A 56,031-nucleotide genomic window follows, 5' to 3' on the forward strand; every position below is an offset into this window, starting at 1 on the left:
GCATCATCACCCAGGACAAGAAGCCCCCCGTGCACGAGTCCGCCGTCCGCGTCATCGAGACCGGCCGCGCCATCGCGCAGGCCGTCACCGCCGCCGCCGAGCGCCGCCGCGAACTCGTTGCCACCGGTTGACCCAGAACTAGAAACATGGTTTAATTAGTGATGTCGGAAGGGGAGGGCAACACCCCGACCGACACCCCCCGCCGGGGCCGACCGGCCCCGGCGGAACCTCTCACCAGACAGGACACGACATGCTCACCACCGACCAGGCCCCCACCGTCCAGGACTTCCCCGCAGCCACCCTGGTGAACGCCGGACCCTGGTTCCGGAGCCACCAGCTCGACCCCCGCCCGGCCATCGTCGTCGGCCCGTTCGGGGGCCCGGAGTTCGCTGACACGGCCGAAATGGTCGTCGTCTGGTACTTCACCATCGGCGCACCTATCCCCGGGGACAGCGTCCAGGCGATGTTCCCCCACGAGCTGACGCCGCTTGACGACACGCTGACCACCATGGACACGGGCAGGTTCTGCGACATCGCCACCAGCCTGCCGCTCGGCCGGTTCCCCTACAACCAGGGGAACGACCTCACCGCCGCCGTGAATCGCGCGGTCCGCGAGCGGATCGAAGCCGCCCCGGCCACCCGCCGAAACTGACCCAAGGCCCCGCCGGTCCGGGGGAGGGCAACACCTCCGGACCAGCGGGCCCCCACACCCGAGCAGACACCCCTTCGGGGCGGCAGCAGCACGGTCCGGTGCGTTCACCGCCGCCGGCCGACTCCGCCTAGCGGCTCCGCCGACCGACGGCGGGCACCGGACCGCGAAGGACGCGCCCCGCGGGGGCGCGACAGCCCTTGCCGTCGCGCAGGGCGCGACGGCGGCGGACCGCTCGTCCCTCACGGCCCGCCCCCGGTGGTGCTCACCGCTTCCAGCACCCCGCCCGCCCTCCGGGCGGCCAAAAGACTCTCACCAGAAAAGACCAGTTCGATGACCATCCAGATCACCCACACCCGCCGAGAAGGAACCCTGATCGACGGCACCAGCCGGGGCGACGGCTCAGCCGACATCCTCAAACTCCGCGAGTACGGCCGCACCCAGCGCCAGCCCTTCCGCTGGAGCCGCAACCTCGACTGCTGGTACCTCCCGCACAGCCGCGACCACGCCACCTACACCCCCTCCCTCGAACTTCTCGCCCAGCGGCTGCGGGACGCCGGCCTCGACGCCACCTTGACGATCGACAACGCCGACCGCCGCACCTTCGCCGAGGCCGAACAGGGCCGGGAAGACCGGGCCGAGGCCCGCGCCGACCGCTTCGAGGGGTACGCCGACAACGCCGCCCGCAACTCCCAGGCCGCGTGGAAGTCCGCCCACGACATATCCGAGCGGTTCGAATTCGGCCAGCCCATCCTTGTCGGCCACCACAGCGAGGGCCGCGCCCGCCGCGACAGGGCACGGATGGACACCTCGATGCGCAAGAGCATCAGCGAAGGCGACCGCGCCCAGCACTGGGCCGACCGCCAGAAGGCCGCTGCCAGCTACGAGCAGTTCCGCACCAACCCCGGCACCACCCTCCGGCGCCTGGACAGGCTGCGGGCCGACCTCGGCGCCGTCGTGAAGTGGCAGCGCGGCGAGTCAGCCAAGGGGTACACCCGCAACCCCGCCAACCCGGAACTGACCATCGAGCACGAGGAGCTGACCGAGGAAATCGCGCACTGGGAACAGGTCATCAAGGACGCCGAAGCCAAGGGCTTCAAGGTCTGGACGCGCGCCGACTTCAAGCGCGGTGACTTCGCCCTCCACCGAGGCACCTGGTACGAGATCCTGCGCGTCAACCCCAAGTCCGTGACCATCCGCCACATCTTCAACGGCACCGGCAAGACGGTCGTCCGCGCCACCGACGACGGCTACGACGGGTGGACCTCCACCGCCCCCTACGACGACATCTCCGGGCGCAAGAGCGCCGACGAGATGCAGCAGCCGCCTAAGGCCGCCGAGCACCAGGGGGAGGCCGAGCACTCCCCGTTGGTCGAGGAGCCGCTACCGGCGGCCGAGACGTGCCCCATGTGCTACTCCAGCCAGTGGCGCGCGGACATACGCCGCTGCGGTCACTGCCACCACACTCCCGACGGGAAGCCGACTCCCGCATCGGCCCCCGCCGCAGGAGCGAACTGGCCGGAGGGCATGGCGCTGGTGCTCATCGCCTCGAAGAACTCCCACCGCTCCCGCAAGCGCGCCCTGTGGGCGATGACCCGCCACGAGGCACAGGCCGTGTGCGGCGACCCTCGCACCTCCGGCCGCTCGTACATGCTCACCTGGACCGACCGCCCCGGCACCGAAGGCGCCGACTGGGAATGGGTACCGGACAACGGGAGCCTCGACCCGGTCCTCTCGGACCTGGGCATCACCCCGCGCCGTACATGGACTGCCGCCCCGCAGGCCCCGGCCGCCGCCGCGTAACGACCGCCGACCCGCCCCGGCGGCCGAGCGCCCCGGGGCGGGCCCCTCCGTCACCAGAACAGGGCACCACCATGAGCATCCAGCTTCTCGAACGACCCGTCGCCCCCACCTTCCCCGCCACCGAGCCGGACGACCAGCATGCCCCGGTCCCCGGTCAGCCCGACCACCACACGGCCGTCCGCGAAACCACGGAACCGGGCACCCTCCAGGCCGCCATGCCCTACCGCATCGGAGCCCCGGACTCCGCAGGTCGCTACCCCGTGGTCATCGGTCAGGACCAGGTGATCGGCCGCGCCCACCGGTGGAGCCGTGACTGGTGGGTCGAGACCAGCGAGGGGGAGACCAATCTCGGCCGCCCGGACAAGGGTGTTCCCGGCGTCGAGATGGCCGCCGCCCGCCTCGCCGAGAAGTACGCCGCCGGAGAGATCACCGCCATCCCGCTGGACCAGATCCGCGCCGAAGTGCTCCAGTCGCTGACCGGCCCCGTACCGCTGCTGCACCCGCGGATGCCCGTCAACGACCGCAACACCAAGAGCGCCGAGACCGCGTTCGCCGGACTCGCCGTCCTCCGCTGGCGCCCGGTCCTCACCGGATTCCCCGGCAGCGACAACCACTGGGTCCTGCTCTGTGAGCTGTGCGGGTGGGTCGGCCCCAAGTTCTGGTCGCACTTGCGCGGGCGCAACGGCGGATTGCCGAGCCTCCACCGCCACGAGGGCGGATGCGTCGGCCCGGACCGCGTCCGCGAACTGATCCCCGCCTACCAGCAGTAGCAGGCCGACCCGCCGGGGGCGGCGCACCGCCGCCCCCGGCACCACCGAACGGACACCACCCACCATGCAGACCCGCTACAGCCCCGAAAGCCTCGTCATCGCCGACACCCCGGCCGCCATCCTCGAATGGGCCGCCCACCACATCGAACACGTCGGCATCCACCACGGGCCGCGCCTGTTCGACGGCCCCGGCCGCACCGCCACCCTGCCGTGCTGGCCCCGCGGCGCGCTCGAAGTCGCCGCCGGCCGCGCGCGCGGAAGCGCCGGCCGCACCTACGACTGGGACCGCATCAACCACGCCCTTGACGAGGCGTTCGCCCTGCTCGCCGGGACCCTGACCGGCCACCCCGCCGCCGACGCCGACGACCCCACCGCCGCGAAGGACCGGCACCGCGATGTCATCGACCGGTGGAGCGCCGAGCCCGGCCGCACCGCCGCCGATGCCGCCCGCGCCTTCCGCGCCGCCGCCGCCCGCGCCGACCACGCCCTGTTCTGACCGGCCCTGCCCGCCACCCCGACACTCCGAGAGCCAGCGCGATGGACCAGACGACCACACTCCGCAGCACCACCGGCGTCCCCAGCCGACGGGGAGCCGCCACCCCGAGCAAGGACGGCGTCCACCGGATCGGCGTGCCCCTCCAACCCCGGCTCAGCGCGACCGAGCTGATCCGCATACTCCTCGCGGCCCCCGTCGAGACCGACCTTCACACCCTCGACCCCGTACAGGTCCGCGCGATCATCGCCGATGTGCTCACCCGGCACGGCTACGAGGTACTCGACCGCTCCCCGTACGACCCCGGCCACGACCGCCACCAGGACGCCCGCCGCGCGATCCGCCGCGCCTACGGCCCGCGCTTCCAGGACTCCCCGGCAGAACAGGCCGCACTCGCCGACCCCCTACGCGACGTGCTCACCGCCGAGGCGGGCGACCGGCCGTGACCCCGACCACCGCCAGGCCGACCGGCGCCCGAGCCCAGCAGACGAACTACTGGCGGGTGCGCAACGGGCGGACCCCCGACCCCACCGACGGTGCACCGCAAACGTGGCACATCCGCCATGGCCACCCCGGCGGCGAGTACAGCGACCTCGGACACGAACTCGACCCGCCTGAGCACCACGCCCCGACCCTGCTGACCCGCAGCCGGCGAACCGGCCGCAGGGAAGAAGAGGAGTTCCGTGGCGGGTGCCTGGCTTGCGGCTGGGAGGGCCCCGTCCACCGAGGCGCCGGGTACGGCGATGGCGACAACGAGTCCGTGGAGGACGCCCACGACCACGCCTTCCCCGGCTGGCGCGAACTGCCGCCCCTCACCACCGTTGAAGACCGGTGGGCACTCCCGCGCGACCGGAGGCGCTGGGCACAGCTGACCTCCCGCTACCCGCCGGGGTGGCTGGACCGGGGCGCCCCGCTGGTGGCCTGGAGCCGCCGCCGCGAAGCCCACGCACCCCCGCACCGTGGACGCCCCCGCTACGAACTCCGCGTCGCCCGGCCGCCCGCCAACCCGAGCAACCGCCCAGCCGACCAGGAAGCCCTGTTCTGATGACCGTTGCCCACCTGGCCAGGGCCCCGCCGCCCCGGATCAAAGATGGTTCAATTACTCCGCCGACAGCGGAGCGGGCAACCTCCGCCCCGGCGGGTGCCGAACCGGCACCCGCACCACCAGACAACAAAGGACGGCCAGCACACATGGGCAACACGGTGCTGGCCGTCCGGTGTTCTCTCACCAGAAAGAACTCCACCATGCTATGGGATCGACACGCCGACTGTCCCCAGCCCGGCGACACCGCCCAGCTCAAGAGCGGTAACAGCATCGGTGCCGACAGCACCGCCAGATTCGTCATAGTCGAGGACTTCCCCCGGACCGGCCGGCACCTCGTGCTCAACCTCCCCGCCGACCACCCAGCCCGCGACGACTGGGCCGCCGCCGTCCCCCTGGACGAGATTGCCGCCCTCACCCGGCTCGAACCCACCGGGAGCCGCACGTGGACGCCGGCCCCGGACCCGGACGAACTCCAGTGACCCACCCCCAGCCGCCACTATCCCGAATGGGAGACGACCGTGCCCAGCAAGACCGGCCGCACGCTCTACTCACGAGCGGACCTGCGCAAGGTCCACAACATCAGCGAACCTACGCTCCAGAACCTCTGGACTGACCGGGAGAACAACGGGCACCCGCCCGCGGAGCTCATCGACGGCGTCATGCACTGGGACGGCGACGTCTGGGCGAGGTGGCACCACGAACTCCAGCGCCAGCGGGCAGCCATGAACACCACGAACCCGCCGAAGCTCGACGGGGACCCGGAGGAGATGGTGGGCCCGGCCGAAGCGGCGAAGATCTGCGGGTTCGCCGACTCCGCTACCGTCTCGCACTACGTCAAGAACCCGCCCGAGGGCTGGCCCGACCCGGACGACTGGGACGAGCTGCCGACCCGGAGGCGCCCGAAGTGGAAGCGCTGGCGGCTGTGGCAATACCTCGCCGACCGCAAGGGCCGCGGCCACGCCGGCGGACGCCCGTCGGGCCCCCGCGCCAGGGTGGCCTACCCCTACCAGGGCGACGAACGGCTCACCCTCGCCCGGCAGGCCATCGCCGCCAACCCGCAGGTGACGAACGCCGACCTGATCCCCGAACTCCAGCAGCAGACGGAGAAGACCTACTCCCGCCCGACCTGGAACAACATCCTCAAGTCCGCCCGCGAGCACCCCGAGGAGTAACCGTTGCCCGACAGCCGCTGTCCACGCTGCGCAGGCCCGCTCGGTGACCGGCCTGCCCGTTCTCGGCTGACCGCCGACCGGGAAGTCCTCATCTGCACCACGTGCGGGACGGACGAAGCCGTGCGCGATGCCCACGGCCAGGCGCCCGTGCCGTTCGGCGAATGGCCCCTGAACACCTAGCCCCCTTGCCGAGAGACCGCCCGGTGGCCTCAGAAGGTCCCCGCTCCAGCTCCTGGAGCGGGGACCTTCCTGTATCACCAAGTAACGGCAGGACGGTGGACCCCTGCCGGTCGCGTCCGGCCCGGGGAGCCGGACACCTGGCCAGCCCTTCGCGCGGCCCGGCGGCGCGGGGAAGAGCCGACGCTGATCGGTACGGTCGCGGACGCCCGGCGAGTCCGCCAGCCTCGACCGGCCGCGAGCGGTCCACCGCACCAGGACCCGCACCGCACGCCGACCTCCGGAGCCGCAGCGACCTCCATACGCACCACCCTGCTGAGCACGGAGTTCCCACCCCACGGACTTGCTCCCGAGGTAACAGTCCCCCAGGACATCAGGCTCGACCGAGCCTGATCCACAGCATCGACCAGCCCGTTTGGAAAGCCCGAGGCACCCTCAGCTGATCATGATCTTGAATTTAGAGGACCAAGGTATCGTCACTTCGTGACGATACAATCCTCAAAGACGACCGGATCTGACCGGAAGAGCGCGGGGGGTGAGCGGGCCGATGGCGTGGGTGACCATGATCGGCCCGAGCGACGAGCAGGTTGAGTACCGCCTCACCGGCGGCCACGGATGCGGAAAGACGGTCCTGGTCGACGCCGCCCCTCTCGTCGCCGCGATCGAGGCCAGGGCAGAAGAAGCCGGGACCACCGTCGCCGCCCTCCTCGGCCCCACCGAGGCCAAGAAGGCGTACTTCCGGGCCCGAACCCAACTCCGGAACGCCAAGAACGCGCGGTTCACCGGGTTCGACGCCGTCGAGGTCGCCGCCGCAGCCGGCCTCAACGCCCGCGACCTGTACGGTGACCAGACCCTTCCCCAACCTGCCGCAGATGGACAGGTGGACTACCACCTCGATGCCAGCGAACGCCCCCTCGTGTGGATCGGCAGCGGCCTCACCGAGTTCGGCATCACCCCCGGCAGCATCCTCGCCGCCCAGCACTTCCAGGCCGCCCGGCGCCTCATGCGAGGCGAAGACCCCCGTACCGGCCAGACCCTCGTGGAACCCATGGTCGCCATCGCCCCGGCCGCGAAGCTGCCCGCCGCCCCGCTGGTCCGCGCGATCCGCCGCGCTGCCGCCGAGCGCAGTGTGAGCCCCGCGAGCCTGCTGGACTCGAAGCGGAAGAAGGACGCCTTCCGCCGGATGGAGAACCAGCTCCAGCGCTTCGGCGAATCGCACCGCATCCCGGCCTCCACCCTGCTCAAGCTCGCCGACGCCGTCGGAGTCGACGCCGTCGCCCTGTACGGCGAAGCCGCGTTGCAGAAGGCCGTCGCCGCCGAGGCGGGCGGACGCCTCGATGCCCGCGCACTCCTGAGCGCCGTCGAAGCCCGCGCTGCCGAGACCAGCCAGCAGCCCGCCGACCTGTTCACCGCCTCGTCCATGAAGCGCCGGTACGCCCAGACCGCACGCGAAGGCGAACGCCGCCTCCGTGACCTACCCATGGACGTCCGCGAAGCCGTCGCCATGGCCAAGGCCGCAGGACTCGCCCCCGAGAGCGTCTGGGACGCCGAGGAGATCAAGGCCGCCCTCCTCGAAGGACGGGTGCAGATCGGCAACCGCGGAGCTGACGTCACGCTCGACCTTGCGAAGTCCAAGTCCGTGCTGCTCGCCTACGCGCCCGAGGAGATCGCCGCCCAGGTCGAAGACATCTACACCACCGCCGGCCGCGAGTCCATCAGCGCGCTGGAGCGGTGGACCGCCTACGGCATGCGCGGTCGCAACGGCGACGGCGCCCAGGCAGCGACCGTGAAGACCAGCGGCTTTTCCGGCTGGATGATGGTGCACCGCGCCGCCCGGCCCGTCGACGGCGCCCCGTTCGGCGACCCCCACTTCCACCTCCACTTCACGCTCGCCAACATGGCCAAGGGAGTTGACGGCCAGTGGTCGACCGTGGCCGCTGGAGGCCGTGACCTCAACCGCCACGCGCGTGCCACCCAGTCCCTCATGAACGCCCGCATCCGCAGGGAGCTCACCGACACCTTCGGCATCACCTTCCGCCGCGAAGAGCGCACCGGCGCGTGGGAGATCGCCGCGATCCCCGAGGCCACGATCCGCCTGTTCAGCAAGCGCGACAGCCAGGTGCGCGACCTGCTGACCAAGCTGGGCATCGACTACGGCAGCGCCACCACCCGCGAGCGCACCGCAGCCTCTACCGCTTCCAAGGCCGCGAAGAACGGCGAGGCCGCCGGCGTCGAGGACGATGTCCTGCGCGCCTACTGGCAGGCCGAAGGCCGGGCTGCGGGCGACGACCCCGACGCCATCGCGGCCAGCGCCATCGAGCAAGCCCGGACCGGCCAGAACCCGGGCCTGGACGAGCTGTGCGCCCAGGTCTTCGACCCGAAGACCGGGCTGACCAGCCACTCCAAGGAGTTCAGTCACGCCGCCGCCATCTCCGCCGTCCTGGACGCTCTCCCGTACGGCGTCGCGGACGCCGACGAAGCCGAACAGCTCACCAACTCCGTGCTGCGGCACGCCGGATACGCGGTCAAGCTGAACCCCAAGGGCCCCCAGCACTTCGCTCACGCCGACCGCTACACCACAGCCGACGTGGTCGCTGCCGAATCGCTCATCGCCAGCGAGACCACCAACCGCCTGAACGAGCAGGCCGCCGTCGTCACCGGCGACACCGTCGCCATGACCCTGTCCGCCGTGGAAGCCCAGCACGGCGGCGAGTTCCAGTTCTCCGCCGAACAGCGCGCCGTCCTCGAACGGCTGCTGACCGCCGGCCACGGCATCGACGGCGTCGAAGGCATCGCAGGAGCGGGCAAGACCACGATCATGAACACCGCGAGGGTCGCGTGGGAGGCCAACGGATTCGTCATCGCCGGTGCCAGCACGGCCGCCGTCGCCTGCGCGAACCTCAAGGCCGAAGCGGGCATCACCAGCCGCACTCTCGCGTCCTGGCTCACCGGTATCCGCACCGGAGGCCCCGGCCTCAACGGCGTTGACGTCTTGGTCGTGGACGAGGCCGCGATGTGCGATGACCGCGACATCGCCGAGCTACTGGCCCACGCAGCGAAGACCGGCACGAAGATCGTCGCCGTTGGTGACCCCAAGCAACTGCACTCGCCGGGCATCGGCGGGTCCTTCGCCGCCATCCACAAGATCGTGGGCGGGCTCAGCCTCACGGAGAACTTCCGGCAGCGGGACACGATCGAACGCCGGGCGCTCGCCCTGTGGCGCGACGACAACCGCACGGACGCGCTCCGAACCTTCGCCGGAACCGGCCGTGTCCACGCCCTCGCGGACAAGGACGAGACCCTCGCCGCGATGCTGACCGTCTGGGCGGACAAGCGCGCCGCGCACACCGACGACCACACCGCCGTGCAGCAGCTTCTCATGCTCGCCTCTACCAACGAGGTCGTCGACGAACTCAACCTCGGTGCCCGCGCGATCCGCAGGGCCAGCGGCGCCCTCACCGGGCCCGACCACCTCTTCGCCCTGGCCGGCGGCGGCGAACTGGCGCTGTCCGTCGGAGACCAGGTGCTCCTCCGCGCCAACGACTACCGCAGCAAGCGGACCAGGGGCGAGAGCGAAGACGTGCTGAACGGCTTCCGCGGACTGGTGATCGCGGTGGACGAGGACCGCCGGGTCCTGGTCGAGTGGCGCACGAAGACCGAGGACGGCGGCCACCGCGACGTCGCCGAATGGGTCGACGCCGACTACATCGCACGCGGCGGACTCACCCTCGGATACGCCATCACCGGCCACAAGAGCCAGGGCCTCAGCGTCGAGGAAGCCCTTGTCTACGGTCCTGGCGCGCAAGCCAACGCGCTCTACACGATGATGAGCCGCGACAAGAAGGAGACCCACCTCTTCCTGCCGCTGTCCGTCTATGAGACCGACGCCGACCGCGCCCGCAACGGCGCCGCGCTCACCGACCAGGAACAGCTTGACCGAGCCGTCGCGGGCCTCATCCGCGAAGTCGAGACCGGCACCGAGGAACGAATGATCCTCACCGAACTCCCCACGGCCGCCGTCCCCGCCCATGTCCGGCACATCGTCCCCGACCTACCGATCCCGCGCGCCCCCGGCACCGGAGAGACCGTCGAACCGGACGACATCGAGGCCGCGCCGAAGCCCGAACCGCGCCGCACCACCGGCACCGTCGACCGAACGGCGGTGCCCGCCGCAACCTCGGAGCCCCGGCCTGCGGCTTTCGCCCGCCCGTACGCCAACCTCTCCAGCCAGGCCCTGCGCGACGCCGCACGCAAGGCCGCCGCAGCGGCACGCGCCACGAGCACGGCTGCCGACAAGGCCGAGGCCGCCGCGGACCGCGCCGAGCAGAATGCGGCGGCTGGAACCGGCCCCAACGTGCTCGCGCTCAACCGCCGGCACCAGGACGTTTCCGAACGCGCCGAAGCGATCCGCGACGTGCGCGCCCTGAAAGCGACCATCGCCGAGCATACGGCCCGGCTGCACGGTACCCAGGACCGAATCAGCGGGATCGAGCAGCAGTTGGCAGCCACCGGAAGGTTCGGTCGCCCCGTACTGCGCGGAGACCAGCGGACCGCCGTCGAGGCCGAGCGCGAGGGCCTCGTCCGGACCCTCCACACGACTGAGCAGGAACTGGAGAGCGCGAACGAGCAGCTCCGCGAAGTCGCCCACCAGGCCGGTCCCGCTGATGAGCACGAAGCGGTACTCGCCGAAGCCGGCCTGCCGAAGGAGAAGAAGGCCGCCCTGCTGCGGCGTGCCCAGGACAAGGACACCGAAGCGGCCAAGTCTCTCCGCACCGAGGCCATGAGGGCTCGCCGTACAGCGCAGACCGCCGACGGCCGAGCAACCGGTCTCCGGGCCGAACTGACCCTGCGGGCCGACCACAGCCGACAGCCGGCCGACCCGGCGGAAGCAGCAGCCCCGCTGCCGCAGCCCGAATCCCCGTACACCAGGTACGCGAGTGCGGAAGATCCGAACTCGTACGAGGTTCCGGAAACTCCGTTGGCTGCACCGCTGCCGTAGGAACGCCGACAATCATGGCGTCATGCGCCTACGTCCCCAGAGTTGGGGACGAGCGGGTCAGGTCAGCAGTAGCAGCCCGTCCCAGTGCAATTGCCGGGCACCGTCGAGGGCGCGGTGGTGGGTGGCCAGGGCGAGGGCCGTGCCGGTGCGGCCGGTGAGAAAGCCGATCGCCGGACCGCTCCAGTTCGTGGAGGCGATCGTGTGTTCGGCTGCTGCTGCGGCGAGAGGCAAGTGGCCGAGCCGGATGGCCACCTGGAGTACTCCCGCGCTGCCGTGGCAGAGCCCCGGACCGCTCGTGTCCCAGCTGGACGGCGGACGGCGGGCGAGGCTGTCGAGGGCTCGGTGAGCCAGGGCGAGGAGAGTGGGCTCCATGAGGGCACGGCCGGCGTGGTGGAGGGCAACTGACATGCCGGGGGTGCCGTAGCACCAGGCGTCGCGGCGGCCCGGAGTGGCGGCCAGACGCTTGGTGTCCGGTGGGTGTGCGAGGTCGTCGCCGCTGACGTACGGGGCCCAGGACGGGCCAGGAACAGCCCAGTTGAGAAGCCAGTGAGCTGCGGTGGCGATGGCCTTCTCCTGGTCGGGGACGGAGTTGCCGGCCTGGTGCGCGAGGGCGAGCAGGGTGAGGGGTCCGGCGATACCGTGCGCTGTTCCGGTGCTAGCGGTACCGGAGGGTGGAAGAGCGCCGGGGACGGACAGCGCATGGTCTTCCGCCCGGACCCACCAGCCGGGTCGGCCCGCGTCGTCGGTGGTGGTGATCAGGTTGGTGAGGGTGGTGAGAGCGGCGGACAGCCCCGGCCCGGCCTCTGGGAGGCCGAGCTGTACGGCGGCGAGGAGCGTGCGGCCGATCCCGGCCAGGCCCTTGATGATGTCGTAGACGCCCCACACGGTTCCGGCTCGGCCCGCGAGCAGCCGCTTGGCCTGATGTTCGGCCAGGCCCTGGGCGCGGGCGGAGAGCCAGGCGGCGGCGCGGCCCAGGGCTTCGTGCTGCCGCCTGGCGTCGGGCAGGTAGGCGCTGCCGTAGATGAGGGAGGCGGCCAGGGCGCCGGGGCCGGAGTAGATGCCGTCCGGTCGGGAGTTCGCGACGGCTCGGGCGGCAGCGGTCCAGTGCCGCTCGGCGGCGTCAATCAGCGCGGTGTCGCCGTCGGCCAGGACAGCGAGGAGGAGTGCGGTGCCGGGCAGGCCGTCCGCGAGGGTTGCGGCGGCGCCGGGGTTCAGCCCGGCGGCCGCGTCCTCGGGGTCGAAGACGGCGGCCACAGTCTCCTCGACCAGCAGGAGGGGGTCAGGCATGACGAAGAAGGTCGGCGGCGAGGGAGCGGGCCAGGTGCTCGTGGATGCGGTCGGTGCCGAGGAGGCGGTTGCAGTGCATGTGGATGACGTCGGAGGCGCACAGTCGCGCCACCTCGTCGGCGACGAGGGGCCGGTAGGCGGTCAAGGCATCCATCAGGGACTTCCACGGCCCGGTGAGGGCACCGGGGATGGTGGCCGTCCGGCACCCGACCCGCAGGGCCTCGCGGTGGCGGCGCAGGCCGGCCGGGAGGGGGCGGGGTCGGGCGGCGGTGGGAGTGCTGAGGGTGCGTGCGATGGCGGCGGCGGTGTGGGCGGCGAGGATGAGCCGCTGGTCGTCGCCGTGGGCGGGGAGGGCGGCGAGGACGAGGGCGGAGTCGGCGGCGAACACCGCTTCGGCCGCGCCGATCGCGTCGGGCCCGCCGTAGCGCTGGGTCTCGCGCTCGTACGGCGCGACGGTGAGGCGGCCATTGGTCAGGTGCTGTTCGGCCAGCCGCTCGGCGAGGTCGGCGGCTTCCTGCTGCACAGAGGCCAGCATCTCAGGGGCGCCGTGATAGCGCAGGCGCAGGTGGGGGCCGAGGTCGGGGGTGGTGTACCGCAGCCAGTAGAACAGCGAGCCCGGGTGCTCAGGGAGTTGGGCGAGGACGGCGTCCTGGTGCCGGACGGGGACGGGCAGGGCGAGAGAGAGCCAGGCGCTGCCGGGCAGATAGGCGTCGGTGTTCCGGGGCCGGGCGGCGGCGCGGGGGTCAAGCGGCACTGACCGCGCGGCTTGGTGCTGCTGGCGCAGGGTGACGACGAGTTCGAGGTGATGGCGGCCGTCCGGACCGTGCACTGGCGGTTGCCCCGGCAGCACCTCGCTGACGGTGCGGCATCCGCGGCGGACACTGCGCCGCAGCAGCTCGCGGTGGTCCGCGTCGCGCAGGTCGATGGGCAGGTGCCGGTCGCTCTCCTCGATCACTACCTGCTGCGGTATGGGCAGGGTGGGGCGGGCCAGCCAGTCGTCCAGGTGGGCGTGCCAGCGGTCGCGGTGCTCGACCAGCGCGGCCAGGCCCGGGGGAAGGAGCCAGCGCTGCGGGGCGAGGACCGTGGAGCGGTAGGTGACGCGCGGGGTGTAGGGCGCGAGGGCGGCGGGGCCCCAGGACCAGGGGTGCCAGGGCCTCTCGTCCGCGTGCCCGATCAGGTGGAGGAGCTGGGCGGCCGGAGGCAGGAGCGCGCGGGTGATCCTGCTGAGCAGCACCGGCCGGACCAGACAGCCGAGTTGGCGGGAGTAGAGAGCGAGATGCCCGGCCGCGGTGGTGGTGATGAGCAAGGTTCGGGGGTCGAGGTCCCGGGAGTCGGTGAGGGGCAGGCCCACCGGGATGCGGTACGCCGTCCCACCACTCTCCACCGCCAGGGCCCCGGTGCTGGCGGTGAGGGGGCGGCAGACGATCTCCGCCAGCACTGGGTCAGCGCCGGCCTGCTGCTCGGGGGAGAGGTCAGGCAGGTAGCGGGCGAGGCGTCCAGCGGCAGACCCGGCGTCCTGCGCCGCGTGGGTGCCGATGACCAGGGTGAGGTGGCCGCCCTTGTCTTCTCGGACACGGACGTGCGCCTCGGCCGTGCGCGGCGGCCGCGCGTCGCTGTCGTGGGCGAGCGCGTCCACCATCTCCTCGGTCAGCTCCACCTCGTGATCGCCGTGCGCTATCGCCGTGGTGAGCAGCGCGAGGAGGAGATGGGCGCGCCGGTCGTCCAGGTCGGAGCGGGCGCCGATCGCGTCTTCCGGTCCGGGCGGGCCGATCCCGGTGGCTGGGTCGACGGCATCGAGGAGTGGGACGAGGCGGTGCGGCCCGTACACGTCCCGGAACCTCGCTGTCCAGGCGAGCAGCGGCGCCGTGCGGTGGCCGATGCGCCAGAGCACGTTGACCGTCCGCGCAGTCTCCCTCCCCACCGTGGTCGGGAGACGGAGTTCGGCCTCGCCGATGGTGTCGCAGGTCAGCGGGCGGGCGGTGGCGTGGATCGCGTCGGCCGCGCAGCGGGCGGCGCGCAGAAGAGGCAGGCGCTCGGGCGTACCGGGCCGGTGCCGGTCCGCACCGGCGAGCAACGCGCGCAGGTCGAGGACGGCTTCGCGCAGGCCGGCAGTCGGGGGCAGCCTTGTGGCGAGGTGGCCGAGCGGGTCGCGGGAGAGGTCAGCAGGCAGGAGATCGGTCAGGAGCAGGCCGGTGCGGACCAGCGAGGTGATCGCGGCCTGGACAGCGGCGGTGTCGGCGCCGGGCCAGTGCTTGAGCATCGCGCGGATGACCCGCGAGGCCGGGGCCCCGCCGGCCCGGCTGCACTCGCGCATGAGCCAGCTGGATACCTCGGTCACCCGAGCCGTGCCCAGCTGCGCCGAGCCGTCCGGCCCCGGGTGCTCGACCTCCAGCACCGCGCCGCGCTGCAGCGCGGTCGGGTTGGCGAAGAGACGGAGGTGGTCGAGCCCGTCCGCCAGCTCAAGGGCGCGGTCGGCGACGGCCGCGAGCCAGGCCGGGTTGGGGAGCGTGGCACAGCGGTGCTGTTCCCCCAGCAGCAGGACCGGTTCCCCAGGCACCAGGTGCGCAGTAGCGGCGGCGGCCCAGACACCGTTGGGGGTGGTGCGGGTGCGGGCGCGCAGCTCGTAGGCAGCCCGCGCGAGCGCGCCGCCAGCGGCGCCGTCGAGGTCACGGGAGGCGAGGAACAACCCCTCGGTGATCAGTCCGCCAGCCTTCGGGCTGTCTGCCGCCAGGAGCGGGAGGCGGGCGAGTGCCACCGGGTCGGGTACGAGACGGCTACGCACGGACGGTTCCCCCTGGTCGAACGGCCGGGTAGGCGGCACCGGTGCCGCCGGTGCCGCCCACCCGTGCGCTACTACAGCTGGCCCGGGATCAGGCAGCCACTGGTCGGCCCGGCCGGGGGCGATTCCCCGCAGCCATCACCGGTGGTATCGCCCTCGGTGTCCGCGTAGTTCTCACGCACACCGGTCAGCGGCGTGTTCACCGCGTCGAGCGCGAAGGCGTCCAGCAGTGCGGTGGTCATGGTGCGTCCTCCTTCCATCGTCCGTTTGGGGATGGTGCGCCCGGACCGCGCGGGTCCGGGAGTTTGGGTGGCCGTCAGTCCTTCGGCCAGGTGAGGACCAGCGGCGCGCCGGGCCGGTTCAGCGCTCGGCCGGGGGCCATGGTGGCGGGATCGGTGCCCTCGGCGTAGACGTGGAGGACGGGGCCGGGACGTCCCCGGTGGTCCCGGTCCCACTCCCGCAAGCTCTCCACCAGCGTCTCGGCCAAGGTGTGGTCCTCGCCGTGGAGGACGACTCCGTACTCGTATCGGCCGCTCTGCCCCTCAACCGGACGCATCGTCACGTAAGCCGCGGTGGTGGAGTCGGTGTTCCAGGTGAGCGGGGTGCCGCCGGACAGCGCCCGCAGGGCGGACTCCCCCGGGTTCGTCAGCAGGGTGCCGTAGGTGTCGAGGACGGTGGCGAACCACAGGTCGATGACGGGCCTGGTGCCCTCGCTCGCCCCCACCTCGACGCCGGACCAGTGCGGGCTGCCGGCGCTGTCGAGGACCTTCGTCAGGGACTCGGTGTCGAGCGGCTGGGTACCGTCGACCCGTACCCGGGTACCGGGGGTCAGCGCATGCATCTGGGTGGAGCTCGCCGCCTCCCCCCGCATCGCCACGAAGCCGCACGGTAGCCAACCGCCGCCGGTCCAGTGCCCCCGCCCGTCCGAGGTGAGAGCAACGAGGCGGCCGAGGCCGCGCACACGCAGCGGGACGACGAGCACGCCGTCGGGGGCGAGTTGGTCGAGCCAGGTCTGCTCGATCGCGGCCGCCTGCACAGTGACCTCGATCCGGTCGTACGGGGCCGCGTCGGGGACGCCGTGCGCGCCATCGCCGGTGACGATGCGGACGGCATCCTCCAGGCCAGCCGCTCGCAGGCAGCGGCGGGCGCGCTCGGTCACCGCCGGGTCGATATCGACGCTGGTCACCGCGCCCGCGTCGCCGACCAGCTGGTGGAGTAGCGCGGCGTTGTAGCCGCCGGAGCCGATCTCCATCACCGAGTTGCCCGGCTGGGGTCGCAGGTACTCCAGCATCTGCGCGACCAGCCACGGCGCGCTGACGGAGCTGAGGAGTCGGCCGTCGCCGTCGCGGTCGGTGGGGTGGTAATCGTCCTTGTACGCCTCGCTCAACTCGGCGTCCTGCACGAAGAGGTGGCGGGGGGTAGCCCGGAACGCGGCTGCGATCTCGGCGCTGGTGATCCTGCCCGCCCGCTCCAGCTGGGCGACCAGGTGGTTGTTCAGCTCCGCCGCCTCGGCGGCTAGCTCTGTGACGTCGCGGTCACTGACGGTCTTCATGCTGGGGAGCTTAGACACCGGCGGTCCCTTGAGGGGCAACGTCACGCGTAGTCAACACAGCTGCTGACTCCCAGGGCGACTAGTAGTGGAGAGGGTGCTCACCGTAATCAGCAGTCCGCACCCCGTTCTCCAGGGTTTCCGGCCAATCCCCGACTCCGCCAGGGCGCAGATCCACGGCTCGGCCGCGTTCACCCGATCCGGCACCCGGCCCGCGCCGACCCGCTGGGGTGGCCGTGACCAGCGGCGGGGCGGTTGCGGCGCTGTGCGCAATCGGAATCGTGGCTACGGCTGAATCTCGACGTCCCCAATTCGGGCAGGCTGCTGCGCTGCTGGCCGAGCGTGGCCACCCCTTATTCGGTGGCGGGACTGGTAGCCGGGACCTGCTGCTCAACCTCGTCGAACTCGCCGTCTGCGGCGCCGGCCTGGAACGCTTCCCACTCGCTGGGGGTGTAGACGAGGAGGGGGGCGCTGTGGTCCGCGCCGTGGCGCATCACCACGTTGCCGGTGCCGTCCTCCGGGAACGCTACCTGCGGCCCCTCGGTGTCTCCGGGTGCGCCGTACCAGGTGAGGCCCGCCAGCTCCTCCTGCGTGTACTTGGGCTTCGCCACCGGCGTGCCTTCGGCCTGGGGGTTCTCCGACATCTCGCTCTCCTTCAACTCGACGGTGGCCGACTGCCGGCCGCCCTGAGAATGAAGATGGTGGTGGCCGGCGAAGTCGTCGTCACCCGCCGCATCCTCGCAGACGACAGCCCGGCCGTGGTCAGAGGCTGCGCGGATCTGACCGTTCGCGCCCGCGGAGGCGCCGTGCGTCAGCTGGCGTCCAGCTGGTCGACCAGGTCGAGGAGAACGGCGAGGTGATCATCGGCAATGAGGCCGAAGCGGCGCATGGCTCGCGCGGCCGCTACCGGTTCCCACGAGGTGATGGCGGCCTTGAGCGCTTCCTTCCGGCGGGCCTCGGCCCAGCCCGCCAGGGACTCGGGCGAGAGCTTGTTGGTGTCGCTGGTACGGATGCGGCGTCCGTCGATCTTCGCCGTCTCCGCCGCCTCCTCGTTGAGACAGGGATTGCAGTCGACGGTGGCGCACCCCGGCTTCTCCACGTCAGTGTCGAGGAGGATGAAGCCGCAGCGAGAGCGGTCTGCGTTAGCCGCGTGCGTCGCCGCAGTCCTACTGCGCCCGGTCACCCGCCTCGGCCACTCCTTCAACGCCTCCGCCCGCCGCAGATTCAGGCGGGCGATGCGCGGGGGGTCGGTATAGATCGGACAGGTGCAGCCGGGTGGGTGGCTGAGCCTCATCGGGCGAATTCTCCAGGCAGCGGGCAGGCGTCCCAACTTGGGAACCCGCCAAGGGGCGGTCAAGGGTCGGGTGGGGGGAAGCCGTAGGTGGGCAGGTCGGCGATGCGGACCATGCAGTAGGTGGTGAGGCCGTCGGGGCGGTAGGTGCGTCGGTAGAGATAGGGCGTGGTGGTGCCGGGGGGCACCGTCACCCCCTCCACCGCGATTTCCTTGCCGACCGCGATGGCGAGGAGCGCGATGCCCAGCTCGGCCGTCTTCTCCACATCGGAGGGCGGGTCCGCTGGCCTGCGGTGTCTGCCCACGCCTAGCCCCCTGTGTCGGCTCGTCCTGGCCGCGACGACCGGCGCGGGGGCTGGGTGGCGGCCGGACGTCCGATCGGCTCAGCTCAGCTGACGTCCCTGGTGGGGCGGACGGCGGACGGGCTGTCGAACGCCTCCGCCACCGATACCCACCTCTGCGTCGAGGTGTGGGTGAGGAAGTCGGCGGTCCGGTGGGCGGCCGCGCGGGGCTCCTGCCTCTGCTGCACTGGGCCCTGCGGAAGGAACGCGCCGGACGGGTGTGCGGGCGGCTCTTGCCAGTGGGTGCCGCGCTTGCGCTTCGGCAGGTCGGCAGCCGCAACGGGCTCGGTGGTCTGATCGTGCGTCACGGTGTCCTCGTCTCGTTCCAGGGCGGGCGGTGCCAGGGGCGGTGGTACAGGGGGATGGGGGCACGGGGCGGCCGGGGCACCGCGGGGGGCGGGGCGAGGAATAGGGAGGGCCAGTGAGTGAGAGGCGGTTCGGCGGTGGGCCGGGCCGGGATGTCGGGGATGAGGAGGCCGGGGTGCTCCTCCGCCGGCTTCACCTTCTTCCGGGGTCGTGCGTGCGGACGCTTCGGTGCCGGTGCCGGCACCGGGCGCTCGGGCACCTTCGGGCGTTTGTCCGCCATTCCCGACCAGGTCCGCGGTCGCCACCCCGGTTGCTGCCCCTCCTCCTTCGTCACGATGCCGCTGCCTGCTCTCGGTCGGGGGCCCCGAGGTCGACCATTGCTGTCGTACTGGTGACCACCTGCACCCGGTGGTGCCGGGCATAGGAGGCCAGGCCCAGCGACAGCTTCGGCTCCAACCGCCCGGCGTGCCGGACGGTTGCGGCCAGGTGGTGAAGCAGCGGTGGGGTGATTCGCATTCGGCCCTGGAGCAGTCGGAGGTTGTCGAGGCCGTGCTCGGCCACCAGGCGCGCGGCGGTGATGAACTCCGGCTTCTCCACGAGACCTGCCATGGCGCGCACGGGGCCGGAGCCGGTGCAGACGACGACACCGTGGCTGGAGGCGCGGTTGATGTCGAAGGGGGAGGTAAGGACGGCGGGCATGGCGGGGTCGGTGGCAGCGACCAGCTCGGCCATGGCCTGGTGGGTGGTGTCGACGTTGTCGGAGAAGACCAGGCCGATGGTGCCGGTGCGCAGGTACTCGGAGCCATTGAGGGCCGACGTGACGTCGGCGTACCGCCCACGCTGGGGAACGAAGTTCACGCGTAGGCCGAGCGGTTGCTGCTGGCCGGCAGCCTGCTTCGCCAGTTGCCGGTAGCGCGCGGTTCCACCCGGACCGAACACCTGGCTGGCCCAGTCCGCGAGGCCGATGTAGTAGGGGTGGTGGACGACCACGGCCCGTTGCGCTCCGCCCGCTTCCGCCTCTTGGAGTACATGGACGATGCCGGGCCGTCCCTCGACCGGGCGAAATTCCTTCGGCATGAACGTGGACCACCCGGCCACCCTGGTTCCCAGTCCTCCGGCCGCGATGACCACGGCCGTGCTGTTCTGCGTCTTCATCGGATGGCCTCCGTGCGGGAGTTGGGTGGGAGTACGGTTCGCGGATGCATACGCGAGTGACCGGCATGGCCGTGAACAGTGACAAGCAGCTGCTGCTGCTTAACCAGGACACCGAGGGTGAGCGGACGTGGTCCCTGCCCGGCGGCAAGGTGGAGGACGGGGAGAGCCTGGAAGTAGCACTCCGGCGGGAGATGCTGGAGGAGACTGGCCTGGAGGTGAAGGTCGGCCGCCTCCTGTACGTCGCAGACGTCACCAAGGCGCACGTCGTGCACATCTCCTTCGAGGTCGAGGTGGTCGGGGGGACGATCGGGCAGGTGAAGGAGGGCGCCGACACCCGCCCGATCCGGGGTGTGGAGTGGGTGGCGTTGGAGGACCTGGCCGACCTCGGCTTCTCCGAGCGGTTCGTGGACCTGGCCCGCTCGGGGTGGACGGGGGCCGGGACCTACGTGGGCCCGAAGTCTGAGATCGGCCTCTGACCCCTGCTCAGTCCTGGCTGGCCTCGGTCTCATCGCCGTTCTCGGCCTCGGGGCCGGTCAGGGCGCTCACGAGGGCCTGGTCGAGGTAGCCGACCGGGACTCCGGTGGGTTCGAGGCGGTTGACCCAGGAGCCGATGCGCTCCGCCAGTTCCCACGCCCCTATCTCGTCCGCTGCCCGGATGCTCGGGTCCCGAACGAGGCGGACGCCGACGCCGCGTGAGGCACCGAGGAGGTAGCGCGAGCGCTCCTCGGCCACCGCCTCCCTAGTCGCGGGGGTGTTCCATGCGGCGCCGACCAGGTAGCGGCGCAGCGGGAACTGGAGGGTGCCGGCCTCCGGGCCGTCCTGGCACCACACCTGGACGTTGCCTACCAGGTGGTGGATGTCGCCGTGGTCCCGGCCGGGCTCGACGACCGGTGTGGCGTCGCCGAAGCGGTAGTCGGCGTTGTAGACGTTGCGGGCGAGCGCCGCGGCTTCCAGCACCTCGGCGCGGGTGGGGAGTCGGGCGCCATGCCAGGCGGCGAGGGCGGCGGCGCCGAGCCAGGTGACCCAGTAGGCGGGGTGGTGCTCGTACCCCTGGCTCGGCCGCCACCTTCCGCTGCTCGGGTCCTGGTGGAGGCGGCCACCGCGTTGCACTCGCATCGGGATGACGAAGAGGTTGACGCCGTCGCGGGCGTTGTCCATCCCCGCTTCGCTGAGGATGTTCAGCAGCTCGGCGACTTCCTCGTTGCTGACGAGGTGGGTGCGCCACACCACGCTGCTCTTCTTTACCGCCGGGCGGTAGTCGGCCGGGCCGGGGCGCCGTGCCTCCCCCCGCGCCGTCCCTGACCGGGGGGCCGGTACCGATCCGGCCGGGTCGTGCACCTCGTACAGGGAATCGCCGTTGAGCCAGTGTCGGGCGACGTCGACCACCTGGTGCTCCACCACGTTGGTCGCGCGGGACAGGGTCTCGGCGACGTGGTGAGGGACGAGGGTGGCGGTGCGCGGGTCCAGCTCAGCGATCAGCTCGCTCTTGTGCTTCTTGGTGGCGAACGTGCTGTCCGCTCCCCGAGCGCCGGCCTTCGCCGTCCCGACCGGGGCTGGCTGGCTGGGCAGGGGGATGTCGAGGTAGGCGGCGAGGTTGGCGCGCACCGTCTCCGGGGCCAGGACGTGGCGCTCGTACGCGAGGTGGGTGTGGCGGCGGCCCGCGTCGCCGAGGTCCTTCCTGATCGCCTTGGCGAGGAGGAGCGAGTTGAGGGCGATGAGGCGGGCGAGGGCGACGGCGGGCTCCGGGTCGTCCTCCGGCAGGAGTTCGGCCCACGGAGCCCAGTGAGCGGAGTTGCGTGCCGCGTTGCCGAGCATGTTGTAGCGGGAGGCGTAGTGCCAGCGCTCGAATAAGTTGCCGCGCGCGAAGGAGCTGGCGATGCCGAGGGGGGCACGGGAGAGGATGAGGAGGGGGGAGTTGGGCAGGAGGTTGGTGATCGCGCCGGTGGCGAACCAGAGGTTGGTCTCCTTCACCATGTGCCGCTGATCGGTGCCGTAGAGGTCGGCGAGGGCGCAGGCGAGGTGGTGGGCGGGGAGGGCGGGGAGGTCGGCGTCGGCCGGGCCCGGCGGGCGGGAGTTGTTGGGGGAGAGGGGGTGACGGGAGCCGAGCTGCTGCCGGAACGGCTCGTTGTGCTGCGGCAGGTAGGGGCGCAGGGTGTCGCTGGTCCAGTTCGAGCCGACCCTCTCGAACACGCCGAGGGTGAGGAGCGGGGCCTGCTCCGGCTTGAACAGGGCGGCGACGTGCTCGGCGATGTCCACCGCGCTGCGCGCCGGGTCCTCCCACTGCTGCTCGGAATCGCTCCACATCTGTGTACTCACCCTGGTCTCCAATTCTCGTACCGTGCTGACTGGTTGACGGATTTCGCCCCGAATGCCGACATTCCCCGCCTCCGGAGGTCGGCACCCGGGGAATGGGTGGTGCCACCGATCGACCTGCGTGGGACGCGCAGTGTCCGGCCAGCGGCGCTGCCGCGCCCGTTGTGGCCACTCATCTGGACCGAGCGCGGCGGCTCTTCGATTGGGGCCCGCCACCGCGTGCGGGTAGCCGGGCGGGGCGGGCTCGTGGGTGGCCACTGGGGGCGCGAGGGGGGACGCGCGCGCCGGGCCTCGGGTGGCCGGCGCGGTGAGTCTCGCTCTAGGCGGCCAGGCTGGGTCTGCCTCGGCCGTGCAGTATGCGGCGGCCGGCACGGAGGGCAGCGGCGAGGTTATGAGGGTGGGTGAGGGTGCCGGTTCCGTCCGGCTCGATCAGCCAGCGGCGCCCCTTCACCGGGCCCTTGCCCGGCGGCGGGCAGCGCAGGACGGGGGTGTGCTTGACGTTCTCGTTGCCGCGGAGGAACTGCGTCTCGTTCATGTCCCACAGGGCGGTGGAGGAGTAGGGGATCAGGAACTCCACGCACCGCAGGGCGTCGTTGAAGATGACGGGGCCGACCGGCCCGACCGCGTCTGCGACTTGCTGCAACTGGCCGAGGGCGGCGGTGCCGAGGCGGTGGTTGGTGACGCGCACCGCGTTGAATCGCACGCCCAGTCGGATGTCGACCAGCTCGTTGCGGGTCCAGCCGAGCAGCACCGCCTTGTGGTCGCGGTTGGCGCGGGCGAGCCAGTGGGCACCGAGGACGTACGGCGGGGGAGCGCCGCGCCTCACGAGCCTTTGTGTCGGGCTGCTCGCGCTCGCGGCTCTGGCCTGGGCCATCTTCCCCGCTCCTCCCATCCGTACGTCCCCGGCGCCGTCCCCCGTGAGGTGGGTGGCCGCACCGGTTCGGCCACCCACCCCGGCACCTGCGCCGCCCCGGTCAAGGAGCGCTGAGCGAGGCGCCTGGGTGCCCGCCGGACCCGCGTTCGCTGTCCATCTGGTTGCGAGACCGGCGGTCTGTGCTCGGGTCGCACGCCGTTGTGCGACCCGCTGGCACCTCACCCCCCTCCGTCAGCCCGATTTCACGGAAGGGGCCGGAGCGTTGCCGGAGGCGAAGGTGCCGGGGCCCGCCCCCACGGGATCGGGAAGGGCGGGGTGGTGCCCGGCGGCCCCCTGCCCGTAGCGCAGGGGTGCCGCCGGAGTCTTAGGCGGCTATCGACCTGGGGCCGATGGTGCCGACGACCGGGGCCGGGCGGGCGTGCCGGATGCGGCTGGCGAGCGCGGCGCTGTGAGGCGACGCGGCGGTGGGTGCCGAACCCGGTGCAGCCTTGGCCGTGCTGGCAGTCACGGTGGTCTCCTCCTTCTCGACCGGCTTAATGGAGGCGACCTCCATCTCGAACCAGCTGATCCGGGTGCCGGCCTTCCGGTCGCGCCTGCTTCCGTGATTCACCGCGAGCTTGGTGATGATGAGCAGCCCCCGGCCGCCGTCGTACCCGCCCCTTCTGCGCTGCGTCCGCGTCGCCGGAACCCTCGGGACGGCCGGGTCCGTCACCTCCACCCGCAGCCGCCCTTCCTCCGTCTGGTGCGCCCGGAAGCCGAGCTGCCCCTTCTTCTTGCCGCAGCCGTGGAGCCAGCCGTTGGTCAGCAGCTCGGAGGCCATCAGCGCCAGGTCCTCGGCCTCGCTGTCGGTGAGGCCGAGGGCGGCCTTAATCTGCGGCACGAACTTCCGCCGGATCTTCCCAACTACCTCGGGGGAAGCGGCAGTTACGAACTCAACCAGGGGCATGACAGTTCCTCCGGGGGCGTGCCGCTACGGACGGCATTGGGGGGTGTTTCCGGGGAAGCGGCCGTTGTGGTCGCGCTCGTCAGGGCCGGGCCGAGGGCATCCTGACCTGGTCATCTGACGATCAATCAAGATCACTTGAAGCTGGCAATGCTGGCGAACTGCCTTCGCAACTACCAACTCATTGCGTGCAGTTCGCTACGCACAGCATGGACCCTAGTGCAGATCTACGCAACCACTTCTACCAACTGTGCAAGCTTGCAGAGTCGCACGCAATGTCGAGTCATATGCCACTCGGAGCCGGTAGCGCGCACTCCCTGCGGGGAGGCACACTGTGCTGACGATCGACATAGGAGGGGCAAGGGGTGGCATTCCAGCAGACCGTGAGGCGCATCCAGCTGGGAGGGGAGCTGCGCCGCCTCCGCGAGGCGCTCAGCCTCTCGCCTGAAGACGTGGCCAAGGCGCTGCCGAACTGGAGCGTCTACAAGATCAGCCGAGCGGAAACCGCGAAGGGTGCCGTCAAGGTCGACGACGTTGCAGAACTCCTCGAATTCCTTAAGGTCAGCGCTGACCTCAAGGCCGGCCTCCTTGACGTCGCCAAGAACGCCGCCAAGCAGGGCTGGTGGGTCAGCTACGCCGGCGCCGTGAACGACCAGACCGTCAACCTGGCGTCCCTGGAAGCCGAGGCATCAGCGGTAAAGACCTACCAGCCGTCGTTCATCCCGGGGTTGTTCCAAACCCCCGACTACTCGCGCGCAATCTTCACCGAGCTGGGTGGGTTCTCGGAGGACGAAGCCGAGGCGAAAGTCGACGTACGGATGGCCCGCCAATCCGTCCTGACGCGACCGAAGCCGCCGGAGGTCTGGGCGGTGATCCACGAGGCGGCCCTGAGCGTCAAGGGTGGAGGTCCGGGGATCATGCGAGCCCAGCTGGAGCAGTTGATACAGGCCACCCGCCGCCCCAACGTCAATATCCAGATCATGCCTGCGGATTGCGCGCTGAATCCCGGAATGAACGGTGCATTGACCATCCTCGGTTTCCCCTACCGGCCCGCGCTTGACATCGCCCTGGTCACGGCCCAGAAGACCGAACTGTGGATCGAGGATCGGGAATCGGTAGAGGAGTTCCACGCGACTTTCCAAAAGATCACAGCCGAGGCCCTGCCTCTGGACAAGTCGCTCGCATTCATCACCGAAAAGAGAGACCAGATCAAGTGAGCAACTACTACCCGAATACTGCCGAACTCGGCGTCGCACTGCGGAAGTCGTCCTACAGCAACGAAAGCGCTGACTGCGTGGGGGCCGCCGGAATCGCCGGGGAGGTGATCGTCTCCGACCTCAAGAATCCGACCGGCCCGGCCCACCGGCACCAGCCCCAAGCATGGACGGCGTTTGCCCAGGCTGTTGGCTCCGGCACCCTGGCGCCCGTAGCGGTCTGACCTAGTTCCGGCACTTCCGTAGCGTGCCGGCCGGCCAGGCTCGGTGGCCCGTCTCCCTCCGTAGGGTGGGTGGGCCACCCCGATCCCAACCGCGCGCCTGCGGCCCTGACACCTCCGTAGGGTGTCAGGGCCGCAGGCGCGCGGTTGTCGATCGTACGCATCGGCTACGACATGGCGCTACGGATGACCTTGTACGTCTCGTCGTGTTAGCGCACCTAGAGCAGTGGTGAGACTGGTGTTTCTGGTGAGACGGTGTTCACCGGATCGGTCGCGCCGCGGTATGCCAGTTTCTGCGGTCTCGCCGTATCCTGAGGCGCGATCGAGGGCGTCCCTTCTGGTTGTGGCCCTGAGCTCTGCTGCACTCCGGCTCTCGTGAACACCTGCTCGGCGCGGTCCAGGGTGAGCCGCATGGCACCAAATCGCCCCACTGAGTATCCCGCCAGGTAGCCGTGCAGGTGTAGCTGCTCGACCGCTTGGACCCCGGCGTCAACGTCCGGTGTGTCGGCCGGCGGGACCAGAGCATGCAGCTCCTCCTGCCACTCCCATCCGACGTCGCGGAGGACAGTCCGAGCCTCCTCTTGCTCCCAGCCGCTCCGTGCCACCAGGCCGTGACTCGGGTCAAGGTCGAAGACGACGTGAGGGTGCGGCATCATCATTCGGGGCCTCCGGCGGTTGCTGTTAGGTCAACCGCGACAGCGGCAGGTTCGTCGCCCCACGCCGCGATCTGGAATCGTGCGGGGCGGTCCTCGTGCCGCCCGACACGGCACTCGTCGCCGGCTTTGCCCAGAGCCTTGGTCATCCGGGTCAGGAACCGGTCGTACTGCTCGTGCCAGACGACGGTGGAGCCGGGGTCTGCGTAGGCGTCGCCCCGGGCGAAGGCCAGGGCCGCGATCTCGTACCCCAGGCCCTCGTGCTTCTCCCAGCAGGGTGGGATGACGTCCTGTGGTTGCCAGGCGTACGTCTGGTTCAGCCAGCGGCACACCGAGTTCAGCCACGCGGGCATCGGCTTGGCCAGCTCAGCCGGGAGGGCTCCCAGGTCCCACGGTGGGGGGCCGTCGACCACGGACTCCTCCGCGCTCCGCTCCGCGATGTAGTCCAAGATCAGTGCGGGCGGCTCGGGGAAGGGCTTGAACAGCGAGAGCGGGTTCGTCATGCAGCAGCCCCCTGGACAGCCCAGGCGGCGGCGTGAGCCTTGGCCTGCTGCTTCCTCGACTTGGCCTGTCGAAGTCGCTCTTCCTCGTTCGCGGCCCGCAGTTCGCGGACGTGGCCCTCGATCTCCGGCCACGAGTCCCAGGTCCACATCCCGTCAAGGCGGGTGATCACTGGCGGGAGGTTGTCCGCGAGCACCAGGGCGTGGCCCTCGGGCAGCGACCTGATCTCGTCGCCGCGCAGGACAGGCTCCAGAGCCATGTGCGTTGCGGTCGAGTGGCTGCCGCGGTCCCCGCCGCTAGTGGTCTTCGTGGTGCGCTCCCGTTCGACCTGACCGCACAGGTCGGACATGTCCTTGAGGAAGGCGGGGTCCTTGGCTCCGCCGAAGACGATGACGTGGTTGGTGAAGCTCGCCAGCTCGTTCGCTGTGTCCTCGCCGAATCGGGCGCGGGCCGAAGCCCAGCCCTGGAGGCCGTAGATCACGGTGATGCCCCGGCCCCGGCCGTCAGCAACGCGCTGGCGCAGGGAGGGGATCGGTGCGATGTTCGGCGCCTCGTCCAGCGCGGCCAGGAGGGCTGGGTCGAGCCGCCCGGCCGGAGACGCGATGGCGTGAGCCTCAGCGATGTCGAGCAGGTCCTCCGTGATCGCCGTGGTCAGCGGAGCGACGCTGTTCACCTCCGAGTCCTTGCCGAGCAGGTAGATCGTGCCCTCCGAGTCAAGGAACTCGGTGAAGTCCGTCGGGTCTCCGTCCCCTTGCAGAGCACGCATCACCGACTCGTGCATGAGGGGTTCAAGGGCTGCATCGAGGGTCGAGGCGGTGTTGCCGACGGTGCGGCTGTCGCCCGAGGTGGCGGTCCGGAGCATGTCCGCCCACCCGGGGCCGGCGCCGGGGTGGGCGTTGAGGATGCCGACCGGCGCGGGGTCGGTCAGCTTGCGTGCCCACTTGAGCACCCAATCCAGGCTGGCTCCGTCGAGAGCTGCGGCGTGGAGGTACGCGGCGAGGATCTTGGCCGCTTGGCCCTTGTAGAAAGCGGCGCCCTCGCTGGACTGCGCAGCGCCCCCGGGAGTCCGGGAGCCGGCGACGAACGCTTTGGCCCTCATCATCGCGATCTCTGTCTCGGCGGCGCCCGTGATCGGCGTCCACCGGAACTTCGGGAGAGAGGGGGCGATGCTCTGCGGGTCGAAGACCATGACCGGTCGCCCGTCGCGGCGTCGTGCGTCGAGGGTGAGTTCGACCAGGTCCGGCTTGGTCGAGGTGGCGAGCACTGGGCCAGCCCACTTGCGGATGGTCGGGGCGAAGAAGCGCGTGGTCTTTCCGCTGCCCATGGGGCCGATGACTCGGCATGCCTTGTCGGCGCGGGACCACAGCTCGATGCCTTTCGGGCGTTGCGAGGTCCCCAGCGAGTAGCCGAAGTCGTGTGGATCAAGGTGCTGGTGGCGCATGACGTGCTCCGGAACAGGGGGAGGGGCGGGTCATGAGATGGCGGAACGCTTCTCCGCGAGGCTCACCGCCGCCGTGTGACTCGGGCGTTCCTCACCGCGGATGAGGGAGGGACGGATCTCGGTCGCCTTGAGGACCGCTGCGGCCGACAGCTGGCGCTTGAGCTGTCCCTTGTCGGCGAACCCGGCGTTTCGCCGGGCCCGGTTCGTCACCAGCCAGACAGTGGCCAGGGCTACCGCACACACGGTGGCTACGGCGTACAGGGCCAGCGACGTTCCGTTCGGCAGGAAGTCCACTACGCGGCCTGCCGGGCAGCACGGACGGCGAGGTAGCGCATGCGCCGGCCGCAGAGCCGGGACAGCGCGGTGTCGGGTCCGGCGCAGCGCGGTGGGGCGGTGTGGAACGCCTGGTGGAGGTCTTCCGCTGCCCGCCAGATGTGGGTGACGGCGGTGCGGACACGGCCACCGGCGGCTGAGTACTCGCCGTGGTCGAGGACTGTGGCGAGCGCCTTCGTGCGCCGGGCCAGTTCGAGCGCGTCGGCGTGCAACTGGTCGATCTCCTGCCGTACTGCGCGTTCGTCGGCGAGGGGCGTGGTCTCGACGGTGGGGCTGGTCATGGGGGAGGCGTGCTCCGAGTCTGTGCGGACCTGGTCGACGGCGGCGAGGTGCCGTTGGGCGTTCATGCGGCGTCCGGGTGGGTGCTGGTGAAGTCGGTCATCGAACCGGAGGAGAAGCAGAGGTGCTGCTCGGCTTCGACCAGGAGGTGTTGGACGGCTGGGTAGATGACCTCTCCGACCACCCACAGCGCGATCCCGCGGCGCAGGCGCGTGATGTGATCCGCTGTCCAGGACGGCAGGCCCAGCCGGGCCACCGTCGCTTCCGCCTCAGCCTTCTTCTGGCTGTAGATCACGATGGTGTCGGCCATCTTCAGCGCGGCTTGGGTCTCCGGGCTGTCGTCGATGTCGGACAGGTGGTGGACGAGCCCGACAAAGCTCAGCCCGTAACCGCGGGCGAACTTCAAGAACTTCTCCAGCAGCGCGGCGAGTTGGGGAACTCCAAGGATGTGCCACGCCTCTTCGCAGATGAGGATGCGCTTGCGCTGGGTGTAGCGGCGGCATCCCGACCCGGGGTTCGGCCCGAGCTCCCAGGCACCGGAGCCGGCGTCGACCACCACGCGTTGGTGCCGACTCGGCTCCGCCCCGCACTCGCACAGCGGTCGCAGCCAGACCTCTTCCAAAAACACGGCGACCACCGCGACGAGGATGGTCATGGCGACGCCGCCCGACGGGACTTTCGTCAGGTCGAAGACGATCATGTCGGCGTTGAGGTCCACACCGAGGCTGGTGGGTCCGTCGAGCATCCCGGTCAGGTCGCCGGTCGTGTCATCCTCGCTCCCGCACAGCCGGTCCAGGACGTAGGACGCTTCCAGGCCGTCACCGAGGAGTTCGTCCCGCGTCCGCTGCTTGGCCGAAGCGTCGGACTCCTCCGGCGCCCGGAGCGCTGCGGCAACGTCGGCCAGGACCGGGATTCGGTCCAGGTCACCGGCCCGCTGGTGGGCTCGCCGGATCGCGATGCGCAAGGCGGAGCCGGCGAACTCGTCCAGCGGCCTACCGAGGCCGAGTTCAACGATCGTCCGGACCAGCTCGACCTGCCGCTTGCCCGCGATGGCGGGGTCCATCGGGTTGATGCAGGAGGCGCCCGGCCCGCCGCCGGGGCTGAACTTCACCGGGGACTTGCCGGTCAGCGAGCGGCCGAGCGCGGCCCACTCGCCTTCCTCGCGCTCCTTCTGTTCCTTCGTGTCGAGGATGACCACTTGCCGTCCGAGGCGGATCTGCCGGGCGGCGTAGGTCTTGGCGAACGCGGACTTCCCCCGCCCCGTGTCGCCCATCACGATCATGTTCCCGCCGGGGAGGCCGTCGCCGAACGCGCTGAAAGGGCAGTAGATGAACGCCTTCCCGGAGTAGAGCTCACGGCCGATGATCGCGCCCGCGCTGCCCAGGGTCGGCGGTGCGACAGGCAGATACAGGGCCTGGCTGGTGGTCGTCTCCGTGTATAGCGGTCGGCGGACCGTCTCGTACATCGGGGAGAGGGGGGAGAAGTCGAGCAGGTCAGTCACTTGATGCCTCCGGCGAAGGGCAGGGTCGTGGCGAAGGCACGGGCGTGTTCGAGGTCGAGCCATTCGATCCGCAGGTGAGCGTTGCGGGCACGGGAAGCGGTCGTCCGCTTGGTGCGCTCCAGCTCTTCGGCGCTCCGGGCGGAGATCGTGATGTAGCCGACGACAGCGGCGCCGGCCGCACCCGAGGAGGCCAGGGCCATGCCGCGCGAGCCGGTGGCACTCGCGGCGATCTGGTCGCGAGGATCGATGTTCTTGCCGCGCTGGCGGTCCCGGTTCATCTCCGCCTGGTTGTTTGTGTCCTCCGCGAGCATCCGCTCCACGGCCTTGTCGTTCGGTTCGAGCTGCTGCGTGATGGAGATGGTGCGGATCACATCGGGCATCCCGATCAGCAGGGGCGAGAGGAAGTCCGGGCCGACTGGCGTGGTGGGCCAGGAGACCACGGCGGCCGTGGCGTGGAACCAGCTGGTGGTGGAGCCTGCGGCGCGGGTGGCCACGTGCGCTCCGTGGCGGACGTCGACGTTGCGGGGGAAGGCGTGGGCCTGCTGGATTTCGGTGTCCCAGATGGCGTGGTCAGGGTCGTACGAGTTGCGGATGAAGGCCGTCAGCCGGCCCTCGTCCAGAGGCGCCACCACGGACAGGTCGGCGTCCTCCGCGCGGGACCACAGCTCTTCCAGGTACGCGGCCATCGCAGCGGCCACCCCGTCGTCACCCGATCCGCGGGTGGAGCCCTCGGCGGCCAGGTCCCGGGTGAACTTCGCGTGGATGGTGATGTAGTACCGGTGCTCCTCGGCGCTGGTCGACACCGCGTTGGCCAGCACGTCGTACGAGTCCTTGAGCCACTGCGGGGCGTTGGCCGTCGCTGCCGACTCGTCGCGCTGCGAGACGAACCGCTGGTGGGCGTACGGGTCAGACTTCATCTGCCGGGCGAGGACCTGAACACGCTTCACCGGGTGCTCCTCAACGTTGCCGAAGGCATCCAGCAGCTCACCCCAGCGCTCCAGCGCGACAACCTGCTCAGCTACGTCCTTGCCACCGAGACCGGGTGAGGCGACCTCCAGCGCGGCCGTGACACAGCCGGCCTCCGGCTGGAGAACGACGACGGCCTTCTGCCCGCGGACCGTGACCGGAACCCACGTCATGCCCGCGATGCCCTCGGGCTCCGCCAGGGCGGCATCCGGCGGCGTGCCGTCGCGGCGCACGCCCTCCTCGATGGCAGGTGACACCCAGACGCCGCCTGTACGGGCAAGTGCCTTGCGGTGGTAGCGGTTGATCCGCCACCAGCGGTAGAGGGTCCGCCGCTGGGACGTGCCCTTCGGCCGGTACGGCGCGTACACGATGACCAGGGCGAGCAGGATCGGCAGGACGAGGCCCGTCGCCGCGAGGGCCGTCACCTTGTTGAAGAGGAGGCCGAGAAGGATGCCGGTTCCGGCACCGGCGCCGAGGACGACCTGTTCGCCGAGGTTGCGGCGGCCAACCAGCCCGGTGGGGCGGTGCTTTCCGAACTGATACGTACGAGTCGACATGTGTCACTGGTCCTTGCGGGGGGTCGGTCGACCGGATGTCTGGCCGCCTGTCGGCCGCGCCGGTGGCGTGGGTGTGACGGAGGGACCGGTCCCCGAGGTGGTGCTTGACGGGGGAGGTGAGGAAGGCGCCACGGGACGCGGCATCGGAGACGGTGCCGCCGCGGCGGGAGCCGGCGGCGAGATCGGCCGTGCGGTGCTGGGCGTCGAGCCGGTGGCGGCGGGACGGGCAGGCGCGGCGGTGCTGGGTGTCGAGCCGGTGGCGGCGGGACGGGCAGGCGCGGCGGTGCTGGGTGTCGAGCCGGTGGCGGCGGGACGAGCGGGCGCGGCGGTGCTGTTGGCCAAGGGCCGGTCCGGGGCTGAGCCGACGACTGGGTTGGAGGTCGTTCCCTCCGGGTTGGCCGTGGCCGGAGCGCCGGAAGTGGCGTGGTCGTTGGCCGAGGACCAGTCCGGGGCTGAGCCGACGACTGGGTTGGAGGTCGTTCCCTCCGGGTTGGCCGTGGCCGGAGCGCCGGAAGTGGCGTGGTCGTTGGCCGAGGACCAGTCCGGGGCTGAGCCGACGACTGGGTTGGAGGTCGTTCCCTCCGGGTTGGCCGTGGCCGGAGCGTCCGGGGCTCCGGACTCCTGCTGACCCGGGGTCTGGGCCGAGCTGTCGTTATTCGCGGCGCCAGGTCCCTGCATTCCCGGCGAGCTGGTGGCCTTGTTCTTCGCCATGTCCAGGCCGGCCTTGGCCACGGCCGCCCCAACGGCGACCGGTCCGCCAGCAGCAGCGGTTCCGCCGCCCATCTTGGCTCCGGCCGCCTTGGCGCCTGCGGACTTCCCGCCGCCGACCACGGCGTCCTGCACCCGGGAGTTGATCGCCCGGTTGGCGTGTTGGCCGGGCCCGTCGATCGCGGCTGCCGGCCCCGAGGACTGGGCGGCCTTCCGATCGTGGTGGAGCTGGGCCATCTCGTCGCCGAAGGCGGGCACCCACCTGTAGAGCGTGGCGCTTGCGAAGACGGCAAGCAGGAGGATCAGCGCCCCAACCAGCGTCTTGGAGACCACGTCGGACATGCTGCCCGAGGTGTCGCTGAGGACCGCCCCGCCGAGGCCGAGCAGAGCGAAGAGCACTGGCTTGCTCAGGCCGATGGCGAAGATGCCGCCGAACCACTTCTTGCTCTTGCCCCACAGGTCACGGTCAACGAGCCCCGCGTTCACGAGCGGGCCGAGCGCGACGGCTACGTAGATTGCAGCGCTGCGGATCAGCAACTCGATCCACATCAGCAGCGCGCCGAGCATCATGATGAGGTTGACGACCAGTAGCTGCCCCACGCCCTCCGTGGGGTTCGACGCCATCGCCGTGAGGAGGTTCGCCAGGAACGGCTTGAAGTTCGATGTCGCGTAGGGCTCGAAGATGGCCGTGACTTCGTCGATGGCCTTCATCAGCAGCGCAAGCGCGCCTGGCGTCATCGCATTGACTACGAACTGGAGGAGCAGGAAGCCGACTGCCTCGGAGACCGCTGTGGTCACTGGTACCCCGCGGATAGCTCGCTTGGCGACGGCGATCAACCAGAGCGCGACGGTCAGCAGGCTGCTGGCCGCAAAGATGATCGCGTACTGCTGCAGGAAGCCGGCTGAGGTGAGGTCGAGCTTTGTCGTGTTCTGGATCAGATCCAGCATCTGCTGGAGGAACCAGATGTTGGCCTCGGTCAGCTTCTGGAGCAGGAACCCCAGCGGGTCCTTGACGAAGTCGATCGCGGCCTTCGTCTCGCAGACGAGCGGGATGTAGCAGAAGATGGAGTCCGCGTTCGCGGCCGGGATGAAGAAGAACCCGATGGCCATATTGACCATAGCGATCGTCTGGAGCCGGCGCCGCCAGCGGCTGGGAGCGCTCCGTTCGAGCCTCAGCAGGCCGGGGGCATCGTCACGCAGTCGCAGGCGCATTGCTGGCACCCCCCACGTCCGCGAAGCTGTCGGCGGAGTCCGCCTCCTGCATGACAGGCGGGGACGGCACGAGCGGCCCCGACGGCGTGACGGCCGTCGTCTTCCACGTGCCGTCGACCCAGGCCAGATCCACGGTCATCCGGAGGAAGGCGATCTGCGGGCGCTGGGTCTCGTCCTTGCCCGCGACCCCGCCGACCGACGCCGTCCACAGTTCGATGCTCGCGGCCTGGTCGGAGCAGGAGATGGTGCGGGCTGCCAGGGCCGCCGTCCGCGTGATCAGTTCGCTGCCGTCGGCCGTCTTGCCGTCCGTACCGACCCCTCGGTTGGCCGAGACCAGCCGGGCCGTCGAGTCCGCGTCCGAGGTGACCGAGGCCAGCACGCTCGGTGCAGCCGTTGCCGCCAGCATCCGGTGCCGCCAGTCGGCATCGGTGAAGAACCGCGGGTCGCCGTAGAGCATGACCGCACTGACAGCAGCAGCGCGGGCCCCCTGCTCGCTCCTCTCGTACGGTGCGGGGAAACCGCCCTGCCCGGTGGCGCCGGTCACGACGGGATCTCCCGCAGCGGCCGGCACGTAGTTGACGAAGTCGCCAGGGACGTTGGACGCCTGCCGCACGTCGATCGGGGCGAACAACCCCGAAGTGGTCGAACTGTCGCGGAGCTTCCAGTCGTTGGACTCCCAGACCAGAGTGACCGTCACCGACTGGTACCCAACGCTCGGCGTCGCGTGCCCGGCCGCGCTTCCGCGGACCGTCGTCGTCCACAACCGGACCATGGCCCCCCGGTCGTCGTATCCCAGGACCCGGGCGGACAGAACTCCGGTGCGGGCGATGGCCTGTTCGACGGAAAACGTGGGGTTGTCGCCCTGTAGCGCTCCGATGGCTTGAGCGGCGGACAGGTCGGCCTTCTTCTCCGCCGCGTCGGCGGTGCCCTGAGCAGCCATGGCCGACACGGCCCGGTCCCGGTCGTACGGGTTCGCGAGGAAGTCGGCGCTTCCGCTGACCACGGTGTAGTTCGCCGCTGCTGCCTTCGCGCCGTCCTGGGTGTGCGGGTAGCCCACCGGCACGCCGCTCACCGTCTGACCGCGCTCCGCGCTCGCCCGCAAGGTCGGTCGGGCGGCTGACGCGGCCGAGGCAGAGGGTGCGGAGGGGGAGCCAGTCGCGAGGCTGACGATCACCCCGGCGACGGTGACGGCTGCGGCCCCACCGGCGGCGACGCTCCAGAGCCTCGCGGACGGCCGAGGCGGTCCGGCCGCCGCAGAAGAATCGTTTCGCCTTACGGATCGGGAGGCCATGGGTCACACACCCATGCCGTACGTGATGCCGAAGATGGTGCCGAAGCTGGCGACGAGGAAGACGACGGTCAGGCCGCCGACCATCATGCCCTTGCCGCGCGAGCTTTCCATCGTGCTGTGGCCCTCGCCGAACCAGCCCTTGCTCTTGCCTACACCCGCGAGGAACGCCCCGGCGCCGATGACGAGAACAACAGCGGCAAGCACGCCGAGGATCACCTTGGCCGTACCGCCGAGCTTCGAGAACGGGCCCCAGTCCGGGGTCACCCCGGATACGATGTCAGCACCTCCAGCGAGCAAGGTGTGCAGGGAGGGGTCGGTCGCAGCAGACAGCAGAGTGTGCATTTCAGATCCTTAGTCCGTTAAGAGTTATTTGCGGTGATTTAGCTGATATGCCGCATTGCGACGATGGTGTTGATCGGGCCCGCAGAGCCGGTCCACTGGGCGAGCGGAGTGATCCGTACGACCGCTCCCGTGTGCGGCGCCTCGATGACCTGGCCGTCGCCGATGTACATAGCGACATGCCCAGGAGCCGCAGCGCTGCCGTCCGATCCTGGGGTGAACAGCAGGTCACCCGGGGCGAGTTGAGAGACGCTGGCCACGGCTGTGCCGGAATTGACCTGGTCGTAGGTCGTTCGGGGGAGGTTCACGCCGGCCGAGGCCCAGGCCATCTTGGTGAGTGAGGAGCAGTCGCAGCCGTCCGAACCCGCGTACGGCGAGACGCAGTTGCCGCCCCACTGGTACCAGGTCCCCAAGGCCGTCTTCGCTGCGGCCACCGCCCGAGCGGCGCCGTCACTGCCAGGGACGCCCGGCTGGATGGCGTCCGCCCACTTCGCGGCCAGGTCCCGGATGTTCTTCACGTAGTCCCGGGTCTCGGCGTACGGGGGAATGCCGCCAAACTTGATCACGGCACCACTGCCCGCGTTGTACGCCGCGAGCATGTTCTCCGTGGGATCCCCTGGCACGCCCTTGACTTCGTTGGCAAGGACGCAGTCGTACTTGGCTTGCGCCGCGACGGCGTCGGCCGGGTTGAAGACATCCTTGACTCCGTCGCCGTCCCCGTCCGCGCCGTACTGGGCCCAGGTGGATGGCATGAACTGCGCGATGCCTTCTGCTCCAACCGGCGACACGGCCTTGGGGTCGAAGCTGGACTCGGTGTAGAGCTGGGCCGCCAGGAGCGATGCCGTGACCTGCGGGCACTCGCCAGCGTGCTTATTGACGAGGTCGCGGACCCAGCCGGGAACGGGAGCGTCGGTGGCGATGCCACCGCCTGGGCCGGTCTCCTTGGCGGAGGCGGTGTCGGCCCCGCCGAACGTGGTCAGCAGTGTGATCCCCGAGACGGTCAGCGCCGCGACGAATCCCACGCCTGCTTGTGCGCCCTTGTTCATCGAGCCTCGTCACGCCCAGGGCAGCGCGGTGACGCGCCAGCCCTGGGAGGTCTGCCCCAGACGGAGGGCGAGCTGTTCGCTGCTGCGCTGTTCCGGCCCGGATTGCGGGGTGGTGGTGAGGGTGTAGTTCACGCGAATCAGAGCGGAGGTCTGCGTCGGGCCCGGAGCGCCGTCCGGAATTGCGGCAGAGGTGATCTCGACCGTCTGGACGGCCTGTTCGGCGCGCAGCTTGGCCCACGCGGCATCCTGGCTCGGCCGCTTCTGGCTCAGGATGTCCACCAGCTCACCGGCCGCGAACTTGGCTGCCCGGCCGCCAGCATCGGCGTAGGAGCCGTCCTTGCCGTCGCGAGCATCGTGCTCGACGTAGGCCGTGGTGAACGCCCGTGCTGTCACCTCGGCGTCCCCCGGCAGAGCTGTGCCCGGAGTCGCGGCCGGGCCTGCTGCGACAGCGGGAGCGTTCGACTCGGTGCTGTTCGCCGACACCGAGTGCGGCTGCGCGGTCGCGGCGCTGGAAGGGCTCGTCGGCGAGCTGGAGCAGCCGGCCGTGAGTACGGCCAGGGCCCCGACGCCGCCCATAGTGGCTGATATGCGTATGAAACGGATGGATCGAGGCATGCGGGAACCACAACCTTGGTGCGAAAGGGGATTTCGAGAGATCGGGGGTTGCGGCCCCAAAGAGAGGGGGCCGCAGCCCCCTTCGCGGAGGGAGAGAATTCCTCTGCGGTCTTTACCGGCGCTTCGCCAGAGAATTCGGGCCTTCGTTCGGCCCCGATGCCGAGCCCCATGTTCCCTCAGCTCATGGCATGGTTAAAAAGGGGCGGGCATGCGGATGACGCAATCACTCATATCAAGGCAATCATCCCCTTCTCGGAAAAGGTGAGCCCAGGCAAGAAGGCTCCATTTGGCCGGATCTGCCTTGTGGCGTTGGCCGTGCCCAAATCCTCGCAGAGGTCCGCGGACAACTCGAATCAGCAAAAAAGCCGGAACCTAATTCCTGGAATTAGGTTCCGGCTTCTTCCGCGAAAGGCTATTTCACGCGGTTTGGCGAAGGTGCTCGATCGCTACACCGAGCCAGGCGGCTGCGGGGCCGGTGATGAGCACCGGGGCGCACACGGCGTAGGAGAGTACGAGTTCGGCGGGGCCTGTCGTGACGGCCGTCAGGAGGGAGTGGTCGAACGGCAGCCAGTCCGGCGAACCGGACGGCCTGAGTCGCACTCCGGCGGAGGTCAAGACCAGCCGGGCCGGTGTGTGGTCGCGCCACTGCGGCTCGGCGGCAGCCTCCGCCTCTCGGCGCCGCCGGGCGTCGAGAGGGTTGGCTACCCACTGCTGGCCGAACGTCGGGTGGGTCTCGAAGTACCCGGTCGAGCGTCGGTGCTCGACCTCGGTCCCGTAGAACCGGGCGGCCGAACACCACACGTCCGCAAGGGCGACCTCACCCTCAGCCAGAGGGAAGTCCGCCATCGGGACCGGCGTCAACGGGCCGCCGTTCTGGAGGTGAAGCGCGAGCGCGGACGCTGCTTGCACGCCATCGGGACGGACGGCGTCCTCGGCCTGGTTCTGCCGGCGTCGCCACATGGTCTTTCCTTCCTGGTCAACAGGGTTGTGCGCGGTCGCTGCGGTGGGAGGCCGCAGCGACCGCGTGGCACCAATGAGATGAGATCACCAGATGGTGCTGGAGGCACCGGCGGGGGCTTCCGCGCGCCGGTCCTCTTCGTCCTTCAGCCGGGCCAGCAGGATGCCAAGGCGGTCATTGCTGATCGGCAGCCGAGCGCGGACCGCTTCCTGGATCGCGTCACGGCTGATCCGTCCCGCCTGGCGGGAAGCGGCCCGCGCGACCGGCAGCAGGTCGTGAAGCCACTCGTCGTCGGCCTCCCGATCCTGCGGGAGTTCGACGTCGTCCGGGACGGACGGCTCTTCGTCGTCCGCGTGGGTGCGGACCGCCTCCGGCGCCGGCGCCTCGGCCGCAGCCAGAGGCGGCAGCGCCTCCCGGTCCTGTGGGGCCCAGGCGCCGTTCGGGACGGGCAGCTCCTCGCCGTCCGTGCGGACGCGGACCGCCTCCGAGACCGGCGCTTCGGCCGCACCCGCAGACTGAGGTAGCGCCTCGCGGTCCGCAGGGGCGGTGGCGAGGTTGTCCACCTGGTCCTGCTCCTCGCCCGCAGGGCCCGCCGCTGCGGACGGGCGCACGCCTGAACCGTCCGGGGCAGGCTCGCTGTGCTGATAGCTGCCGCTTTTCCGCAGGTCAACGGTCGTACGAGTGGCGCTGACTGCCGGGGACGGTGGGGCTGCGACGCCGGTTGTCTCGGTCGTCGACGCGGCCTCCGCCGGGTGAGACTCCGGCGTTGTCGTGGTGCTGGCGGGTGGCGGAGCGTCTTGGCGGACCAGTCCGGGACCACCCTCCGTGCGGTCCGGGACGGACAATTCGGCGGTCCGCGCCATCAGGATGTACAGGTGCACGGAGCCCGCCAGCGCCAGCGGCGCGAGCATCGACAGCACCGCGACGACGGTGTCTGTGAGGTGCAGCGGGGACTGCGCGGACTGCGGACCGCGATTCAGCGTGATCGCGTGTAGGGCGTTCGCGCCCAGGCTCGCTGCGGTCGCCGAGAGGAAGAGGAACCAGGTGTACAGCCGCGCGAAGAACGGCCGGTGGCGAAGGAGGAGGATCGCCCGGACGCCGTACGCGATGAAGCCGTCGATGAACACGGGGAATAGGTAGCTCAGGCTCTCCCGTGCGTGGATCGCGATGGCGATCTGCCTGAGCGCGTCGTAAGAGAACGCGAAGCCGGCCGCGCCGAGCAGGGTGACCGCCGCGCGGTCCCAGCCGGTCATGCCTTGCAGGGAGACCGCGTTCCGCGGCTCTGCGTCCGTCTGCTCTATGTGTACGTGCGACATCAGAGGTTGCCTCCGTCGCGCGGGGCGATGAACGGCCAGGCCGGAGTCTGGGAGAGCAGCTGTCCGAGCTGTTCCAGGGATGCCACCTCGTGCAGGTGCTGGCTGGGGCAGCTGGTGCACGACACCCGCAGCGTGATGCGCTCGGTGCCGCCGTGGTCGGAGTAGTAGAGCTCCAACTGCTGGCCGCCGACGGTGTCGAGCGAGGCGAACGCCTGGAGGTGTTCCTCGAAGGACAGGAGGCCAATGGTCTCCCAGCCGAGCGAGGTTGCCTCGTCGCCGAGGAGCTGGCGTGCGTACCGCGCCGCCGCCTCGATGGACCTTGGGCCCCAGGCGCGGAAGGCGTCTTCCCGAGCGGCAGTGCGCCGCTTCTCGCCGACCGTGAGGTGTTCGGCCGCAGCGACCATGATCGGGTGGTTCATCGGGAGCCTTCCAGGAAGTAGCAGGTGGAGATTGTGTTGCTGTCGTTGGCGAGTCGAAGGAGGACGTCCGCGTGGCACGGCGCATCCAGAGGGCAGGTGCACATGAGGTCCCGGCCGCGAAGTGCATGGGCGAAGCGGTCGGCGTAGCAGTGACCTACCGGACCCCGCAGCATGGCTGCGAAGAGGTCCACCACCTCCGCCGCGTCCATCGGCGCTCCGACCAGCGATGGGCCGCGCTCCCCTGCCGTGAACGGGTTCGCGTACTTGCTGCGCGGCCCGACATACACACAGGCTGTGGACAGCCCGGCGGCGTCTGGGGCCGCTCCGCAGAGACGAACGGGCATCAGGCCGCCCTCCCGCCGCGCCGACGGTCAGCGCCGATCATCGGCACGAGGCTGGTCACCATCTCGGCAAGCCGACTTGCCACCCGGGCTCCGACGAAGTCGGTCAGGTCCGGCCCGTTCTCGTCCCGGGCGGGAAGGTTCGAGGTGATGACGGTCGGCAAGCAGTGGTTGTACCTGTAGTTGACGAGCCTGTACGTCACCTCTTCGACCCACTCCGAAGCCTTCGCGGTGCCGAGGTCGTCCAGCAGCAGGTACTGCACTTCGCTCAGCCGTCGCAGCTCACGCTCCGCCGCGCCCATGACCTGGGAGGGCCGCAGCCTGCCGTACATGTCGGCGCTGTTCACGGTGATCACCTCGAACCGGTCTGGGCCGCCGGCCGCGATCCGCCGCAGTGCGCCGAAAGCTTCGTGGGTCTTGCCAGTCCCGGTCTGGCCGGTGAGGAGCAGTGCACCGGCGGCGGCGTTGTCGATGAGCGCGCGATCGGCCCAGGCGGTGACCTCCGGAAGGGTCGCGTCGGCGTCGCGATACCGGGGCGGCGTCGCCGCGCTCCAGCGGCTCAGCGCGTACTCGGCGCGGGCGCGGTGGTGCCACTGCTGGTCGCCCGGGCTCTCCTCCGGCGAGGTGTCGCCGATGTCTCCCGGCACGACCTGTAGCCCTCTCGCGGCGAGAATTCGTTCCATGGCCCGCAGGGATGCGGCGCTGGCCACGCGCTCTGGCTGGGCCATGATCAGAATCCGTTCTGGTAGGCGCTGGGTTGGGCGGTGTTCTGGAACGGAACCCAGGTCCCGGGCTGCCGTCGCAGCGGGACGACGTTGGTCTGAGCCGTTGCTTCCGGGGCCTGCGCCGGGAGGTCCGCCCAGATGCGAAGCAGGTAGCGGGCGGACAGCGGCGGGCGGTCGGCGTTCCAGCGCCGGGCGACCATCTCGACCAGCCTGCCGTGGCCCCAGCGGGCCGCAAGAGCTGTTACCCGGTCCCATTCCGCTTCGGTCAGTCGCCAGCCGACGATCATTCCGGCACCCGTCATCGCTGTTACCAGCTCTTTGGCGCCTGCTGGGACGTCGACCGAGTTCTGTCCGGCCGGAGATTCTCGGAGATTTGAACCAGGAAAGCTAGCTTGCTTTTTGGTGGTGGTAATACTCCCGTAGGGAGTATTACCACCACGCGTATGCGATGACGAAACTTCCGACTCGCCATGCAGAGACTTCCACCTTGGGGCCGTCGGAGAGGTCTTCCGGGAAGATGCTTCCGGGAACCTTGTTCCGGGTTGCGGCATCTCCGGGGGCGAAGTAGGAAGTTCTGTGCTCGGAACGGCCGGAGTGCCGGCAGCCTGGTCAATGAGGAGGATCGAGTAACTGTTGGGGTTGGAGGCGCCCCCGCCGCGCTCGCGGCTGAGTTCGCCGAGCGACGCCAGATCTCCGAGGCACGTCGATATCGAGCGGACCGTGAGCCCGGTAAGCCGGGAGATCTCTTCCAGGGTCAGGGATGCACGACCCTTCTCGTCGGCCTCACGGGCGAGCGCGAGCAGGACGAGCCGTGATCCCCTGCACGACTTGGACTCTGACCACACCAGGTCCGTGGCTATTTCACTCATCAGAAGTTCCCGTCGAATATCGCTATGCGCCGTGCCGGTGCGAGGCCGAATGACTCATCGTCTTCCGGGATATACCCGTTCTGATGCGGTTCCGGGGTGAGATAGAGTTCCCCGGCCGGAAGGTAGAAGTCGTGGGCGACCCGCCAGTCGGCTTGGTCGCCGAAATAGCTTCGGATTAGGCGGACCGCTCCCTCCTCCGCTTGACGGTCGCGGACAAGGCGGTGGAAGTCCGGCTCGAAGAAGTAGGTGTCGGCCCGATGCTCCGGGTAAATCCGGACCAGAACCGCAGTGGGTGCTATTTTCCGAAGCGCCTGCCCGAGGCTCTTGTGCGTTGAGGCTGTGAGTTCGTCTTGAGACATGGTGAGGCTCCCGGACCGCAAGGGCTTCATTGCGGGGAAGAATCGTTTCCTCGCCACCGATTAGGCGGCATCGGTGCTGTGCATCGGCATCGGCGCGGCCTGCTCCGGCCGGTGCTTCTGGCGATGGGTGCGCGCGAGCTTCAACAGGTAGTCGTGCGTGACCCCGAGCCCCCTTGCGACAGCGCCAGGGTCCATCGACAGGTCCTCCGCGAACCGGGCAACCACCTCGTCCCGCTCAGCCTTGCTCAGCGTCGCGGTCGAACCCTGTAGCGCTCGCCGGACAGCGGACTCGTTCACGCGCTGCTGCCAACTCGTGCGCAGGGCCGAACGCTCCGAGGCCAGGAGGCCGCCTCGAATTCCGAACTCTTCGTTATCCCGCAAGGACTCGACCAGGCATCGGGCGGCTGTCGCCAGCGGGCACGATGCGCACAGATTCAGCGGCTTGACCAGAGCAAGGCGCAGGCGTTTCGCGGTCTCCACCGGGTCTTCCTGTGGTCCGTCCCCGGTAGGAAAGAAGATTTCGGTGTCCTGGCCATCGCATTTGGCGTCTTCGGCCCAGTGTTTCCCACTGGCCTTCCTGGATTCCCCGACAAGTGGGTTCCAGTCGCCCTGCAAAGCCGATTGGGCAAGGTGAGATACGGTGGGCCGCTGCTGGCTGTGGCCAGCTACTTGGGATGAGGTTCCCCCGGGCATGGCAAGCATGCGATACTCCATGGTTGCTAGGAGCGCGTGCAGCGGCCTCTCGCCAAAGATGTCCCGCTGCCCGCGTAGTAGTGAATCGGCGCCCTTCGGGTGCGCTGCCCCGGCGTCCAGGAGTTGGTAGCTCCAGGACGCCGGTCTCATTTCTGGCCGTCGTTACGGCATCGACCCCCCTCTCGCGCCCCACGTCTAGGCCGGGAGCAGAATCCACGGGGCGGTTCGGGGCGCACTTCCGCCCCCGTCCACACCCCGCCTGACCAGCAGAGACGGACTTTGGTGCGTCCTGCTGTTGGAAGTAACGTACACCAAAGTACGCGTGATGGGGAGACTAAAGTGCACCCGACTCCCCTAGGGGTGCCGGCGGCGCACTAGAGTGTGTACATCGCCGCATCTATGGAGCATCGCCTTGGGAGTCTTCAAGCACAGACTGAACCACCTCTTCGCGACCGTCCCGAGCCCAGCCGGGAGGAAGTTCACGAACCAGGAGGTGGCCGACCTCACTGCGGCCTGGGCTGCCGAGTCTGGAGACGAGGGCGGGAGCATCAGCGCCAGCTTGATCCAGAAGCTCCGCGCCGGCACGAAGGACAACCCGACCACCTCGACTGTCAAGGCGCTAGCGGCGGTCTTCAAGGTGCGAGCGAGCTACTTCATTGACGACGAGGAGCCCGCCGCCGCCCCGGCTGAGAGCGATTCGCCGGTGGGCCGGCAGGACTTGGAGCGACTTATCAAGGACAAGGCCGTTCAGAATCTCGCCCTGCGGGCTGACGGCCTGTCTCCGGAGACCCTGTCGACCCTCGCAGGATTCATCGAGCGGGCCCGCTCCCTGGAAGGTCTCGACAACAATAAGGAATCCGATGGTTAAGTCTTTGACTATCGCCAGGCCATCTGATCTGTAGTCAGATCACGTTTCGATCACATGGTTCATTACCGTAAGTGATGAACCATCGTCCGGGCGTTGATCCAGCCCGTAGCTGCGCGAGTCGAACATAACGCTCCGCAGTCTCCCGGTTCGGAAGTTGCGCGGGTCACATTTGACGCATCTGCCGTTCACCTAAGCTCTTGGCTTGAATCCGGGGGAGCGGAAGGAAAGTTCAGAACGGGAAAAGGATCATGCGTAACTGGCGCAGACAGGGCGGCCAGGGTAGCGGAGCAAGCGGCGATTTCTCTGCTATCGCAGCCACCCTAGATATACCGGTCCCGTTCACCATCGAGAAGCTGTGCCAAAGCATAGCTTCGAGGCGTGGGCGACCTATTCACATCCACGCGATAGAGCACAAGGGCGCGTCCAACAAGCTGCCGTGCGGCGCCTGGATCGCCCTGGAGAATGCCGACCACATCTTCGTGGAAAACGCGACGAGCCCGCTGCATCGCTCCCACATCATCCTTCACGAGCTGTGCCACATGCTGCTCGGGCACTCGTGCCTGCCTACGGAAGAACACGAGGTGCCGGTCGAGTCCTCCGACCGGCGACGCAGTCTTGCAGAAGTCCTCTCCGTCGAGGAGTGGGCCGGCTTCCCGATCAATCGCATCGTCAGTCTTCTCGGTCGCACGAGCTACACGCACGCCGACGAAAAGGATGCCGAAGGACTCGCAGGCGTGCTTGCCCGGCGGATTCGCCAGTCAGAAGAGGCAGCCAAGCGCCCAACCGACCCTCTGTCGAGCCACCTCTTGAACGCCCTGACCGAGTAGACGACCATGATCGTAATCAATCTGAGCGTCTGCGCAGCCCTGTGGGCCATCACGGTCTGGCGGGCGCCGGGAGCCTGGCGGAACAAGGAAAAGCGTCCCTTGTGGGCGGCCTTCTTCGTGCTCGGCTTGGAGATGTGCTTCTCCTCAGATCCGGCCGCCCGGTGGCTGGACACGACTATCGGGGTCAACAGCCTCTCCGCGCTGTTCAAGCACGCTGCGGCAGTCAGCGCTGCGGCATTCGTCCTACACTTCCTGGCTGCTGCAATGGCCAGCTCCCGGCCGGCTGCTGCAACCGGGGTGCGACTGATGCGCGTTGGGGTCGTGGTCCCTGTGGTGACGCTGGCGGTGATGATCACGTTGTTCGTGATGGCCGAGCGTCCGCACGAGGCCGTTGACCTGCTGACCGCCTACCCAGACGACCCCTTGGTGCTGGCGTACGTCCTGGTCTGGACCACGTACTTCGGGTGGGCCATGCTGACCGCCTCGCGGCTCTCGTGGCAGTGGTCTCGAAGGCCAGGTCCGGCGCTCCTCCGCCGGGGTCTTGGCCTGATCTGCCTCGGTACGAGTATCGGCATCCTCTACACGGTGCACCGCGCCTCGATGCTGTTCTTTGCCCGGTTCGACGTGCACCCGGTGCCAGCGGCAGCGGACGCTGCGCTGAACGGTCTCCTGGCCCTCGTGCCGCTGCTGCTGATCTGCGCCGGGAGCACCATGCCGACCTACCCCAAGGTGCGGACTGCCGTCCTTCAGCACCGCGATCTGACCAAGCTCTACCGACTGTGGGACCACCTCAGCGAGGCTGCCCCTCAGATCCGATACGGCCGCAAGCGGCACAGGGTGCACGACGCCCTCGACGTCCGTGACGCCCGCGGCCGTCTGTACCGGCGCACCATCGAGATCCGCGACGCCATCCTCATCCTGAACGGCAGTGCGCCGATGTCCGTTCGGCTTCGGGCAGCGGACCACGTCGAGGACGCTGGACTCGTAGGCCCTGCGGCCACCACCGCTGCTGACGCCTGCTGGCTGCGGGCTTCCCGCGAGGCCCACACCGCCGGACTCGCCCGCGCAGGAAGCCCGGAGGCACCTGCCCAGGCCGGCAGCGACCTCGACACCGAGGCCCGCCTCCTCCTAGACCTGTCCGACGCCTACTTCTCAGACCTCGCTGTGACCTTCGCCCGACAGCACGTCGAGCGGCTTAGCACCGCCCGTTCCGCCCCATCAGGAGCTACACCGTGACCTTCTCACCGCCCGCACCGCCCGCCTTCTCGGACTGCACCCCGGCCCAGAAGACCGCCAAGATCATCACGGATGTCCTCGCTCCTGCCAACCTGGTCATCGTCCTCTTGCTGCTCGTCGGCTGGCACAGCACCCACTCCTGGGCAGGCGTCGGCTGGGGACTCCTGGCCGCGCTCTTCTGCGGCGTGATCCCCATCAGCATCGTGCTGCTTGGCGTCAAGCGCGGAGAACTCACCGACAAGCACATCCGGGTTCGGCGCCAGCGGGTCATCCCGATGGCCCTCAGCCTCATCTCGGTAGTCGTCGGCATCACCCTGCTCTACGTCCTGAACGCCCCGTCCGACGTCTCTGCACTCGTGGTCGCCATGCTCGTCGGACTCGTCTCCTCGCTGCTGGTCACCATCCGCTGGCAGATCTCGATCCACAACTCCGTGGCGGGCGGGACCGTCATGATCCTTCTGCTGGTCTTCGGCCCCTGGGCGCTTCCCGCCGTACTCGGCGCCATCGCCATCGGCTGGTCCCGGATCATCCTCAAGGCCCACACGATCGCGCAGATCCTTGCTGGCACGGCTCTGGGCGGCACTGCTGCCCTGACGTTCGTCCTTCTTCGATAGCGAGGGCCCACGGGTCTGCGCTCACCGGCTGAGGGCCTCGTGACCGCCGTCTCCGGCCGCACCCTCGGGGCCTATCTCCGGGGCCGTCGTGGTGAGGACTCCATGCGGCTCATTGCGGACGCACTTGCTTGATCCGGACCAGCCACGGACCAAGGCTGGTGTCGGATCAGGTTTCAGCAGGTCAGGCCATGTTTACGCGACGGCCTGTAAATCTGCCGGCTATGCCTACGTAGGTTCGAACCCTACACCAGCCACAGGATAAAAGAAGGCCCCTGACCTGCGAAAACGTAGGTCAGGGGCCTTCTTGTTTGAGCTGAACAAGCCTTGATGTCAGGGTGGTGTTTTGCGAGGTTTGTCCCACCTTGTTCCGCCCAGCTACCAGTCCTGACCAGCGTTTACGGACCAGGCGCGGACCAAAGATCACGATCCGTCGGGCACCGACCGGCGACTCAGTCGCTCAGTGATCAGACGGTTGGCGTGGTCCTCGTCACCGTGGATGCACTTGGCGTAGACCCGGAGCAGGACGGCGATGCTGTGGCCAGCCCGCCGAGCGCACTCCGCCGGGGCCACCCCGGACGCCAGCCACAGCGAGATGCCCGCGTGCCGACCGTCGTAGGGACGCTTCGCCAGTGGCGTGGCCTGTTCCTCCACGCTGAGGACTTCAGCGCGGGCTGTGGACCAGACGACGCCGTAGCCGCTCTCCTGGACCATCCCGTTGCGGAGGGTGCGGAACAGGCGGCCGTCGGGCGCGGTGCCGTACTGCTCGATGTGCTCGCGCAGCAGCCGCACCAGCTCCGGCGGGATGGGCACCGGTCGGACGGCCTTCTCTGAGCGGTGCTTCAGTGCCCTGGGGTCGTGGGTGGCCCCGGTGTCGGTCCAGCTCGACCCCACGCGAGGGCTGTTCCCGTTGAGGTTGAGCCGGCCCCAGCCCGTTTCCGGCAGCACGCAGCGGTCCTTGCGCAGGTGGACGACTTCACCGGGCCGCATCCCGGCGTAGTAGATGCACGCGAAGAACGCCACTAGCCGAGGTCCCCGACGGCCCTGACTGCCGATCGCGGCCAGCATGGCGGTGACCTGCTCCGGGTTCATCACGTACTCGGGGTTTACCTCCTCCTCGATCTGCGGAGCCTGCCACTGGACCGCCGACAGCGGATTAGCCGCCAGTAGGCCGTCCTCAATGGCCAGGCCGATGACGTGCCCGAGGATCGCCCGCTTCCGCCGGATCGTGGACGCAGCGGCCTTGGTCCCGTCGAGCTTCACGGACAGCGCGGCGAGCATCCTTCGTGCCACCTTGGCTTCCTCCAGCTCGGAGACGTCCAGCGAGTTCCGCGCGACCCATGCGAGTGCCTTCGCCACCTCGGCCGGCGGCTCCTCGTCCCACCGGTTCACGTTGAAGCCCCAGGAGTAGAGCGCGCGACGGAGGACATGCTTGTCCGGCATGCCCGCCTTGCTCTTGACCAGCTCGAACGTGACGGTCGCCAGGGCATCGGCCCAGGTGGTCCGCGTTTTGGCCGGGGCGCCGTCCCATCGGGCCTCGACGTAGTTCCGGCCGTGCTGGTACCAGGTGACGGCCTTCTCGTCCTCCTTGAGCTTGCGGAGTTCGGAGAGCGGTAGGCCGGTCTCGGTGTCGAACGGCTCGTGGCTGGCTGCTGCCGTCACCAACTGGGCTTTGCGCCCATCGGCCTGAGTTTTCGTCAGATAGGACTCCGAGAACTCGCCAGTGGCCACGGTCCAGCGCACCATCCAGGGTGACTTTCGCCCCGGTCGGTGGCGGTGGTCCCAGAACTTGACCCGATAGGAGGTCGCCATCAGGCCGCAACCTCCTGTGCTGCCCACCAGGCATCGAGGTCGCTGCGGCGGATGCGAATCTGGTTGTTGGGGAGCTTCATGATCTTGGGGCCCTGGCCGCGGGCTGTCATGCGATAGAAGGCGGAGCGGGACATGTCGATCTCTGCTAGGACGGCTTCGAGTTTCAACTTCGAATCGGACATTGTGCGCCTTTGGTCGTGCCGGGGGGCTTTAGGGGTAAATGTTCAAGGAGATTCGACAAGCGAATGCAGGGAGTTCGGTTACCAGAGGCTCAGCGGTCGCCCTTCGGCGATCGCTGCCCGAACGCGTACGGCGATCTCCGCCTCAGGCTCACCGACCGCCAAGCCAGCGCGGATGGCGGCACCTACCGCGCGAGAGCGTCCGGCCGGGCCACGGAGATCTGCGAGTGGGCTGCCCGGGTCGCGCCGGCGGGCTACCCATTCGGCCCGGTTCTCGGCCGCCGTGCCGAGCCGGAGGTGCGTCGGCTGCTGGCAGGAGTGGTTGTCGCAGGTGTGGCAGACGGTCAAGTTGCCCGCTCCCCAACCGAGTCGGGGAATGACGCCGCGCGCGAGTTGGTACCCGTACAAATGGCCTGGCACTGTGCCGCGTCGCGTCCTGCCGGGCCGTGAGGCTGCTCGAAAGGTGGCATGGCCAGTGCTTGAGATTCCGCCGATGAAGAACCAGCAGTCCTCCACTGGTGAGGTGCGGTGGACCTTCGCCCAGTAGCGGGTCCGAACAGATACATCGGTCAGCCAAGTAGTCCACTCAACTGCACTTATCCGTACGGGTATTGGATCTCCGATGAGAGACAGCTGCTCGTCGGTACTAGCGGGCCTGAACTTGTACACCGCTGAGAGCGGGAAGAGACCGGGCCCGAGACCGTTGTCAGGTGTCATCGGCCAGGGCGCCATTCGGGGTGGAGGCGGGGGCCGGGGGTGATGAAGCCGATGCATCTGCCTGAGGCTTGCGGGCTCGGTGGGTGGAGCGCGGACGCTGGGCATGGTCACGCAGCGCCTCGATGACCTCCTTTGCCCGAGCAGCGGTAACAGGCTTCGCCTCGCGCTCCAGGTCTTCCGCTGGTACGCCCACCAATGCCGAGACCAATTCGGCGTCGTTGTCGAACAATCGAAGGACAGCCGCCGCAGCCTCTCGCGCTGCGACGTCCGCCTCTTCCTTCGCCTTGGCCGCCCTCACCGCGCTTTCGCGCGTGGCCAAGACGTTCGCCGCAGCAATCTCCCGCGTACGTGCCTGAACCGCTTCGACAGCCCGAACCCGCCGGCGAATTTCCGCCACGCTCACCGAAGCCGCTGGAACCGTACTCACTCGTCCCTCATCCCTGCCAGAACCTTTCATTGCGCGCACCGTAAGCAGGAGTCCGCGGACACCTCAAATCCCGGTGTCAGGAAGGAACTTCCAGGTTGTTGTGCCTCCGGCGGGTCCTCTCTCGGAGGGGGTGGGGGGTGGGTGTGCGGGTGCGGCGTTGGTGGTGGTTGGGGTTGTGGGGGCGGGGTTCCCTCCTCGGTCGGACACCCGTTGGGCGTACCAGGGCCCCGGGCGGGGTGTCCAGGCCGGGCCGCTGCGCGGTCGCTGCGCGAGCCTGGACACCCCACCCGGAACCCCGGTGCGGCGGAGCTGTCCGACCGAGGAGGGAACCCCGCCCAGGGCCCGCTGTGGCCGGGCCCGGCGGGGCGGGTGCGGGTCGGTGCTGCGGTAAAAGGGCAGGTCAGTGGGCTTGTCTGGCTTGACCCGACCCCAGGAACATGGTTTAATTAGCGATGTCGGAAGGGGAGGGCAACACCCCAGCCGGCCACCGGAGGCCGACCGGCCCCGGCACCCACTCTCACCAGGAGACGAGCTGTGACCACCCCCCAGGCAGGCGTGAATCCGAAGTTGGCGACCGTCAAGGCGCTGCTGGCCAAGGCGGAGGACGCCGCGACGCCGGAGGCCGAGGCGGAGCTGGCCCGGAAGCGGGCGTTCGAGATGATGGCGAAGTACGGCGTGGACGAGGCGCTCCTGAATGACGGGCAGCCGTCGCGCGACGGGATCACGGACAAGAACTTCGACCTCCCCAACCCCTGGTCGATGTCCCGCGTCCGCCTCATCTACCTCATCGCTGAGGCTGTCGGCTGCAAGGCCATCCACATGGGCCCGGCCGCGAACGGCGGTCGCCGCGTCCACGTGGTCGGCTACGAGTCCGATGTCCAGCGCGCGGAGATCCTGTACACCTCGCTCCTGCTCCAGATGCTCAACGGTCTCAATCGGCAGGCCGTGCCGTACGGCGTGCGCAGCGCGAAGGCGTGGCGCAACTCCTGGCAGCTCGGCTTCATCGTCCGCGTCACCGAGCGGCTCGCGGCCGTCGAGGAGGCCGCCCGAGCCGCCGCCAGCGGGGAGACGTCCGCCACCGGGCGCAGCGGCGAACTCGTTCTGGCCGACCGTGGCGCGACGGTTCAGGCCGCGTACCGCAAGGCGCACCCCAAGGTCCGGAAGTCGAGTAGTTCTCTCAGCGGCAGCGGGTACGGCGACGGAGTCGCCGCAGGCAACCGCGCCGACATCGGCGGAACCCGCCGCATCGGAGCCATGTCCGCCGGAACGCTGGTCGCCTGATTCGCGCACTCCCGCCGGGGCGGCGGCCCGCCGCCCCGGCCCATCCCGCGCGCGCCGAGGAGCATCGCATGTACATGGACTGGATCAGGTTCCACAAGACCGACGAGAACGGTCGCCACTACTTCCAGGTCTACAGCGTCCCCCAGCAGTGGAACGCCGCTGCCCCGAAGGTCCCCGGCACCGGCCGGATCACCGAGGCCGCCGCCAGTACCTTCGCCAGCGCCAGCCCGGCCGGACACCAGTGGCGTACCCCCTGCTACTGCACCGATTGCGCTATCGCCGCCAAGTCCCCAGAGAGAGCGGCACTTTGACCACCGCGACCGCCCAGGATGACGCCATGCCCCGGAAGCCCCGAGCCACCCCCGCCCGCATCCTCACCACCGCCGCCGCCCATATCGAGCGCGTCGGCCTCTATCAGGGTGACCACCGCTGGCAGCCCGGCCGGATGGGCAACACCGCCCCGTGCAACCTGCTGCACGCATGGGAGTGCGGAGTGCGCGCCGCGCGGCCCCGCTGGTCCGAGCGCGGCCAGGCATGGGAGATCTTCCAGCGGGCCCTGTTCGACTCCCTGGTGGTGCTCAGCAACGAGGCCCACGGCCGCCCCGTGTCGCCCGTCCGGTGGCGGAGGCTAGGGCTTCCCGAAGACGCTTACCGCCGCTCCCTTCTGTGGTGCTGGACTGACTCCCCCGGGCGGACCGCCGCCGAAGCCGCCGCCCTGCTCCGCTCCGCCGCAGCGCTCTACCGAAGTGATGCCGATCACACTGTCCCTGGTTGTCCGACTCTTCAAAACATGGTTTAATTAGTGATGTCGGAAGGGGAGGGCAACACCCCCGACCGACACCCCCCGCCGGGGCCGACCAGCCCCGGCGGAACCTCTCACCAGAAGGCAGTACGACGATGACCATCAAGACCGAGGCCGGCGTCCAGACCGCTCCCGCCCCGTGGCCGACCCTCGCTGTCGCCGAGCTCACCGCGCACCCCGGCAACGTCCGCTCCGTCGAGGCCCCGGCCGACCTGCTGGCCGACGTGAAGGACAGCGGAGTCCAGGAGCCGCTGTACGTCGTGCGCACCCACGGCGACGTGCCGCAGATCATCGACGGGTTCCAGCGACTGGCCGCCGCCATCGCCGCCGGACTGGAGACCATCCCGTTCACGTCCCGCCCGGTGATCCGGATCGACGCGCTCACCCCGCACCCGGCGAACGCCCGCGAGGATCTCGACATCAACGCCCGGTTCGTGGAGAGCTTCCGCATCGAGGGCTGCCGCATCCCCGTCAAGGTCCAGCGACTCGAAGGCGGGACGATCCAGATCAACGACGGGCATCGCCGCTACTTTGGGTCGCAGGACGCGGGCCTCACCCACCTGCCGTACGAGTGGGAGGACGACGACCGGGATGCCGCCGGGCAGTTCCTCGACATGATCACTACCTCCGAGCAGCGCAAGAGCCTGACGCCGGGGGAGATGAACCAGGCCATGTTCAGCGCCGCCGAGGCAGGCGCGCAGGTGGGCCGCATCGCCAAGGCCGCAGGCGTGCGACAGAAGGACGTGAAGGCGGTCGTCCGGGTGCACTCCAGCGAGAAGCTGAGCGAGGCCGTCAGCAGGGCGGGAGGCAGCTACGAGTGGACGTTTGACCACATGGCAGCCCTGGCCGAGTTCGCCGACGACGCCGACGAGTTCGCCGCGATCACCGAGGCCGCCACCGGCCGGTGGGCCGACGACCGCGATGTGGAGTGGGCTATCGCCAGGGCGCGGACCCGGCGCGAAAAGCGCGAACGGGCCGCCACCCACCGCGAGGAGCTCGAAGCAGCCGGGAAGAAGATTCGAGACATCGAAGAGCTGTCCGAGCGAGCCATGCCCGTGTCGAGGCTGAGCGGTGTCAGCGCCGAGGAGCACGACGCGTGCAAGGGGCAGGTCTGGGTGCTCAGCGACCGGAACAACGACCGGTACGAGCCCTACTGCACCGCCCCCGGACTGTACGGGCACACGCCGCCGGAGACCCCCAGTGGCGGCGGCGCCAAGACTGCCGAGGCGGAGGCCGCGAGCGCGTCCCTGGCCGCCGTCAAGGCGGGCAACATCGACTGGGACGCCGCCGAGTCGCTCCGCAGGAAGTGGCTCGCGGACCTGATCAAGTCGCGCAACCTCGCGAAGAGCGCTACGAACGCCATGGTTCAGCACGTCAACGAAGCTCTCATCAGTGGAACTTGGGGAATCTGCGACGACCTGAACAAGGAGCCGACCACCGAGATCCTCGCCACCCTCCTGGGGCTGAACGCCCAGCAGGCCAAGGAGCGAAGCAGCTTCGCGGAGCATGTGGCCAAGGACCCGCGCCGGGCCCCGCAGCTCCAGTTCGCCGCCATCGCCGCCGTCAGGGAGAAGTGCGCGACCCGCTCCGCGTGGCGGACCGACAGCCAGCGCGTTCCGGAGAGGCGGAAGCCCACCGCCCGGTGGTTCAAGGTGCTGGAGGCCCTGGGGTACCCGCTGACGCCCATTGAGCGCGCCGTCGTCAACGACGAGCCGTACGACCCGGCGAAGAACCAGCCCCGCGCCGCGCTCCCGGGCGGAGACGAGCCGGAGGCCGAGCAGGAGCCGGGTGTCGACGAGGAACCGGGCGACCTGGAGGCCGAGTTGGCCGACGACGCCCAAGCCGCCTGATTTACCCCCCCAGACGCCCAACACCGGGGGCGGGAAGCCCCGCCCCCGGCCAGCCCAGGAGCCCCCCATGCCCCGTGCAGCCGCCCTCTCCGAGACCCACGCCGCCGACCACTGCTGCGGATACGCCGCCGCCCCCGCCGAGTCCAACCCCAGCATTGCCGCCGACATCATGCAGGCCCGCGCCATCGCTTCCGGGCTCGCGGAATTCGGCATCGGTTCGGCCCGCTGGTCAGCCGCCTACGACCGCGAGGCTGCCGCCGTCGTCCTGCGCGTGGACACCCCGCGCGGACTGTACGCGCTAGCGATCCCCGAGCCCGGCCAGGCGTTCCCCGTTCGCCACCGGGGGGAGCGCATCGGGGCCCTGGACTGCCGCCGCACCTACGGCACTGCCGACAGCTACACCGCCGCCCTGTTCGCCGCATACCTCCGCGACCGTGGGGCACTCGACCTCCCCGGCCGGGATGTTTGCCTCACGCCACAAAACATGGTTTAATTAATGATGTCGGAGGGGGAGGGCAACACCCCCTCCGATCCACGGGCCGTCAGCCGGCCCGGCCCCGACCCGGCCGAACGCGGAGGGCAACCCGCCCGGCCGGGCGCTCGATTCCTCTCTCACCAGCAGGAGCACTCACGATGAACAGTGAAGCCATGCGGTTTTCCGTCCCCGCCACCGCCCAGGCCCGCGTGCGTCAGCTTGTCCAGGCGACCAACGCCCGCGCCGCCGTCCACAACCTCACCGCGTACACGCTCGACATCTCCACCCCCTTCCTGGCCGACTATCACGACGTTGACGGCCGCCTGATCGGCAAGCGGCCCACCGTCACCGTGACGATCTCCGGTGACATCCCCCGCCACCAGGGCTGGACCGTCATCGCCCGCCTGGACCACGACGAGGAGGGGGAGACGATCACCAGCCTGTTCCCGGGCCTGCCGGAGTCGGACGCCGAGGCCGCGCGCCAGCACCGCGCCATTGAGAACTTCTGCCAAGGGTGCTCCGTCGCCCGCCACCGCACCGCGACCTACCTTGCCCGCCACGAGAACGGCGAGATAAGGCAGTTGGGCACCACGTGCGTCGAGCCGTACACCGGGCTGCCGATCAAGGGCCTTGAGGCGCTGTGGCGCTTCGGGACGCTCAAGGACTCCGATTGGGACGGCGACGAGGGCGGCATCCCGGCCGATCTGCGCGTGCCGGTGATCGAGGTGCTGCGGGTGGCCGCCGCCGTGGTCACGCAGGACGGCCGCTTCTACAGCCGCTCGGAGCAGTGGAAGAACACCGTGCCGACCGCCGATTCGGTCGAAGCGTACTTCTTCGACCGCAAGGCTCCGCAGGAGTGGCGGGACGCCATCAACGCTGAGCCGGACGCGGCGGGCACCGCTGCCGCCGTCCTGGCGTGGGCCGTCCAGGGGTACGGCAGTCTCTCCGAATACCGCCACAAGGTAGGCCAGTTGGCCAAGGGCGAGACCGTCGACCCGCGCCACCTTCCAACGCTGGTGTCCGCCATCGCCGGATGGCACCGCGACCAGGAGAAGGAGGCCACCGAGCGCGCCGCCCAGAACTCCAAGCCGCAGGGCACCGTGGGCGAGCGCATCACCACCAGCGCCACCGTCACCACCGTGATCGAGCTGGAAGAGCGGTACTACGGCTACCACGCCCAGCGCCGCCGCCTGATCAAGTTCCAGGACCCGAGCGGCAACGTCTACGTCTGGTTCTCCTCCTCCGCGACCATCCCCGACAAGGGCGACGAGGTCGAACTGACCGGCACGGTCAAGGACCACAGCATCTACAACGAGACCGCGCAGACCGTCCTCACCCGGTGCCGCGTCGCCGAGCGCGAACCGGTCGCCGCCTAGGAGCCCCGAGCCGGGCGGGAGACCGCCGCCCGGCCTGCCCCGGCCGCCGGGCCGTGGGGCCGGGCGGCATCGAGCCGCCCGCCTCCACGCTCCGCCCACCACCGACCGGGCGGGCCAGCGTCGGCGGCACGCCGACCCCGGTCCCCCGAACGAAAGGGCGTCCCTGCGGGACGGCTCAGCCTGGCCCGGCTCGCAGCCGGCCGGGACGTCCGGGCCGCAGGCGGCCCTCCCGCCCCATCCGGACGCCGGGCCAACGGGCGTGCCCTGCGGGCACGACAGCACTCTCCATCGCGCTCCGCGCGACCAGGGCGGCAACCCAACGACGGGGTCGCAGCTCGCCCCCGACCTCACCACCGACACACCCGCGAGGACTTCCCCATGCCCGAGCCCGTCTGCGTCGCCCGCCCGGCCGCCCCGTTCGGCGACCCGTCACCCGAGACCTGCCTCCAGGTCGCGGGGGAGGCCGCCCTCCTCGCCGTCACCGCGGCCGACGACGCCATGGCCGCCGTGTGCCGCAGCCGCACCGCGAACGCGGAGCGCCGGGAGGCGGTCATGCACGCGACCCATCAGGAAGCCGTCGAGGCCGCGCGGCACGCCGACCGAGCCGAGCAGTACGCCGCCGATCCCGAGATGCCGACCAGCGCCCTGGTGTTCTGCGCCCGGAAGGCCGTCGACCACGCCGTACGCGCCCAGACCGCCGCCGGAGTCGAGACGACGGCGACCGACCTGCGCGCCCGACTGGCGAGAGTCCTGACCCCAGCCGAACAGGCCGAGCGAGAGAGCACCCGCCGCCGCGAGCAGGCTCGGCACGAAGCCGAGCAGCGAGCCGCCACCGGCATGGACCGCGAGAACCGGGAGCTGGCCGCGTCGAACCGATACCTCGCCGAACACCACGTCGCCGAACTCGGCTGGACCGCCGGACACCTGCGAGTGCTGGAAGCCGCCGAGACCGGCCGCCTGTACTGGCGAGACGGCCGGGCCCGGCTCGCGGCGCAGTACGGAGTGTGGAACGGCGGACGCCGGGTCAGCCAGGAACGTACGCAGGCACTGCTCAGCGCCCGGTTCCT

The 56,031-nt window shown here is 69.8% G+C and carries 57 protein-coding genes (1 of these 57 only partly in view); 23 read left to right on the top strand and 34 right to left on the bottom strand.

Features of this window, described 5'->3' with window-relative positions; genetic code table 11:
* Nucleotides 1-250: 250 nt before the first annotated feature.
* The 9 genes from P3T34_RS00740 to mobF all read left to right on the top strand — a co-directional run bounded on the left by P3T34_RS00740 (nt 251) and on the right by mobF (nt 11,108).
* On the top strand, nt 251-652 hold the full coding sequence (locus P3T34_RS00740; RefSeq protein WP_280663978.1) for a DUF6409 family protein: 402 nt from the start codon (nt 251-253) through the stop codon (nt 650-652).
* 330 nt (nt 653-982) lie between these two features.
* Nucleotides 983-2,452 carry a DUF3560 domain-containing protein gene (locus P3T34_RS00745; protein ID WP_280663979.1) on the top strand — a complete coding sequence of 490 codons (1,470 nt, stop codon included), beginning with the start codon at nt 983-985 and terminating at the stop codon, nt 2,450-2,452.
* A 71-nt stretch (nt 2,453-2,523) separates the two neighbouring features.
* The gene (locus tag P3T34_RS00750; protein WP_280663980.1) at nt 2,524-3,222 is read left to right on the top strand and encodes a hypothetical protein; all 699 of its coding nucleotides are present in this window, start codon (nt 2,524-2,526) and stop codon (nt 3,220-3,222) included.
* 64 nt (nt 3,223-3,286) lie between these two features.
* On the top strand, nt 3,287-3,718 hold the full coding sequence (locus tag P3T34_RS00755) for a DUF6197 family protein (RefSeq protein WP_280663981.1): 432 nt from the start codon (nt 3,287-3,289) through the stop codon (nt 3,716-3,718).
* A gap of 41 nt (nt 3,719-3,759) precedes the next feature.
* Nucleotides 3,760-4,161, top strand: a complete 402-nt coding sequence (locus tag P3T34_RS00760; RefSeq protein ID WP_280663982.1) for a DUF6181 family protein — start codon at nt 3,760-3,762, stop codon at nt 4,159-4,161.
* On the top strand, nt 4,158-4,760 hold the full coding sequence (locus P3T34_RS00765; protein WP_280663983.1) for a DUF6349 family protein: 603 nt from the start codon (nt 4,158-4,160) through the stop codon (nt 4,758-4,760). Before P3T34_RS00760 ends, P3T34_RS00765 begins: the two co-directional genes overlap by 4 nt.
* 200 nt (nt 4,761-4,960) lie before the next feature.
* Nucleotides 4,961-5,239 carry a DUF6211 family protein gene (locus tag P3T34_RS00770; protein WP_280663984.1) on the top strand — a complete coding sequence of 93 codons (279 nt, stop codon included), beginning with the start codon at nt 4,961-4,963 and terminating at the stop codon, nt 5,237-5,239.
* A 39-nt stretch (nt 5,240-5,278) separates the two neighbouring features.
* Nucleotides 5,279-5,932: a hypothetical protein gene (locus P3T34_RS00775; RefSeq protein ID WP_280663985.1), complete on the top strand. Its 654-nt coding sequence runs from the start codon at nt 5,279-5,281 to the stop codon at nt 5,930-5,932.
* 724 nt (nt 5,933-6,656) lie between these two features.
* Nucleotides 6,657-11,108, top strand: a complete 4,452-nt coding sequence (gene mobF / locus P3T34_RS00780) for a MobF family relaxase (protein ID WP_280663986.1) — start codon at nt 6,657-6,659, stop codon at nt 11,106-11,108.
* Nucleotides 11,109-11,165: 57 nt separating this feature from the next.
* Here the strand turns inward: mobF and P3T34_RS00785 are convergent, their stop codons facing one another.
* The 9 genes from P3T34_RS00785 to P3T34_RS00825 all read right to left on the bottom strand — a co-directional run bounded on the left by P3T34_RS00785 (nt 11,166) and on the right by P3T34_RS00825 (nt 19,816).
* Nucleotides 11,166-12,395: a lanthionine synthetase C family protein gene (locus tag P3T34_RS00785; RefSeq protein ID WP_280663987.1), complete on the bottom strand. Its 1,230-nt coding sequence runs from the start codon at nt 12,393-12,395 to the stop codon at nt 11,166-11,168.
* A complete protein-coding gene (locus P3T34_RS00790; protein WP_280663988.1) occupies nt 12,388-15,177 on the bottom strand; it encodes a lantibiotic dehydratase in 2,790 nt (929 codons plus the stop codon). The genes P3T34_RS00785 and P3T34_RS00790 overlap by 8 nt, the downstream gene beginning before the upstream one ends.
* Nucleotides 15,178-15,248: 71 nt before the next feature.
* Nucleotides 15,249-15,416 carry a hypothetical protein gene (locus tag P3T34_RS00795; protein WP_280663989.1) on the bottom strand — a complete coding sequence of 56 codons (168 nt, stop codon included), beginning with the start codon at nt 15,414-15,416 and terminating at the stop codon, nt 15,249-15,251.
* A gap of 74 nt (nt 15,417-15,490) precedes the next feature.
* A complete protein-coding gene (gene fxlM / locus P3T34_RS00800; RefSeq protein ID WP_280663990.1) occupies nt 15,491-16,726 on the bottom strand; it encodes a methyltransferase, FxLD system in 1,236 nt (411 codons plus the stop codon).
* A 350-nt stretch (nt 16,727-17,076) separates the two neighbouring features.
* On the bottom strand, nt 17,077-17,367 hold the full coding sequence (locus P3T34_RS00805; RefSeq protein ID WP_280663991.1) for a DUF397 domain-containing protein: 291 nt from the start codon (nt 17,365-17,367) through the stop codon (nt 17,077-17,079).
* A 167-nt stretch (nt 17,368-17,534) separates the two neighbouring features.
* Nucleotides 17,535-18,017, bottom strand: coding sequence for a hypothetical protein (locus P3T34_RS00810; protein ID WP_280663992.1), 483 nt, complete (start codon nt 18,015-18,017; stop codon nt 17,535-17,537).
* Nucleotides 18,018-18,076: 59 nt separating this feature from the next.
* The gene (locus P3T34_RS00815; protein ID WP_280663993.1) at nt 18,077-18,319 is read right to left on the bottom strand and encodes a hypothetical protein; all 243 of its coding nucleotides are present in this window, start codon (nt 18,317-18,319) and stop codon (nt 18,077-18,079) included.
* Between the two features lie 83 nt (nt 18,320-18,402).
* On the bottom strand, nt 18,403-18,663 hold the full coding sequence (locus P3T34_RS00820) for a hypothetical protein (RefSeq protein ID WP_280663994.1): 261 nt from the start codon (nt 18,661-18,663) through the stop codon (nt 18,403-18,405).
* 328 nt (nt 18,664-18,991) lie between these two features.
* Nucleotides 18,992-19,816: a hypothetical protein gene (locus tag P3T34_RS00825; RefSeq protein ID WP_280663995.1), complete on the bottom strand. Its 825-nt coding sequence runs from the start codon at nt 19,814-19,816 to the stop codon at nt 18,992-18,994.
* A gap of 44 nt (nt 19,817-19,860) precedes the next feature.
* Between P3T34_RS00825 and P3T34_RS00830 the strand changes: the two genes are divergently transcribed.
* On the top strand, nt 19,861-20,292 hold the full coding sequence (locus tag P3T34_RS00830) for an NUDIX hydrolase (RefSeq protein WP_280663996.1): 432 nt from the start codon (nt 19,861-19,863) through the stop codon (nt 20,290-20,292).
* 7 nt (nt 20,293-20,299) lie between these two features.
* Here P3T34_RS00830 and P3T34_RS00835 read toward each other — a convergent pair whose 3' ends face one another.
* The 3 genes from P3T34_RS00835 to P3T34_RS00845 all read right to left on the bottom strand — a co-directional run bounded on the left by P3T34_RS00835 (nt 20,300) and on the right by P3T34_RS00845 (nt 23,949).
* Entirely contained in the window at nt 20,300-22,132 is a 1,833-nt protein-coding gene (locus P3T34_RS00835) for an SUMF1/EgtB/PvdO family nonheme iron enzyme (RefSeq protein WP_280663997.1), read from the bottom strand.
* Between the two features lie 316 nt (nt 22,133-22,448).
* Nucleotides 22,449-22,955: a hypothetical protein gene (locus tag P3T34_RS00840; protein ID WP_280663998.1), complete on the bottom strand. Its 507-nt coding sequence runs from the start codon at nt 22,953-22,955 to the stop codon at nt 22,449-22,451.
* Nucleotides 22,956-23,367: 412 nt separating this feature from the next.
* The gene (locus P3T34_RS00845) at nt 23,368-23,949 is read right to left on the bottom strand and encodes an ATP-binding protein (protein WP_280663999.1); all 582 of its coding nucleotides are present in this window, start codon (nt 23,947-23,949) and stop codon (nt 23,368-23,370) included.
* A 362-nt stretch (nt 23,950-24,311) separates the two neighbouring features.
* On the opposite strand from P3T34_RS00845, the gene P3T34_RS00850 reads away from it, so the two are divergent.
* On the top strand, nt 24,312-25,163 hold the full coding sequence (locus P3T34_RS00850) for a helix-turn-helix transcriptional regulator (RefSeq protein ID WP_280664000.1): 852 nt from the start codon (nt 24,312-24,314) through the stop codon (nt 25,161-25,163).
* The gene (locus P3T34_RS00855; protein WP_280664001.1) at nt 25,160-25,384 is read left to right on the top strand and encodes a DUF397 domain-containing protein; all 225 of its coding nucleotides are present in this window, start codon (nt 25,160-25,162) and stop codon (nt 25,382-25,384) included. Before P3T34_RS00850 ends, P3T34_RS00855 begins: the two co-directional genes overlap by 4 nt.
* A gap of 652 nt (nt 25,385-26,036) precedes the next feature.
* On the opposite strand, the gene P3T34_RS00860 is transcribed toward P3T34_RS00855, so the two are convergent.
* The 19 genes from P3T34_RS00860 to P3T34_RS00950 form a co-directional block, all read right to left on the bottom strand.
* Nucleotides 26,037-26,537 carry a hypothetical protein gene (locus P3T34_RS00860; RefSeq protein ID WP_280664002.1) on the bottom strand — a complete coding sequence of 167 codons (501 nt, stop codon included), beginning with the start codon at nt 26,535-26,537 and terminating at the stop codon, nt 26,037-26,039.
* Nucleotides 26,534-27,976 carry a TraM recognition domain-containing protein gene (locus tag P3T34_RS00865; RefSeq protein ID WP_280664003.1) on the bottom strand — a complete coding sequence of 481 codons (1,443 nt, stop codon included), beginning with the start codon at nt 27,974-27,976 and terminating at the stop codon, nt 26,534-26,536. The genes P3T34_RS00860 and P3T34_RS00865 overlap by 4 nt, the downstream gene beginning before the upstream one ends.
* Before the next feature lie 30 nt (nt 27,977-28,006).
* Nucleotides 28,007-28,270: a hypothetical protein gene (locus P3T34_RS00870; protein WP_280664004.1), complete on the bottom strand. Its 264-nt coding sequence runs from the start codon at nt 28,268-28,270 to the stop codon at nt 28,007-28,009.
* Nucleotides 28,270-28,656 (bottom strand): DUF6238 family protein, encoded by a 387-nt coding sequence (locus P3T34_RS00875; RefSeq protein ID WP_280664005.1) that lies wholly within the window; start codon nt 28,654-28,656, stop codon nt 28,270-28,272. Before P3T34_RS00875 ends, P3T34_RS00870 begins: the two co-directional genes overlap by 1 nt.
* Nucleotides 28,653-30,089: an ATP/GTP-binding protein gene (locus P3T34_RS00880; RefSeq protein ID WP_280664006.1), complete on the bottom strand. Its 1,437-nt coding sequence runs from the start codon at nt 30,087-30,089 to the stop codon at nt 28,653-28,655. Before P3T34_RS00880 ends, P3T34_RS00875 begins: the two co-directional genes overlap by 4 nt.
* Nucleotides 30,086-31,612: an SCO6880 family protein gene (locus P3T34_RS00885; protein WP_280664007.1), complete on the bottom strand. Its 1,527-nt coding sequence runs from the start codon at nt 31,610-31,612 to the stop codon at nt 30,086-30,088. Before P3T34_RS00885 ends, P3T34_RS00880 begins: the two co-directional genes overlap by 4 nt.
* Before the next feature lie 3 nt (nt 31,613-31,615).
* Entirely contained in the window at nt 31,616-33,430 is a 1,815-nt protein-coding gene (locus tag P3T34_RS00890) for a hypothetical protein (protein ID WP_280664008.1), read from the bottom strand.
* An 82-nt stretch (nt 33,431-33,512) separates the two neighbouring features.
* Nucleotides 33,513-34,604 (bottom strand): hypothetical protein, encoded by a 1,092-nt coding sequence (locus tag P3T34_RS00895; protein ID WP_280664009.1) that lies wholly within the window; start codon nt 34,602-34,604, stop codon nt 33,513-33,515.
* Between the two features lie 222 nt (nt 34,605-34,826).
* Complete coding sequence (locus P3T34_RS00900) at nt 34,827-35,165, bottom strand: hypothetical protein (protein WP_280664010.1); 339 nt, start codon at nt 35,163-35,165, stop codon at nt 34,827-34,829.
* A gap of 38 nt (nt 35,166-35,203) precedes the next feature.
* The gene (locus P3T34_RS00905) at nt 35,204-36,208 is read right to left on the bottom strand and encodes a bifunctional lytic transglycosylase/C40 family peptidase (protein ID WP_280664011.1); all 1,005 of its coding nucleotides are present in this window, start codon (nt 36,206-36,208) and stop codon (nt 35,204-35,206) included.
* 9 nt (nt 36,209-36,217) lie between these two features.
* Nucleotides 36,218-36,784 (bottom strand): hypothetical protein, encoded by a 567-nt coding sequence (locus tag P3T34_RS00910; RefSeq protein WP_280664012.1) that lies wholly within the window; start codon nt 36,782-36,784, stop codon nt 36,218-36,220.
* A 456-nt stretch (nt 36,785-37,240) separates the two neighbouring features.
* On the bottom strand, nt 37,241-37,783 hold the full coding sequence (locus P3T34_RS00915) for a hypothetical protein (RefSeq protein WP_280664013.1): 543 nt from the start codon (nt 37,781-37,783) through the stop codon (nt 37,241-37,243).
* A gap of 84 nt (nt 37,784-37,867) precedes the next feature.
* Entirely contained in the window at nt 37,868-39,034 is a 1,167-nt protein-coding gene (locus P3T34_RS00920; RefSeq protein ID WP_280664014.1) for a DUF2637 domain-containing protein, read from the bottom strand.
* 62 nt (nt 39,035-39,096) lie between these two features.
* On the bottom strand, nt 39,097-39,516 hold the full coding sequence (locus P3T34_RS00925) for a DUF6195 family protein (RefSeq protein ID WP_280664015.1): 420 nt from the start codon (nt 39,514-39,516) through the stop codon (nt 39,097-39,099).
* Nucleotides 39,513-39,860: a DUF4326 domain-containing protein gene (locus P3T34_RS00930; RefSeq protein WP_280664016.1), complete on the bottom strand. Its 348-nt coding sequence runs from the start codon at nt 39,858-39,860 to the stop codon at nt 39,513-39,515. Before P3T34_RS00930 ends, P3T34_RS00925 begins: the two co-directional genes overlap by 4 nt.
* Nucleotides 39,860-40,585, bottom strand: coding sequence for an ATP-binding protein (locus P3T34_RS00935; RefSeq protein WP_280664017.1), 726 nt, complete (start codon nt 40,583-40,585; stop codon nt 39,860-39,862). Before P3T34_RS00935 ends, P3T34_RS00930 begins: the two co-directional genes overlap by 1 nt.
* Nucleotides 40,586-40,587: 2 nt before the next feature.
* Nucleotides 40,588-40,884, bottom strand: a complete 297-nt coding sequence (locus tag P3T34_RS00940; RefSeq protein ID WP_280664018.1) for a hypothetical protein — start codon at nt 40,882-40,884, stop codon at nt 40,588-40,590.
* A gap of 566 nt (nt 40,885-41,450) precedes the next feature.
* Nucleotides 41,451-41,810, bottom strand: coding sequence for a hypothetical protein (locus P3T34_RS00945; protein WP_280664019.1), 360 nt, complete (start codon nt 41,808-41,810; stop codon nt 41,451-41,453).
* Between the two features lie 60 nt (nt 41,811-41,870).
* Nucleotides 41,871-42,512 (bottom strand): WhiB family transcriptional regulator, encoded by a 642-nt coding sequence (locus tag P3T34_RS00950; RefSeq protein ID WP_280664020.1) that lies wholly within the window; start codon nt 42,510-42,512, stop codon nt 41,871-41,873.
* 403 nt (nt 42,513-42,915) lie between these two features.
* Here P3T34_RS00950 and P3T34_RS00955 point away from each other — a divergent pair, with 403 nt between their 5' ends.
* The 4 genes from P3T34_RS00955 (at nt 42,916) to P3T34_RS00970 (ending at nt 46,048) form a co-directional block, all read left to right on the top strand.
* Nucleotides 42,916-43,371, top strand: coding sequence for a transcriptional regulator (locus P3T34_RS00955; protein ID WP_280664021.1), 456 nt, complete (start codon nt 42,916-42,918; stop codon nt 43,369-43,371).
* Nucleotides 43,372-43,619: 248 nt separating this feature from the next.
* A complete protein-coding gene (locus tag P3T34_RS00960; protein ID WP_280664022.1) occupies nt 43,620-44,198 on the top strand; it encodes a hypothetical protein in 579 nt (192 codons plus the stop codon).
* A gap of 6 nt (nt 44,199-44,204) precedes the next feature.
* Nucleotides 44,205-45,434: an MAB_1171c family putative transporter gene (locus P3T34_RS00965; protein WP_280664023.1), complete on the top strand. Its 1,230-nt coding sequence runs from the start codon at nt 44,205-44,207 to the stop codon at nt 45,432-45,434.
* Nucleotides 45,431-46,048: a hypothetical protein gene (locus tag P3T34_RS00970; RefSeq protein ID WP_280664024.1), complete on the top strand. Its 618-nt coding sequence runs from the start codon at nt 45,431-45,433 to the stop codon at nt 46,046-46,048. Before P3T34_RS00965 ends, P3T34_RS00970 begins: the two co-directional genes overlap by 4 nt.
* A 420-nt stretch (nt 46,049-46,468) precedes the next feature.
* Here P3T34_RS00970 and P3T34_RS00975 read toward each other — a convergent pair whose 3' ends face one another.
* The 3 genes from P3T34_RS00975 to P3T34_RS00985 form a co-directional block, all read right to left on the bottom strand.
* A complete protein-coding gene (locus P3T34_RS00975) occupies nt 46,469-47,791 on the bottom strand; it encodes a site-specific integrase (RefSeq protein WP_280664025.1) in 1,323 nt (440 codons plus the stop codon).
* Nucleotides 47,792-47,856: 65 nt separating this feature from the next.
* Nucleotides 47,857-48,039 carry a helix-turn-helix domain-containing protein gene (locus P3T34_RS00980; RefSeq protein ID WP_280664026.1) on the bottom strand — a complete coding sequence of 61 codons (183 nt, stop codon included), beginning with the start codon at nt 48,037-48,039 and terminating at the stop codon, nt 47,857-47,859.
* 703 nt (nt 48,040-48,742) lie between these two features.
* Entirely contained in the window at nt 48,743-49,156 is a 414-nt protein-coding gene (locus P3T34_RS00985; RefSeq protein ID WP_280664027.1) for a hypothetical protein, read from the bottom strand.
* Nucleotides 49,157-49,714: 558 nt separating this feature from the next.
* Here P3T34_RS00985 and P3T34_RS00990 point away from each other — a divergent pair.
* From P3T34_RS00990 to P3T34_RS01020, 7 genes are all read left to right on the top strand, one after another.
* The gene (locus P3T34_RS00990) at nt 49,715-50,461 is read left to right on the top strand and encodes a DUF2786 domain-containing protein (RefSeq protein WP_280664028.1); all 747 of its coding nucleotides are present in this window, start codon (nt 49,715-49,717) and stop codon (nt 50,459-50,461) included.
* 68 nt (nt 50,462-50,529) lie between these two features.
* Complete coding sequence (locus P3T34_RS00995; protein WP_280664029.1) at nt 50,530-50,772, top strand: hypothetical protein; 243 nt, start codon at nt 50,530-50,532, stop codon at nt 50,770-50,772.
* 26 nt (nt 50,773-50,798) lie between these two features.
* Nucleotides 50,799-51,260 carry a DUF6197 family protein gene (locus tag P3T34_RS01000; protein ID WP_280664030.1) on the top strand — a complete coding sequence of 154 codons (462 nt, stop codon included), beginning with the start codon at nt 50,799-50,801 and terminating at the stop codon, nt 51,258-51,260.
* Between the two features lie 98 nt (nt 51,261-51,358).
* Nucleotides 51,359-53,113, top strand: a complete 1,755-nt coding sequence (locus P3T34_RS01005; RefSeq protein WP_280664031.1) for a ParB N-terminal domain-containing protein — start codon at nt 51,359-51,361, stop codon at nt 53,111-53,113.
* A gap of 67 nt (nt 53,114-53,180) precedes the next feature.
* Nucleotides 53,181-53,606, top strand: coding sequence for a hypothetical protein (locus tag P3T34_RS01010; protein WP_280664032.1), 426 nt, complete (start codon nt 53,181-53,183; stop codon nt 53,604-53,606).
* A 140-nt stretch (nt 53,607-53,746) separates the two neighbouring features.
* Nucleotides 53,747-54,964, top strand: a complete 1,218-nt coding sequence (locus P3T34_RS01015) for a hypothetical protein (RefSeq protein ID WP_280664033.1) — start codon at nt 53,747-53,749, stop codon at nt 54,962-54,964.
* A 378-nt stretch (nt 54,965-55,342) separates the two neighbouring features.
* Nucleotides 55,343-56,031, top strand: the 5' portion of a protein-coding gene (locus P3T34_RS01020) for a hypothetical protein (RefSeq protein ID WP_280664034.1). The gene runs 499 nt beyond the window's last position; 689 of the gene's 1,188 nt are visible here — the first part of the coding sequence; its start codon is at nt 55,343-55,345; the stop codon falls past the right edge of the window.

The sequence above is a fragment of the Kitasatospora sp. MAP12-44 genome (assembly GCF_029892095.1).
Taxonomy (GTDB): Bacteria; Actinomycetota; Actinomycetes; order Streptomycetales; family Streptomycetaceae; genus Kitasatospora.

Coding starts and splice junctions, on each gene's coding strand:
- P3T34_RS01015 (WP_280664033.1), top strand. CDS start 53,747: ATGAACAGTGAAGCCATGCGGTTTTCCGTCCCCGCCACCGCCCAGGCC.
- P3T34_RS00995 (WP_280664029.1), top strand. CDS start 50,530: ATGTACATGGACTGGATCAGGTTCCACAAGACCGACGAGAACGGTCGC.
- P3T34_RS00770 (WP_280663984.1), top strand. CDS start 4,961: ATGCTATGGGATCGACACGCCGACTGTCCCCAGCCCGGCGACACCGCC.
- P3T34_RS00930 (WP_280664016.1), bottom strand. CDS start 39,860: ATGCCCGTTCGTCTCTGCGGAGCGGCCCCAGACGCCGCCGGGCTGTCC.
- P3T34_RS00795 (WP_280663989.1), bottom strand. CDS start 15,416: ATGACCACCGCACTGCTGGACGCCTTCGCGCTCGACGCGGTGAACACG.
- P3T34_RS00975 (WP_280664025.1), bottom strand. CDS start 47,791: ATGGTGCGCTGGACCGTGGCCACTGGCGAGTTCTCGGAGTCCTATCTG.
- P3T34_RS00920 (WP_280664014.1), bottom strand. CDS start 39,034: ATGACCGGCTGGGACCGCGCGGCGGTCACCCTGCTCGGCGCGGCCGGC.
- P3T34_RS00810 (WP_280663992.1), bottom strand. CDS start 18,017: ATGAGGCTCAGCCACCCACCCGGCTGCACCTGTCCGATCTATACCGAC.
- P3T34_RS00760 (WP_280663982.1), top strand. CDS start 3,760: ATGGACCAGACGACCACACTCCGCAGCACCACCGGCGTCCCCAGCCGA.
- P3T34_RS00740 (WP_280663978.1), top strand. CDS start 251: ATGCTCACCACCGACCAGGCCCCCACCGTCCAGGACTTCCCCGCAGCC.
- P3T34_RS00860 (WP_280664002.1), bottom strand. CDS start 26,537: ATGACGAACCCGCTCTCGCTGTTCAAGCCCTTCCCCGAGCCGCCCGCA.
- P3T34_RS00750 (WP_280663980.1), top strand. CDS start 2,524: ATGAGCATCCAGCTTCTCGAACGACCCGTCGCCCCCACCTTCCCCGCC.
- P3T34_RS00915 (WP_280664013.1), bottom strand. CDS start 37,783: ATGTGGCGACGCCGGCAGAACCAGGCCGAGGACGCCGTCCGTCCCGAT.
- P3T34_RS00965 (WP_280664023.1), top strand. CDS start 44,205: ATGATCGTAATCAATCTGAGCGTCTGCGCAGCCCTGTGGGCCATCACG.
- P3T34_RS00900 (WP_280664010.1), bottom strand. CDS start 35,165: ATGCACACTCTGCTGTCTGCTGCGACCGACCCCTCCCTGCACACCTTG.
- P3T34_RS00745 (WP_280663979.1), top strand. CDS start 983: ATGACCATCCAGATCACCCACACCCGCCGAGAAGGAACCCTGATCGAC.
- P3T34_RS01005 (WP_280664031.1), top strand. CDS start 51,359: ATGACCATCAAGACCGAGGCCGGCGTCCAGACCGCTCCCGCCCCGTGG.
- P3T34_RS00960 (WP_280664022.1), top strand. CDS start 43,620: ATGCGTAACTGGCGCAGACAGGGCGGCCAGGGTAGCGGAGCAAGCGGC.
- P3T34_RS00825 (WP_280663995.1), bottom strand. CDS start 19,816: ATGAAGACGCAGAACAGCACGGCCGTGGTCATCGCGGCCGGAGGACTG.
- P3T34_RS00755 (WP_280663981.1), top strand. CDS start 3,287: ATGCAGACCCGCTACAGCCCCGAAAGCCTCGTCATCGCCGACACCCCG.
- P3T34_RS00980 (WP_280664026.1), bottom strand. CDS start 48,039: ATGTCCGATTCGAAGTTGAAACTCGAAGCCGTCCTAGCAGAGATCGAC.
- mobF (WP_280663986.1), top strand. CDS start 6,657: ATGGCGTGGGTGACCATGATCGGCCCGAGCGACGAGCAGGTTGAGTAC.
- P3T34_RS00945 (WP_280664019.1), bottom strand. CDS start 41,810: ATGTCTCAAGACGAACTCACAGCCTCAACGCACAAGAGCCTCGGGCAG.
- P3T34_RS00940 (WP_280664018.1), bottom strand. CDS start 40,884: ATGACGGGTGCCGGAATGATCGTCGGCTGGCGACTGACCGAAGCGGAA.
- P3T34_RS00805 (WP_280663991.1), bottom strand. CDS start 17,367: ATGTCGGAGAACCCCCAGGCCGAAGGCACGCCGGTGGCGAAGCCCAAG.
- P3T34_RS00890 (WP_280664008.1), bottom strand. CDS start 33,430: ATGGCCATCGGGTTCTTCTTCATCCCGGCCGCGAACGCGGACTCCATC.
- P3T34_RS00935 (WP_280664017.1), bottom strand. CDS start 40,585: ATGGCCCAGCCAGAGCGCGTGGCCAGCGCCGCATCCCTGCGGGCCATG.
- P3T34_RS01010 (WP_280664032.1), top strand. CDS start 53,181: ATGCCCCGTGCAGCCGCCCTCTCCGAGACCCACGCCGCCGACCACTGC.
- P3T34_RS00905 (WP_280664011.1), bottom strand. CDS start 36,208: ATGAACAAGGGCGCACAAGCAGGCGTGGGATTCGTCGCGGCGCTGACC.
- P3T34_RS00950 (WP_280664020.1), bottom strand. CDS start 42,512: ATGCTTGCCATGCCCGGGGGAACCTCATCCCAAGTAGCTGGCCACAGC.
- P3T34_RS00925 (WP_280664015.1), bottom strand. CDS start 39,516: ATGAACCACCCGATCATGGTCGCTGCGGCCGAACACCTCACGGTCGGC.
- P3T34_RS00785 (WP_280663987.1), bottom strand. CDS start 12,395: ATGCCTGACCCCCTCCTGCTGGTCGAGGAGACTGTGGCCGCCGTCTTC.
- P3T34_RS00875 (WP_280664005.1), bottom strand. CDS start 28,656: ATGAACGCCCAACGGCACCTCGCCGCCGTCGACCAGGTCCGCACAGAC.
- P3T34_RS00845 (WP_280663999.1), bottom strand. CDS start 23,949: ATGCCCCTGGTTGAGTTCGTAACTGCCGCTTCCCCCGAGGTAGTTGGG.
- P3T34_RS00885 (WP_280664007.1), bottom strand. CDS start 31,612: ATGTCGACTCGTACGTATCAGTTCGGAAAGCACCGCCCCACCGGGCTG.
- P3T34_RS00910 (WP_280664012.1), bottom strand. CDS start 36,784: ATGGGCGGCGTCGGGGCCCTGGCCGTACTCACGGCCGGCTGCTCCAGC.
- P3T34_RS01000 (WP_280664030.1), top strand. CDS start 50,799: ATGCCCCGGAAGCCCCGAGCCACCCCCGCCCGCATCCTCACCACCGCC.
- P3T34_RS00865 (WP_280664003.1), bottom strand. CDS start 27,976: ATGCGCCACCAGCACCTTGATCCACACGACTTCGGCTACTCGCTGGGG.
- P3T34_RS00830 (WP_280663996.1), top strand. CDS start 19,861: ATGCATACGCGAGTGACCGGCATGGCCGTGAACAGTGACAAGCAGCTG.
- fxlM (WP_280663990.1), bottom strand. CDS start 16,726: ATGAAGACCGTCAGTGACCGCGACGTCACAGAGCTAGCCGCCGAGGCG.